The sequence below is a fragment of the Streptomyces sp. NPDC046876 genome (genome assembly GCF_040645035.1).
Taxonomy (GTDB): Bacteria; Actinomycetota; Actinomycetes; order Streptomycetales; family Streptomycetaceae; genus Streptomyces.
In genome coordinates, this window is record NZ_JBEYXK010000042.1 from 1 (window position 1) to 54,679 (window position 54,679).

Here is a 54,679-nt window from a genome sequence, read left to right on the forward strand (position 1 = left end):
CCCGCCCCGGTCACCTCGGGGCGGGCCCTCGCCCGGCCGGCCCGGTCAGCAGCAACCCACCACCGAACGAGGCAGTGATGCGCAGCCCTCTCCTCGCGGACGCTCCCGTGATCCGTGAGCCCCAGCATGCCCCCGTCGCCCACGTCACGCGGGGCGGTGTGATCGAGGGAGTCCACTACGGCTCCGTCGTCGTCCTCGGCAGCGGGGGCGGCGTCCGCTTGAGCATCGGCGACATCGAAGCCGCCTGCTACCCGCGCTCGGCCCTCAAACCGGTCCAGGCCGTCGCCATGGTCCGGGCCGGGCTGCCGCTCGACGGCGTCCTGCTCTCCCTCGCGATGGGCAGCCACTCCGCCGAGCAGCACCACCTCGCGGGCACCCGGATGATCCTGGAACTGGCCGGCCTCACCGAGGACGACCTGCGCAACGTCCCCGACCTGCCGTACGCCCCGGCCGTCCGGGACGCCTGGGTCCGCGAGGGCCGAGGGCCTTCCCGGCTCGCCCAGAACTGCTCCGGCAAGCACGCGGCGATGCTGTACCTGTGCAAGCTGTCCGGCTGGCCCCTGGAGACCTATCTCGACGCGGACCACCCGCTCCAGAGGATGATCGCCGAGGTCGTCGAGGAGCTCACCGGCCAGCACATCGCGAACGTCACCGTCGACGGCTGCGGATCCCCGCTGTTCGCGGTGTCCCTGCACGGCCTGGCCCGCGCCGCCGCCCGCATCGCCACAGCCGCGCCGGACACCGCCGAACACCGGGTCGCAGGCGCGCTGCGCGTCCATCCGGAGATGGCCTCCGGCACAGGCCGGGACACGGCCGAGCTGATGCGCGCGGTGCCCGGGCTGCTGGCCAAGGACGGCTTCGAGGGCGTCCAGGTCGCCGCGCTGCCCGACGGCCGGGCCATCGCCGTGAAGATCGCCGACGGGGCCGACAGGGCGCGTATCGCGGTGACGGCCGCCGCCCTCGCCTGTGCGGGAGTCGACCCCCGGCTGCTCGCCGGGTTCACAGTCGAGCCGGTGACCGGCGGCGGCCGGACCGTCGGCGGCATCCGCCCGGTGGCGGCCCTGAACCCGCCTGGCTCCCCTGCCACCGCGACCGCCTGACTCCCGCTTCCCCGCTTTCCCCTTTCCACACCCCTTCGATCCGCCCACCTCAGGAAGAGGACCCGCACACCCATGACCGCCTCCCGCCGCAGTGAACACGACCTGCTCGGAGACCGCGACGTCCCCGCCGACGCCTACTGGGGCGTCCACACCCTGCGCGCCACCGAGAACTTCCCCATCACCGGCACACCGATCTCCACCTACCCGCACCTGATCGATGCCCTCGCCGCCGTCAAGGAGGCCGCAGCCCTCGCCAACGCGGAACTCGGGCTGCTCAGCCCCGCGAAAGCGGCCGTGATCATCGCCGCCTGCCAGGAGATACGCGGCGGCAAGCTCCACGACCAGTTCGTCGTCGACGTCATCCAGGGCGGCGCCGGCACCTCGACCAACATGAACGCCAACGAGGTCATCGCCAACCGAGCGCTGGAGCTGCTGGGCCACACCAGGGGCGAGTACGGGCACCTGCACCCCAACGAGGACGTCAACCTCGGCCAGTCCACCAACGACGTCTACCCCACCGCCGTACGGATCGCGACCGTCTTTGCGGTGCGCGGCCTGCTCGACGCCATGGCCGTCCTGCAGAACGCCTTCGCCCGCAAGGCCGCCGAGTTCCACGACGTGTTGAAGATGGGCCGCACCCAGCTCCAGGACGCCGTGCCGATGACGCTCGGACAGGAGTTCTCCGCCTTCGCCGTCATGCTGGACGAGGACCGCAGCCGGCTCGCGGAGGCCCTCGGGCTCATCCACGAGATCAACCTCGGCGCCACCGCCATCGGCACCGGCCTCAACGCCCCGGCCGGATACGCCGAGGCGGCCCGCCGCCACCTCGCCGACATCACCGGCCTCCCCCTGGTCACCGCTGCCGACCTGGTCGAAGCCACCCAGGACTGCGGCGCCTTCGTCCAGATGTCCGGCGTCCTCAAGCGCATCGCCGTCAAGCTGTCCAAGACCTGCAACGACCTGCGCCTGCTGTCCTCCGGGCCCCGCGCCGGACTCGGCGAGATCAACCTGCCGCCGGTCCAGGCAGGCTCCAGCATCATGCCCGGCAAGGTCAACCCGGTGATCCCGGAGGTCGTCAACCAGGTCGCCTTCGAGGTGATCGGCAACGACATCACCATCACCATGGCCGCCGAAGCCGGACAGCTCCAGCTCAACGCCTTCGAGCCGGTCATCCTGCACTCGCTGTCGAAGTCCGTCACCCACCTGCGCGCAGCCTGCCTGACCCTCGCGGAACGCTGCGTGAACGGCATCACCGCCAACACCGAGATGCTGCGCGCCACCGTCGAGAACTCCATCGGCCTGGTGACCGCCCTCAACCCGCACATCGGATACACCGCCGCCACCGACATCGCCAAGGAGGCCCTCGCCACCGGCCGGGGTGTGGCCGAACTCGTCCTGGAACGGGGCCTGCTGCCGGCCGAACAACTCACCGCCCTGCTGCGGCCCGAGATGATCGCGGGCACCGGCCCGGCCCGTACCTGACGCTGACCGGCCGGGCGGGTGCCCCGGAGCGCAGCACCGCGGACCGCCGCGGGCGGGAACGGCCTGCCGGGGGGCTGGCCGTGGTGCCTGCCGTTGACGGATCCCATGGTGCCGGGCGGCGGTGTACACGCCGGGCCCGACCGGCGCCACGCCCGTACCCGGCGCAAGCCCGGAGACCCTCGCGCCTGCCGCCGACACCGCCACACCGTCCAGGGCATCGTTGCCCTGCTGTCCGCATCCCGGCGCGCTCTGCGGCCAGACGAGCAGGACCGGACAGGGGGCGTGGTCGACGATGAAACGGCTTGCGGGCCCGAGGCGGCGGGGCCGAGGCGGGTGCGGTCGCCGTCGCGGGCGCGGACGAGCAGGTCGGCGCCTTCGGCCGCGGCTGCGCGGGCCAGGTCGTCCACCTGCGTGCCGGGCCGCGATCGGGCCCGGGCCCGGCCCAGCGGCCCGGCACGCAGCGGCGTGTAGTCGGCCAACGCGGTCTTCGGCTGCGGCGGGAGGCATCGGGCGCCGGCTCCTGCGCTGGTACCCGGCCGCCTCCGCAGAGCGATCAGCTGTTGACGTCACGGTGGTTGAAGCGCAGCACGCCCATTGCCACAAGCACAGCCGACTCTCGGCCAGGCCGGCGCCGTCGCCCCACCGGAAGCGCTTCGCCCACGTCCAGCTGGCCACGCTGTCGGTGGTCATGTTGACACCGCCGTAGCGGAGGCGGCTGCCGGCGGCTCCGAAAGTCTTGTTGCCGACCGCGCCGTCGGCTTGCGAAGAGCCGAGTTTGCGGGCCTGCCACGTCCGGGTGGCGGCATCCGTCTTGGGCCCGAACCGACAGCCAATGTCGGTCGCGGACAGCAGCCCGTCCGCCCCCCGCACCGACTGCCCAGCGCGTGGTGCCACAGCCGCTACGTGACTTGTCCGTACGCCGCCGGTACTGCGAGAACTCGACCAGCGGCTGGTGAAGGAGGCCGGCGTGGTGCTGGCCGGCCCGCCTCTGTCGCGCCCCGCCCACCATCCGAGTGAATCCCCGACCGAGGAGACCCGTTTCGATCTCGCCGGTGCCACGATCGGCAGATGTGCCGTTTCGTTCCTTTCGAGCAGAGAGAACTCTCCCCGTGCGCCTCCCCTTCCTCGTCCACGTCGTGACCGCCGGCTGCGCTGCCGCTGCCCTGCTGTCGGCCGGACCGGCTGCCGTCGCGGTGTCGGCCCCCGTGCTGCCGGTGGAATGCTCCGGTACCTCCGAGATCGAGTCCGACGGACTCAAAGACCAGCCGACGCCACAGACGTACAAGGGAACACGGAGCTATGTCTGCTCGGGGGGTGACCTCCTTGCTCCGACCGCGGTCGAGTCGGTGGTCGACGGAACGGCCAACAGCAGCTGCACCAAGCTGAGCGCCACCACCCGCGAGACGTTGACCTGGCCTGACGGGACGACCAGCGAGATCGAGATCCCCATCGAGGTGGCCATCGAGCCGGGCAAGGTCGACCTCCGTGTGACCGGCACCGTCATGAAGGGCAAGTACGCCGGTGCCGGCGTCACCAGCACGATCCCGATGCCCCATTGCGGCCTGCCCGCCAAGGTCGCGGGCCCAGCCGCCATGACCATCACGCCGACCGCACCAGTCGCTTGAGTTCGAGCCCAGAAACTCACCACGCACAGAGAGACTGCCCCGATGGCTGACCCGCAGGTCGTAGAAGCCCCGAAGGCGCGCGTCTTCGCCATGCTGGACATGGACGGAGACGGAGTCGCCTCCCGGCACGACTACTTCGTCCGGATCGAACGGGCGGTGAAGGCGTCCGGACGCGCCGACGACGACCCGCTCGTCCTTGCCGCCTACGCCAAGGGGGAGCGGGCCTGGGCGGCCATGGACGCCAACGACGACGGCATCATGACGTTCGACGAGTACGCGGACTGGGTGGACGCCGAGAAGTTCGACACCATCTGCAAGTACGCGCTCAGCGCACTGTTCGACCTCGCTGACGCAGACCAGGACAACCACCTGAACCGGTCCGAGTTCACGATGCTGCGCGAAGCACTGGGCAACCAGGTCGGCAAGTCCGATGCCGCTTTTGCCGCGCTGGACACCGACAAGGACGGTCGTGTCCGCCGCGACGAGTACCTGGCAGCGATCCGCGCCTACGTCACGGGCGAAGGGTCACCGATGGGCGAAGCCCTGTACTGAGGACTGTTTCTCCGCCGTCAGCCGGTCCGGCCGGATGCGAGGCCGCTCCGCCGAGGGAACGGCCTGAGCGTTCGCCTGGTCGACCACCTCCGCCGGGCGGCCGATGCACGGGGGCGGCGCTACCGGTGGTGCGGCGGGCCGGGCGGGTGTGGTGGTGGGGGCGGGATGGTGGCGATGCCGGGTGCGGTTTCGGGCCACACCAGCAGGACGGGGCAGGGAGCGTGGTCGACGATGAAGCGGCTGGCGTGGCCGAGGCTGCGGGGGCCGAGGTGGGTGCGGTCACCGTCGCGGGCGAGGATGAGCAGGTCGGCGCCGTCGGCTGCGGCGACGACTTCCCGCTCGACGCGGCCCGTGCGCTCCCGCCGGGTGCACGGGCGGCCCAGCCGCTGAGCGGCGTCGGTGAGGAGCTGGTCGGCGGAGGCGGCGGCCAGGTGCTCCAGCCGTGTGCCGGGGTCGCGTTCGGGGTGGCCGCGGCCGAGCAGCCCCGCGAACGCGCCGTGCGCCGCACCCGGGATGTCGGCCGGGGTGACGTGGAGCAGGACGATGTCCGCGTCCTCGGGAGCGTGGGCGCGCGCGGCGTCCACGCAGGCGGGCCAGGTGCCCTCGACGATCCAGACCACGACGGCCATCCGGTCAGCCTCCTCCGATGGTTGCCAGTGAGACCCACAGTGCCAGCACCGCGGCGCCCAGGCTGGCCGGTACGGCATACAGGCCGAGCCGGGTGAACTCCTTCAGCTCCACCTCGGCGTCGTGGGCGTGGACGATGCGCCGCCACAACAGGGTGGCCAGCGAGCCGGCGTAGGTGAGGTTCGGCCCGATGTTCACCCCGAGCAGCACCGCGAGAACGGCGCCGGGCCCGGACGGGGCGGTCAGCGGCAGCAGCACCAGCACCGCGGGCAGGTTGTTGATCACGTTGGCCAGCACGGCGGCCAGGACCGCGAGGCTCAGCAGGGCGGGCAGGCCGGTGCCGTCCGGGACGAGCTGCCCGAGGGTGGTGTCGAGTCCGTTGTCGACGACGGCGCGGACCACGATGCCCAGGGCCAGGACGAAGGCGAGGAACGGCACCGCGCTCGCGCGCAGGATGGCCACAGGCGTGGTGCGGCGTCGGGCCAGGGCCCGGAGGGCGAGGACGGCGGCGCCCGCGAACGCTGCCCAGGCCGGGTTGATCCCGACCGCGGATGTCACAACGAACCCGGCCAGCGTGCACGCCACGGTGGCCAGCGCGAACACCGGCACCTCGCGCGGTTCGGCGGTGGCCGGGGCCGTGGCGCCGGCGTCCAGGTCGGTGGCGAAGAACCGGCGGAAGACGACGTACTCGACGCCGATGGCCACCAGCCAGGGCAGGGCCATCAGGACGGCGAACCGGGTGAAGCTCAGCCCGCTGGCCGCGAACGCCAGCAGGTTGGTCAGGTTGGAGACCGGCAGCAGCAACGACGCGGTGTTCGACAGATGGGTGCAGGCATACACGTGCGGCCGGGACCGGGCTCCCAGCCGAGCGGCGGTGGCGAACACCACGGGAGTCAGCAGCACGATGGTGGCGTCCAGGCTGAGCACCGCGGTGATCACCGAGGCGAGGGCAAAGACCTGTACCAGCAGGCGGCGCGGCCGTTGCGCCGCGGTGCGTGCCATCCATGCCCCGCACGCGTGGAACAAGCCCTCGTCGTCGCACAGCTGGGCCAGGACCAGCACAGCGGCCAGGAACCCGATCACCGGCCCCAGCCGGGCGGCCTCGTCGGCCGCGTGGGCCGGCGAGATCGCCCCGGTGGCGATGACGACACCGGCAGCCGGGACCGCGACGACGGCCTCCGGCCAGCCGAACGGGCGGATGACCGCGCATGCCAGCACGACCACAAGAAGAACGGCGGAGAGAACCTCCGCCAGCGCAGTACTCATCACGCTATCTTCTCCGGCCGGGCGGTTCGGCGACCGGGGAGGTCGGCCGGACTGACAACCAACCGCTGCCACCACACCACCCATTCGCACTACACGCGCCACCTCCTGGTGCTGCGCGGGCCCGGCCGTGCGGTGGACGGGCAGCGGTTGAGCGAAGCTTGACCCGCAGCCCGCCCCGCGGCGGGACGGGTGCCGCCGACGACAAGGGAGCCGTACATGACCACGGCAAAAGACCTGTTCACCATTGCCCTGGAGCCCCATCCCGAGCACTCCGTGGGGCAGGGTGACCTGTCCCTGTCCCTCGCGGGCGCCGAACTGCTCGACCTCCTCCGTGCGCAGGCCATCGACCTGGACGGCGATCTCATCGTGCCGGGCTCGCAGCCGATCCTGGACGACCGGCTGCTCGGCGCGGCGGCTTCGGCACTCGTTCGGCAGATGCCGTACGAACACGTCGAGGACTGGCTGTGGCGCAGGGGCCGTGACCTGGCAGCGGCCTACCAGGCCGCGTTCGAGGAGGACGGCCTGCTGGCGCGTGCGCGGCGCGGCCGCCTGAACTTCGGGGCCGATCGCATGGAGCTCGTCGACACGCCCGCCCGGCGTCTTGCGCAGAGCCGTTGGGAGGAGGACGAGCCCGTCCTCAGGGCCCTCGCCTCGGCCATCGGCATCCGCCGCAGCGAAGTCCCCGAGAACGATGCCGGCCCGGACGACGAAGCGGTGACGACCGTGCTGGCCGCCGTCAACGATGCGGTGACGGAACTGGAAGCCGTACGCCAGCGGCGCTCCATCGAGAACGCGGCCTTCGCCAACGTGTGGCGGTTTCCGTAGGCACCGCGCCACTCAGGCAGCATCGCGCCTCCCGGTCGCCGAGTCGAACTGGTCACGCGGCCCCGGCGAGAAGCCCTCCACGGCGTTCTGCAGCCGCGCAGGTGCCGGGCGCCCCGCCACCTGCCCCCGCAGGCTGTGCTCCCGTGCGCGGGAGCACAGCCTCAGTGGGTGTCAGGCATGGCGTCGGTGCATCACGTACAGCTTGTTGTCGTGCCGGTGTCAGTCGATGCCTTCGACGATGCGGAAGTCGCGCTCGACGCCGTCGGAGAGGACGGCCAGCGCCTCCTGGTAGGCCGCACTCTCGCGCACCGCGACGGCCTGCTCGAAGCTGTCGAACTCGACCAGGACGGTGCGCTCGGCGATTCCGGCGTCATGCGCCACGACCCGGCCGCCACGGGCGAAGGTCCGGCCGCCCCCGGCCTTGACGGCCGCAGCGGCCAGCACGTTGTAAGCAGCAAGCTTCTCAGGGTCTGAAATGGTGCGGTAGACGCTGACCCAGTAGCCCTTGGGCATGGAACCTCCAGTGTGGGGATGAGTGGATCTGACGTACGGGTTGGTCTCGGACGAGCGGCGGCGGGCGAGAGCGAGGCTGGTCAGCGTCGTGATCGCCATGGCGCCGATGCCTGCCAGCGCCGCGGTGGTGTAGGCGCTGTCGTCGGGGAAGAGGTGGCCGGGACCGGTGCCCGCGGCGAGGATCAGGCCGCCGATGGCGCTGCCCAGGGAGTACCCGACGCTGCGGACGACGTAGTTGAAGCTCATGGCGCTCGACGTCTCGCTCTTGGGGGTGACGGCCAGGATGACGCCGGGCATCGCGGCCGAGAAGCCGCCGACGCCGAAGCCGAGCACGCCCATCGCCGCGAACAGCTCGGCCGGGTCCGACCGGGCCGCCGCGAACAGGGCGAACCCGCCGCCGACCACGACGGCGCTGCCGGCCAGGAGCAGGGGGTCGGGGATCCGCATCCGGACCCGCGGCGTGAGCTTGCCGGCGACGAACCCCAGCACCGAGAACGGGATGAGGACCAGCCCGGCGACGAAGGTCGTCAGCCCGAAGCCGTAGCCGGCGCCAGGCGGTGTCTGCGCGTACCGGGTGATGAGCGTGAGCAGGAGGTACATGCCGATCCCGCCGACGAACATGGCCAGGTTCGCCCCGGCGACCGCCGGGTGCCGAACCGCACGCACATCGACCAGGGGCGTCGTACTGCGCAGCTCGATGACGGCCCAGACGCAGAGCAGCACCACCGCGACGACGGCGAGGCCCGCCGCCACGGCGAGGTGCCGACTCCACAGATTCCGTTCGCCGGCGAGGAACAGCACCAGGAGCAGGGCAGCGGCCAGGACGACCGCGCCTGCCACGTCCACGTGGGCGGAGCGGCCTTCGGGGGCTTCGGGCACGGAGCGCCACGCGGTCAGGAGGGCGGCGGCGGTGACGACCAGGCCGAGGCCGTAGGCGGCCCGTACCCCGCCGAGCTCGGCGAGCAGTGCGGCCAGCGGGTAGCCGACGCCGGCCCCGATGATCGAGACCACCGAGATCAGGGCGATCACGGCCGCGCTGCGCTCCTCGGGGAGGTGGTCCCGGGCCACGCCCATCATCAGCGCCGTCAGCCCGAGCCCGACGCCCTGGGCCGCCCTGCCGGCCAGCAGCCAGGCGAACGGCAGCGGCAGCACGGTGAGCGCGCTGCCGGCGACGACGACCGCCAGCGTGGCGAGGATCGCGGCCCGCCGGTGCGGGCCGGCTCCGAGCCGGCCCAGGACCGGCGTGGCGACGGCGCCGCTGAGCAGCGCGACGGTCAGCGTCCACTGCGCGCTGCCGAGCGAGACGTGGAACGAGGTCGCCACGCTGGTGATGAGCGGCGTCCCGAGGCTGGCGACCGCCGCCACGACCAGAGCGATGAACATCAGGGCGGGGACCAGCAGCCGCGCCTCGGAACGCGCCACCGGGAACGCCTTCACCGCGGCCCCGCCGACCGGCCGCCCGGTCACTGCTTCGGCCCTTCGCGGTCCTGGCTTTCGAGCTCTGCCAGATGCTTCAGCGCCGGAAGGGCCGCCACCAGCGCCTCGACCTCGTCGCCGGTGAGCTCGCCGATCAACCGCTCGAACGCGTGGACGCCCGCCTGGCGCCGCGTCCGGACATAGGAGGCGCCGGCCTCGGTCAGGCACACCAGCGTGACCCGCTTGTCGGACGCGTCGCCCCGCCGCTCGACCAGGCCGGACTCCTCCAGCACCCGGACCAGGGCGGTCATCGCGGGCTGGGTGACGCCCTCGACCGCGGCCAGATCGGTGATGCGCCGCGGGCCGGTCCGGTCCAGGGTGGCCAGGGTGGCGGCGGACGTCAGGCTCATGTCCCGGGGCAGGCGTCTCGCGGCCCTGGTGGCCAGGCCGTAGAGGGCTGCCCCGATGGCGGCGGACGCGCCGGGAGCGGCGTCGTGACGACTCATGCCCGAAGCATAGCATTTTTATATTCATAGTTTATGGAAATGGCTTCGCCCGCAGCGGCTCCAGCGCCGACGCCGTGACGACCAAGTCAGGAGGCCTGGTAGCCCGCCTTCGTCAGGATGTCGGTGATGGTGTTGGTTGCGCTGGTGGCGTAGGAACCGGCCACGTCCAGGTCGAACCTGGCGGCCGCGAGGCCGATGAAGGCGTTGGCGTCAAAGGGTTGCCGGTCCACGGCTGACAGGCACTTGCGACTGCCGTCGCGGGCGAATCGGCCGAACTCGTGCCAGTCGGCCTGGACCCCGGCGTCCGGGACCCGGAAGTAGTACCCGTCTTCCCAGGCAGCGAGCGTCCCGAGCTGTACGCACAGCGAGCGGATCCGGGCGAGCGCCGGGGCATACGCCGCCGGCTCCGCGTCGTAGTCGACCTCCAGCGTTCTCAGCTGGTTGCCGGCCGCAATGGCGTTGCCCAGCAGGTATCGCCCGCCGTGCCGGTACCAGGCGCGGACCTGCCGGGCCCGCGTCTGCGGTGACGTGGGGGGCGGTGCGTCGCCGAGCAGCTGCTGGAAGTTCCGTTGCCCTTCGGCGTAGTTCGGAAGGGACGTCTGGTATTTCGCCATGGTGAGCGGCTCCGCGACGGCGAGCGTGAGCACCAGCGCCGTCGGCAGGCCCACTGCGGACCACCGGGCGATGCGCCGCCTCTCGGAGGGGCGCCGGCGTTCTGCGGGTGGGGGCTGCACCCGCCGTCGCAGTACCGCCGACACCACGGCCGGCAGGGGGGTTGCCAGGACTGCCACCAGGGCGGCGAGCAGGAGGGTGATGTTGACGAAGGCGACCAGGTTTCCGTCCGGAAGCGCCTGCCATGCAGGGCGCCAGCCGCAGTCGGTGTTCCACACGCTCAGTGGTGCCGCGCACCCGTCGACGGACATCAGCACCACCGTGCCCGCGAGGCCGAGCGTCGCTGCCGTTTGGGTTGCGATCAACGTGACGAGGAGGTGTCGGCTGCGGCTGGCCCACATGGCGGTGACGGTCAGTGTTCCGGCGAGCGCCACGAACGCGAAGGCCAGGTACCGCAGTCCCTCGATCCCGTTGCCCGGTGCCGGCCCGGCCTGTCCGGTGTGCAGGTACACCAGGACGCCTGCGACCGCGAGCCAGCATCCCGTTCCGCCGATCAGCCCCGGCCCCAGTGCCCGGCGTAGCGGTGGCGGCGTCTCCCACCGGGCGGTGGACGGTTCGCCGTCGAGCCGGGCACGGGTCAACCAGCGGGGGCGGTCGACGGTCGGCCCCAAGGCCAGGGCCAGAGCCGGAAGGAGCCAGGTTGCCCCGGCGGCGGCGGTGAACAGGGGTGAGCCCACCGAGGTCAGGAGCAGGGGAACCACCGCGGCGGTGGCTGCCACGGCGGGGTGCCCCGTGTCCGTGACGCCGGGAAACATCCGCAGGACCGCCTGGCGCGAGCCGGTGGTGCCTGCCGTTTGCCAGAACAGCCCGTAGATTCCCTGGGTCGTCTGCCAGGTGAACCAGACCGATGCAACGATGAAGCCGGCGGCCAGGCACAGCACAAGGGCCGGGCGTAGGGACCTGCCGCGCCAGGTTCCGGCCCACAGGCGGGCGCATCCGGTGACCCAGACGGTGAAGGCGATGCCGGCGGCCACGAGCAGCAGCAGCCCCGTCAGGCCACCGATCCACCACTGCGACGCACCGGCGCCGAACCCGACGACCAGCGCGCCGGAACCGAGGCCGGCACCCAGCCAGAGTCCGGTGCGCACCCCGGAGGGCGCCGGGCGGCCCGTCACCACCGCGTAGGCCACCGACCGCCAGAGTGCGGTTCCGATCACGCCGCACACCAGGAGGGCGGGAACGAACGCCGCCCCCTGCGATATCCAGGCGCTCAGCCGGCGGTACGTGGCGAGGTAGGTCAAGAGGTGGCTGTGGATCAGCACCGCGCTCGCACCGGTCAGAAGGACGGGCAGCGGCCGGAGCCCGAAGAGCGGGGAGGGATCGGCCAGCGCGGACCGGCGCAACTGTGCCCGCGGGTGCGTGCTCCACTGCTCCCTCAGAGAGTCGGCGACGGAGCGCAGTCCCCGGGGGGAGGGCACTGCGGTGATGGAGCGGTGCAGGTCCGCGCCCCAGCGGGCCGCCGCGAGGTCCGCGTGGATCTCCCGGGCGCGCAGCACGTCGGCCCGTGCAAGGTGGACGAGGGCGACCAGGAGGAGGGGAAGCAGGAGCGTCCGGATCTGGTACGGAGCAGTGGCCTGCCAGGTGGGAGGGTCGAAGGCGCTGAACTGAAAGGCCGACCAGAGCAGGTAGGGCAGCAGGACCAGCGCGCAAAAGATCCGCCACAGTGCGACGGTGCCATAGGTGACGGTGACGTCCCGGTTGGCTATGTGGGCGAGTTCGTGCAGCAGGACGGTCCGCACGTGCCCGGGGTCGGTGCCGCGGCAGGCGAGCAGGCCGCCGTGCAGGCTGATGACCGGTCGGCGATTGCGGCCGAAGACCACCGCGCCCGCCGTGGGAGCGGCCCGGTCGACGACGACCCGGGGCACCCTGGCCAGCCCTGCCGCCCCGGCCGCCTCCTCGACCAGTTGCAGGACGGACCCGTCCGGGTCGAGGGTGTGCAGGGGGACGAGGCGCCGTCGGCGGATCTTCCAGGCCGGCAGCAGGAGGAAGAGCAGCGCGGCCGCGACCATGAGCAGCACCGGCAGGACGGCGATCTGCCACCAGGGCGGCAGAGGCGCCAACTGGTCCATGCACGCCCAGAACGGAATCCACTGGGCAGCCAGGCGGGTCACTGCGGCTGCATCTCCGGCCCGGTTCGGATCGAGCCCGGCGGCGAGCAGGCAGTCGACGCCGTCGGCGGCGTGCAGGGTCCGCACGACCGGCAGGACCATCGCACCGCTGGCAGCCAACATCAGAACGACCAGCATGGCGAAGCGGACGGTCGTACCCGCACCCAAGGCCCGCTCGTCGATGCACGGCCGGGTGGAAGCGGCGTTCACCGCGGGTCGCCACCGGCCGGTTCGCCCGCCTCCCCCTGGTCTTCCGGAGGCGCGGAGACCGGTTGCGCCAGTACCGACGCCGCGACCACGGCATCGGCGAGCTCTGCTGCGCGTTCGGCGGTGAACCCCCGCCGGGTGGCTGCCTCGACAACGAGCTTGTGCACCTCGGCCAATTGGGCCCGGTCCAGCGGCGGCAGAACGGCCGGCGGCAGTGGCCGGCGAAAGAGCCGCCGCAACCAACCGCCCGAGCGTCGGCCGGCCCGCTCGACGGCCGCGCCGACGACGGCCGCGGACACCTGGTCGAGCACCAGCCACACCACCGGTGTGACCAACGCGGCCACCTCGGTCGCACCGAACCCCAGCGGATCTCGCCGGCCCCCGCCCGACAGACGCCGGACCACCGAGGCGTCATCGAGCGCCAGCAGCCCGTCCACCATCACGACCTCGTTCGGCGCCACCTCCTCCACCACGTCACGGACGATGTCCCGCACGCGGCGTCCGCTCACCGGCACCCCTGTCAAATCCATCCAAGCCCCCCTGACAGCTCGCCCAGAACCGGCATTCAAGATGACATGACCGCGACCGGCTCCGCCATGCCACCGGGCTACGCCGCTCGGGCGGGGCGCGGCGCCAGCAGAGGGGGGTGACGCTCCGGAAGTTCCGGCCTGACGCTTCGAGGTGTTCCGAGGTTCGACCGGGACAGGGCGGACTTCTTTTCGTCCTCTTGACGATATGACTGGTGCTCGTTATCGTCACAACGACGAAATGAAGGGGGTTTGCTTGCCATGGCCGACATCACCCGGCGCTTCGGCTGGCGTCATCTGCGCTCCGCGCCCACCGCTCACGTCCGCCACCACAAGCGCGGCCGGCTCGTCCACGACGGCCGGGGGCTCAGCTTCTGGTACCGGTCACTGTCGGCGGCGCTGTCCGAAGTCCCGGTCGGCGACCGGGAGCTGGCCATGGCCTTCCACGCCCGTACGGCCGACTTCCAGGACGTCACCGTGCAGGCCACCGTCACCTACCGGATCAGCGACCCGGCCGAGGCGGCGGACCGGCTCGACTTCTCCGTCGACCCGGACACCGGAAGCTGGCGCGGCGCCCCGTTGGAGCAGATCGCCACTCTCCTCACCGAGACCGCACAGCAGCACACACTGGATGTACTGGCCCGGACCCCGCTGGCCGTCGCCCTGGTGGATGGCGTCACCTCCGTACGGCAGCGGGTCACCGACGGTCTCGCCGCCGAGCCCAGGCTCCCGGCCACAGGCATCGACGTGGTGGCCGTGCGCGTCGTGGCGATCCGTCCCGAGGCCGAGGTGGAGCGCGCCCTGCGCACCCCGGCCCGCGAGCAGATCCAGCAGGAGGCGGACCGGGCCACATACGAACGGCGTGCCGTTGCCGTCGAGCGCGAGCGTGCCATCGCAGAGAACGAGCTTGCCAGTCAGATCGAACTGGCCCGTCGCGAAGAGCGGTTGGTCGAGCAGCGCGGTATCAACGCCCGCCGCGAGGCGGAGGAGAACGCGGCGGCGGACGCCGTTCGGACCGAGGCCGAGGCGGCCCGCAAGGTCTCCCTGGCCCGCGCGGACGCCGAAGCGGTGCGCGAGACGGGCGCGGCACGCGCCCAGGCCCAGGCCGCCTGGCTGCGGGTACACGGCGAAGCCGACCCGGGCACGCTGCGCGCCATGGCGGCGGCCCGGCTGGCGGAGAACCTGCCGCGGATCGAGAGCATCACGCTCTCCCCGGACGTGCTCACCGGGCTCCTCACCCGGCTCGGGCGTCCCGAGGGCGGAGCCGGCGCGTGAGCCTGGCCCCGCGGGCCGTGCTCGTGCACCGCAGGACCGAGTACGAGGAACTCCTCACCCGGCACGGGACGCACGGGCAGGCCGCCTTCTTCCTCTCCAGCCGGGGCCGCTCGATCGACGAGTTGGTCCGCCGCCACGACCGCGTGCAACAGGCACTGCGGGAAGTGGCGGCGGCGGTGCCGCTCACCTGGCGCAGCTCCCGGGTGGAGCGGGCGGACCTGGACCGCTTCCTGTTCGCCCCGCAGGACGTGGTGGTCGTGGTCGGCCAGGACGGCTTGGTCGCCAACACCGCGAAGTACCTGTGCGGGCAGCCCGTCGTGGGCATCGACACCGACCCGGGGCGCAACGCGGGAATCCTGGTCCGTCACCGCTGCGACGACGCGGCCGCCCTGCTGCGCGCCGCGATCGCCGCCGGGGGGCGGGCGGACGAGCTGACCATGGTCGAGGCCGTCGCCGACGACACCCAGCGCATTCTGGCGCTGAACGAGATCTACCTGGGCCCGCCCGGCCACCAGACGGCCCGCTACCGCCTGGGCCCGGACGCGGAGAACGGCCCGGGCGAGGCTCAGGCATCCTCCGGAGTGCTGGTGGGCACCGGCACGGGCGCCACCGGCTGGCTGCGCTCCCTGTGGCTGGAGCGCGGCAGCACCACGGAGCTGCCTACACCGTGCGACCCGCGGCTCCTGTGGTTCGTACGCGAAGCCTGGCCCTCGCCCGCGACCGGAACGACGAGGGTCGCCGGTGAGCTCGGGCGGGGGCAGAAACTGCGCCTGACCGTGGAGTCGGACCGGATCGTGGTCTTCGGAGACGGAATGGAGGCCGACGCCCTGGAACTGACCTGGGGCCAGAGCGTACGCGTGGGCATTGCCGGAACGTCGCTGCGCCTGGTGACGTGAACACGCGCCTTGTGCGCCCGAGCCACCCGTGCCAGTAGCGCGCCCAGTCACTCGACCTCCAGCGGCTGGCGGCGGGCATGTGCGCGGGCGGCACTCGGATGGCGGACGCCGAAGAGTCGGCTCCGGGTGCCGTGCCCATGCAGTTCACCCTCTACAAGGACGGGGACCTCCGTCCCCCGGTGAGAGCCGGGCTCGCGGCCAAGGACGGCCTGTTTTACCCGGAGCCGTTCAAGCACGACGACAGCAAAGACCGCTCCAGCTGCGCGTGATCGCGAGCCGCGCCGGCGCGGCACCGCCCGGGCCGCGCCCCCGGGGGTTGCGGTTACGGCGCCGTCGGTGTTTCCGGTCGTGCCAGGTGATAGCCCAGGAGGTTGCGACGTGCTCGACCGCCTGCCCCCTACGCACGGTTCGGATCAGGCCTGCTCGCCGTAACACCGCGGCATGCCGACTTGCTGCCGCGTTCGACACGCCGAGCAGCGATGCCAGTTGCCGCCCGCTGACCCTGCCGGACGTGACGATGCACTCCAGCGCTGCCGCTCTGCCGGCGCCCAGCAGGGATCGGAGCGCCGCTTCTCGGCCTGGCTCGGTTCGTGCAGCGGGACCCGCGGGGATCCGGATGGTCAGGTGATCACCGGCCGGCTCGGCCAGAGTGACGTGCGGGCTGAGGGCGACTGGCTGGATCTGAAGCAAGTCGCTGGTCGAGTTCGAGGTCCGCCTCGAAGGACGTCGGCAGTTCCAGAATGCCGCGACGGAGCCGGATGCCGTGTCCGAGCTGCCGGAGCAGCGCCGAGGCTCCGCCGGTGACGTACCGGTGGGACAGGCCTACGGTCCTGGATGCGACCGCAGACCGGATGCCCGGACGCTGTGGCTCCACGGCGGTGCTGCGCAGCTTTGCTGTCCGGGAAACCCGGGTTTCTCACGCAGGCCCTGCTCTCCTTCCCGGCCGCGGGCGTCGTCGTCCATACGAACGGCGAGCAGGGGCCACGCCCGGGTGCTCACCAACAGGGCCGTCTCCCCCACGGACGCCCGCACCCGCACGGACGGCCGCACCCGCGCGGCCGCCATCGTGGCAGCCGAGAGGCCTCCCTTGACGGTGCTCTCGGTCGAGAAGCCGCAAGGTGCGTCCCCTGCCCTTCTCGGCAAGCCCGCCGCATTTGCCGGCTTCACACTGGAGCCGACGCGGACAGTGGGTGTCCTGGAAGATCGCCGCCCAGCTGAAACGGGCCCGCCCTTCGGGCTCGTGGATACCGGCTGGAGCAGGCGCGGAATCCTGTGGCCCGAGAGCCGGAGGTTGCGTAGCGTGGCGGTCATGCCGATGCCCGTCCTGTACTGCCGTGATGCGCTCAACCCTCGACGCGTGGACGAACACTTCGCGCCGGAAGCTCGGGAGGTCCGCGCCTGTGGCGGGGCGGTGGCGCTGATCGACCACGACGCACTGTTGCAGGGCGACGCGCAGCAGGCAGTCGCGCAGGTTCCGGCTGGGCTGGGGCGTGCGTGGTACCGGGGCTGGATGATTCCAAGCGATCGATACGCCGCGTTGGCTGAGGCCCTGAACCGGCGCGGCACCGAGCTGCTCGTGACACCGCAGCAGTACCGGACCGCTCACGAACTGCCCGGGTGGCATGCCACGTTTGCCGACATCACGCCGGCGAGCGTGTGGCGTCCTACGAAGCCCGGTGAGATGGTGACCGCCGACGACCTGGCGGCTCTCGCCGAGCCCCTGCCGCCAGGCGCGGGCATCGTGAAGGACTACGTCAAATCGCGCAAGCACGAGTGGGAGCAGGCGTGCTTCATACCCGATCTCGCCGACGCCGTAGGGCTGACGCGGGTCGTGCGGCGTTTCGTAGAGCTGCAGGAGGAGCTCCTGGCCGGCGGGATCGTTCTCCGCGCCTTCGAGGCGTTCTCGCGCCCTGAGTCCGTCGCGGCTGAAGTGCGCGTCTGGTGGCTCGACGGTGAGCCCAGGCTGCTGACACCCCATCCGGACAGTCCGTTCGGGCGCGGGCTGGTGCCGGATCTCGATCACATCGGGCCGGCGGTGCGGCGCCTGGGATGCCGGTTCGTCACAACCGACGTGGCCCTTCGCACGGACGGGGTATGGCGTGTCGTCGAAGTCGGTGACGGCCAAGTGAGCGATCTGCACCAGTCAAGCAGCCGAGCCGAACTGGCCGCACTGCTGGTCGGTTCGTAGGACGAACAGCAGGCGAGCTTGTGACCGCCCGGCCGGCCGCCTCCGGCTACGGGACGTCGCCCCGCCACACGAACCGGGTGGCGCAGCCGACGGGTCAGGCGGTACCGGCCGTGGTCGCTTGCCGCCGCCGGTAGCGGTCGAACTGCCAGGCCGTGTAGGCCGAGAAGGGGACGGTGACTGCCGGGACCACCCACCACGGGATGCCGAGCAGAAAGGCGGGGACGGCCACAGCTGCGCAGATCACCGCCAGGGCGATGAGCAGCGGTCGGCCGAGCCCGCGCCAGGTGTGGGGCTCGTACAGGCGGCGTTGCCCCGACAGTCGCATGGCCCCGAACCACAGGCACAGGGCCGCCACGAGCCCCGCGTAGGTGCCGATGCCGGCGAAGATTTGGGCCTCGTCGCGGGGCTTGTCGGCAGAATTCTGCCGGACGTCACCCTTGGCGATCGTCATGACCGCGCCCCGCCAGATGGTGCCGGTCACCTGGTCTTGGGGGTTGAGCCGCTCCAGCAGCGGTCCTGGATCGCCGAAGTCCACCTTCCCGTTCCAGAAGGCCGCGCCAGACACGGTCGCCGAGTACTGGGAGCCCCGTCCTCCCTTGAGCTGTACGGCATCGACAGTGAAGGAGACCGTGCGCACGCAGTCCTCCCGCTCCCGCACCGTCTCATCGGTGGGGCACTGCCGGGCCGCCGTGTAGGCCGCATGGCGGCCGTTCTCGTACGGCAGTTGTACTGCAAGCATGAAATAGCAGAACAGCGCCGGCATCAGGGATGCCACGAGCAGCGCCGCTCCCGTGCCCCGTTCCCCCGCTGCGGACAACTGCGCCGTGCGGTGTGTCTTCGTCTGCGTCACCACGCGCCTCCCCCTGAGTTTCCTTACAGCTCCAATTCAGCCACAGGGAGCTCTGCGGTGAGGGCCAGATGTCCTATCGCGGGAGCTGGAGTGTCGCTGAAGGTGATCAAGCAACGGCTACGGTCCGGCCGGTCAGTGTGATTCCGGTGCTGGATATACGAGATGCCGAAGGCCGAGGTCTTCCGGACGCTGGGGGGCGTGGCCGGGCACGGTGGGGTCGCCGTCGCGCTCACCACGGGCAGCCGGCGGCCCGGCGATGGTCCAGGCCGTCCTTCCGCCCGGCTGCTGAAGGGGAACGCCGGGGGACGTCGCCCACGGGATGCTCACTTCGTTGAACACCGGAGAGAGTGAGGTGAAGAGCAGCCCTGGGCGTTTTCAGGAATTCCCATCGAAGGAGCGCGAACTACTCGAACACGGAAGGCTACCTACGGGATTCGGGGCCGTTGGCAGGCAGGAGCCGACTTGCTTCGGGGGTGCGTGGACGGCGGGCAACGGCCAGCAGATGCAGGCTGGATACCACGAGCTCTGGGTGGCCGTCGGCGAAGCGTGCGGCAGCCAGGGCGGCTTCAAGTGCCTTCGCGCCCAGGTCCTTGGTCCCGGTCCGGCGCTCTTCGGCCCTGAGGGCCTCGAAGGCGGGCCCATGCACACCGTAGACCGCCAGATCACCGAGGCCGGCCTGCCAGGCCTCGGCACAGAGATCCGAGGGGTCGTGGTAGTACGTGGTGGGGCCGTCCGGGCGGACGCGCAGCCCGGTCGTCGCGATGTCCAGCGCATGCGGAGAGTCCAGGTCCAGGAGCTTGGCATACCGGTTGAGGGCGGCCGCAGCGACCAGGCCACCGGGCTTGACGACACGGTGGGCCTCACGCCAGGCACGGGCACGCCCGGTGCTGTCCGGCAGGTGGTAGAGAGGACCGAGCATCAGCACGGCGTCGAACGAAACGTCCCCCTGGACGAGTTCCCGCGAGTCCCCCAAGCAGGCAGCCAGACCCTGGTTGCGGGCCTGCCCTACGTGCTTGTCCACCGGGTCGACCACGAGAACCTCATAGCCGCTGTCGGCAAGCCAACGGGCGTGCACGCCAGGCCCGCCGCCGACATCCAGGACGGACGCGGGCGAGGGCGGAAGATGAGCCCGCAGGATTTCCTGCGTCCGCACCAACTCGACCGTGCCGATGGTGCGCCCGGAAGTGAGGCGGCCGGCCTCATCACCGGCACCGTAGAAGGCGGTGATGTCGGGAAGGAGCGCCATGTCGACCTCCAAGTGAGCGAAATCGGGCTACCCGATGGGCAGAATGACACGGTCGACCGCACGACCGCCACGGAAAGCAATCGGAGGTAGGCCCGGTACGTGTCGGGGTCGTGCGGCCGCTTCCCGGCAGCCGTGGCAACCTGCTCCCATGCCATGGGAGCTGCGAGAACATGCAGGCCGTCACTATGCGCTCCTGTTCCACTATGCCTTGCCCGACGACGCCTGGGCCGTGGAACTGAGTGAGGCTCGGCCTGCATCGGGCAACCCCGACGCCACGGTGACCCACTTTCCCGGCCCTGCTCTCCTGGCAGCGCTTGTTCCAGACGAGGACCCGAATCTGGAGCCGACCTTCCGCGTCTTCAGCCCTGACGGGCACGTCGTTCCCTACGAGATCATGCTCTGGTTCATGGATCAGGTAGCTGCCGAGGTGGAACGCTGCCGCATCGCGTTCCGACAGGCCGACCCTGGCTGACCCCTGCGGCTTCGTCGACCGTACGCGGTGGTCGGCGGCTCCCTGAAGCCCCGGCGCCACAACGCCTCGCCTCCATGAAGCTCCTCGCCCGCGAGGACGGCTGCAGCCGCATCGTGTGGACCACCGATGTGACGCCGGACGACCTGGCCGCGCGCATCGCCGCGGTGGTCGCCCGGGGCCTGCGCGTCATCCGGCACACCTCCGCGCCGTCCGGGCCGGCGGAATGCCTACGGTGGTCCCGGCTGTGCGCGAGCACGCGCATGCCTCGGCCCGGCCCTCGCGGGGGGTCCGTCGCACCCACGGCGGAAGTGAGCATGAAACACGCGAAGAGCTGGAGCGGGCAGGGTCCGTGGGGCTCTGCATGTTCTTCGTTCCCGCTCCGTGTTCACTGAACGTGCGACCGAAGGTGGGTTGGCTCTTCTCGTCCAGTCGAGGTCCTCGGTCTTCCTCCTGCACCGTTTGAGTGCGAACGGATCCGAGGTGTGGGGATGGACACGTCGGACCGGGCGGGTGCAAGCCGTTGTGGTCCGATGTGAGCACCACAGGGTGGGGCAACGCCGCGGCAGTGGACAGTGGACAGTCTGCTCGCACCACGGACTGTCCACCCAGACCAACGGCACCTGCTCGACGATCGGCAGGCCGCTCGCGCTCGTAGCGGATGTTTCCGGCGCGGGTGATGCGCGTGCCCGTGTGGGGAGCAGGGGGCCGGCCGCGTCCTGCGTCGTGTGCGTGGCCGGCCAGGACGCCTCGGTCCGGTTGCCCATCGAGTCGTAGGTGTAGCGCTCGGTCCAGTTCTACGTCGCCCGAGGACGCTCGCTCTGCCTGCCCTCGACGTGCGGCGGCTATTGCTCAAATCCTTCTGGTGCCGGTTGTCACTGTCCTGGTCTTCTGGCCGGCGATGTCGATGTCGGCGGATGCCTGAATCTGCGCAGGCCGAGTGAAGGTGACCGTCTTGTCAGGCACGCAACCCCACTCGTCGTCCGGCTTCAGGATCTGATAGCGGGCTACAGGGGGACAGGCGCCCAGGAAGTGGGCGTGCCCGGACACAATGAACTCCACAAGGACACCGACCCGAATATCCTTCGTCGAAATATTTTCGACCCGTACAGTTGCCGTGCGAAGCTTGGCCTCGTTCGTAGTCGGGTCCCACTCCGCCTCGTAGCACACCTTCACCCTGGCGACGCTGGCGCCGCCATGCGCCGGGGGGATGCGGAACGATTTGCTGCAGTCGCCTTCCACGACGACGGAGGGTGCCCTGACGCTGGTCGAGTCCGATGGCACGGCCGCCGATGCGGCGGCCGGAACGGGTGTCAACAACGCCGCCGCAAGAAGCGGCACGCCCATGGCAGCCCTGGCCAGTTCCTGGGAGGATTGCATCGATCGCCCCTTCTTAGCAGGCCGGGGGTCACTTCGACCGTACGCCTCGGCCGCTGGGCAGGCATCTCGGCGAGCGCCACGCGGCCCGGCCAGGCACTGCACGGGGTTCAGGCTGCGTTACGGCTCGGGCCTCGCAGGTCGAAGGGCTGGTCGCTGGACGGTCCCGGCTCGCTCCACGATTGTCTGCGCGCACTGGATCCTCGCCCTGCCCCGGCCGACGGCGACCCCGCGTGTGCCCCGCCTCCCCCGCAACCCCGGCCGACGAGCCCACCACGCACCCGCCGGCCAAGGCGTGGTCCCCAACGCGGAGTTCGCCGGGCCGCACGTCCACCGGCACCCGCCCAGCCGGGATCCGTAAGTCCCCCCGGTCCCTGTCCGTGGTGCGGGCGACCCACTGGAATCCGTCCGCATCCGTCAGGCGCAGCACGAGCGGGGAGGGCCAGGCCCTCAGCATCGCCGTCGAGTCGGTCCGCCAGGCGGGAGACGCTCGTACGCGCGGGACGACAGGTGGCTGCCGTCCTCAAGACCGTCCGCGAGTTCCTCCCCCGCGAGCCGGGTGATCTCGATCGCGGCGAGCAGGGCATCGTCGGCAAGGGCCCAGGGAGTCATGGGCCCTACGCTCGTGAGCCGATCGTCGCAGCATCGAGGCGAGCGCAGTCAGTCCGCTCCGAGCAGCTCGCGAACGGGCGCCATCAGGGCCTCACTGATGAGACTCTCCGAAAACGGCGAGGGGTGCTCGCGCTCTTCAGGTGCTTGCCATGCATGCAAGGGGTGGGAGTCCGCCATGGTGATCTGAGTTTGCGCCGGGGTCTACAGCTGCTCGAAGTGAAAGGAGCGGATGAAGCAGTCTCGCGGTTGGCCGATCGCGAAGAGGACGCAGTCGAGGACGGATTGGGCGGTCAGCGGGTCATCTGCGGTCCGGGAGACATGGTCCCAGGTGGAGTGGAGCGGGTCGCCGTCCGTGAAATCCGGCGGATAGAGCGAGATGACGCGGATGCCCTCGGGCCGGAGCCGATGAGAAAGGACGTCAGCGAATCCGGCCTGGGCGGCCTTGGCCGCGTAGAACGCAGGATGCGCCTGGGACCTGTGGTTCTGGGCTTCCGCAGCTGAGGAGACCACGTTGACCACATCTGCACCCTCAGAACTGCGCAGCAAGGGCAGGAAATGCTTGACCGTCAGCAGGGTTCCGGTGGCTCCGGAAGCGACAGTGTCGGTGATCGCTTCGTCGTCGGCGTCCCACAGGTCAGGGCCGTGCAGGTACCGGGCGCCATTGTTGAGCAGCACATCCACCTGGTCGGCGTGAGTGGCTACCCTCTCCGCGAAGCCCCGCACGGTGGCTGGGTCAGCCAGATCACAGACGAACGCATCCACTCTCGCACCGCTGTCGGCCGCCACCTCGTCGGCCACCTTCTGAGCGGCAGCCAAAGTGCGAGCGGATACGAACAGACGCGCACTCATCCGGCCCGCGCGCAACGCAAACGCCCGCCCGAACCCGCGCCCGGCCCCGGTAACCACCACCGTCTTCCCGGCCAGATCCATACGCGCACCTCCTTCTACTTCCTTTGTTGATCACGTTCCTTTGTTGATCACGGTGAGCGTAACTGCGGGGCCGAGGCGATGCTCGCGGGGGACGGGATCCTGCTAATGAAGCTGCCTCCGCACTCCCGGTTCACCGGGGTTCTGCCCGACCGCACACCTCGTCACCTTCGCGACCCCGCCGCCGTCCGACCGCCCCACCGCCACCGCGCGACGGACGGACGGCACCACATCGACGGGCCAGCCCACCAACCCCGCGGCGGCGGGCGCTCCGGGCCCGGCTCACTTGGCCGACGGGCAGACGATAACCGGATGGGTCATCCGTATCGATGCTACGATCACAGCAAGCGGATTCGTTATCCGATTCAACAGGGACGGATGGGTGAGCCATGAAGAGGACGGCTGTGGTCACGGCGGGAACGGGCGGCATCGGCTTGGAGACCGCCCTGGGGCTGGCGGCTGCCGGGTTCTCGGTCACCGTGGTCGGGCGCGACACCGACCGGGGCGCCCGTGCGGTCGAGCGGATCAACGCCCAAGGCCCGGCACAAGGCGCCCGGTTCCTGGCTGCCGACCTCGCCTCGCTCGACGAGGTGCGCACGCTGGCCGACCGGATCGCCGCCGACCAGGCCGCCGCGGGCGCACCGCTGACCGTGCTGGTCAACAACGTCGGGGCGATGTTCGCGGAGCGGCAGGACCTGGGCGGCATCGAGGCGTCGTTCACCGTCAACCACCTCTCGCCCTACCTGCTGACCGAACTCCTCCTCCCCACGCTGACGGCCGGCGCGCCGAGCAGGATCGTGAACGTGACCTCCGGTGCGGTCGCGCTCGCCAAGCGGACGTTCGACGCCGTTGAGCCGCCCGGCAGCTACTACGGCTTCCACTGGTACGGTCGCGCCAAGCTCGCGAACCTCACCTATACGCTCGACCTGGCCAAGCGGCTCGACGGCACCGGCGTATCGGTCTTCGCCGCCGACCCCGGTGGCGCCGCGACCGCCATGACCGACGGAACCATGACCGACCCGAAGATCGTCTCGCCCGCCCTGCGGCTGCTGTGGCCGCTGGTGCGCCGCAAGTTCGAACGCTCGACTTCGGGCCCGGCGTCCGTGGCGGCCAGGCCTTCGATAGTCGCCGCCACCGACGACGCCCTGACAGGCCGGACCGGCATCGTGATCGGCGCACAGGCCCAGCCCGTAAGCCCGTTCAACGCGGCGAACGACCCCCGTACCGTCGAGGCCGTGCGCCGGCTCAGCGAGCAGTACGCGCCGCTCGTCGCAGTCTGAGCCGCCGGCCCCCGACGCCGGCGCGGGTGGCCGCGTCGGGGGCCGGATAGGGCATCCGGTTAGCATGTCCCCATGCCGATTTCGCCGCTGCGCAAAGACGCGGCCCGCAACTGGGACCGGATCGTCGCCGTCGCCCGCTCGTTGGTCGACCAGGGCATACCGTTGCAGCTCAACGACGTCGCCCGCCGCGCCGGGCTGGGTGTCGGCACCGTCTACCGCCACTTCGCCACGACCGAGGCACTGCTGGAGACCGTCGCCACGCCGTGCCTGGAAGCGCTGGTCGCCCAGGGCGAGGAAGCTCTGGCCGACACCGACCCCCGGCGCGCGCTCGAGACCTTCCTGGCCCGCACGGTCGAGGCACAGGTCACCGACGCCTCACTGGCGCCGGTCGCCGCCGCCCCCTCGGACGCCCTGCCGCACACCACGGAGCTCAAGACGTCTTTGTGGGCGACCGGCAGCGCACTGCTCGACCGGGCGCGTGAGGCCGGGGTCGTACGCCCTGACCTGGTCTCCGCCGACCTGGTTCCCCTCATGTGCGGGATCGCCTACGCCGTAGACGTCCACAGCGGCGACCCGGCCGACCGGATCGACACCGCGCACCGCTATCTGGCCACCTTGCTCGGGGGTCTGCGTGCCGTGCCACCGCAACGGTGAGGCTCGTCATGCTCGTGCAGTCAATGCGCGGGTGTCGCCCGCTCGGGGCTGCCGTTCCTTATGTCGCAAGGGCGGGACGACTGCTGCCCTTCAACTTCCCTGGCCCGATTCCCGCTCCATGACGGAACGGAAGTCACGCGCGGGACGCCCGGTGACCCGCAGAACGGAATCGGTGACCCGGTCCTCGGCCCCCGCGGCGATGGCCTTGTCCATGTCGGCGAGCATCGTGGCGAATTCCTCGGGCATCAGCGCGGCCAGACGGCCCCGCAGCTCTTCGTGGGGCAGCGATCGGTGGACCACGGGCCGCCCGGTGACCTCCGCGACGATGGTGGCGATGTCGTCGTAGCCGAGGGCCTCGGGTCCGGTGAGCACGAGGTCGGTGTTGGGGGCGCGCACGTCGGTCAGGGCGCGGACGGCCACTGCCGCGATATCCTCGGCATCGACGAAGCCGACCCGGCCGGTCCCGGTGGCGGTGACGATGACGCCATCGGTACGGATGCTGTGCGCGTGCACATGACCGCCGGTGAAGTTCTGCATGAACCAGGAAGGCCGAAGCACCGCCCACTCGTCGAAGATGCCCGGTAGCGCCGCATGCACCTGACCCACGGCCGGACCGCCCTCTTGGATGGAAGAGGCACTCAGCAGCACCGCGCGCCGCACGCCGGCGGCACGGGCCCGGTGCAGAAAAGGCAGGACGACGGCCGCGGGATCGGGATCACCCACGGGCGGGACCACGTACACCCGTTCCGCGCCGTCGAGGGCGGCGTCATGGGTGCCGGCGTCGTACCAGTCGAAGGCGGCCGCCTCGGCACCCGGCACCGGGGTGGCCCTGCGGCTGGCCGCCTTGACGGCATGACCGGCGGCCGTCAGCTGCGCGCAGGTGCGGCTGCCGATGGTACCGGTGGCACCGATGACCAGCGTGGTGCCGGTGGAGGGAGTGACGCCGGTCGCCTTCATCGGCTGCCCTCGGCGTCGGTGTCGGCATCGGCGTCGGCGTCGGCGTCGGCGTCGGCGTCGGCGTCGGCGTCGGCGTCGGCGTCGGCGTCGGCGTCGGCGTCGGCGTCGGCGTCGGCATCAAGGACGGCGAGCGGGTTCCAGTAGTCGCGGTAGGAGGTGAACCGCCCGTCCTCGACGGTGACCACGGCGATGTACGTCATGTCGAAGGGGCGGCCGGTCCACACCAGCCGGCCGACACCCCGCATTTCGACCACGATCGTCCGCGGATCGGCGGTCTCGTGGATCCGCAGATCGGCCTCGGGAAAGTCGTGCAGGTCGATGCGCTCGGGGTAGGGCCGCATGTATGCGGCAACGGCTTCCCGCCCCTCCAGGCGCCGGGGCCATCCCGGGGGTGCGAACGGGAACTCCATCACGCCGCCCTCGGCCCACAGGCCCACCCAGCCCGGGATGTCCTTGTCGAGCAGGAGTTGCAGGCCGTGGCGGTAGAGAGCCGCCGGAGAGATCGACACGGGCACGGGTACGGACATGGGTATCCTCTCCCTCATGAAAACGGACCTTGAGTCCGCTTTGAGGAACGATACGGACCCGGGGTCCGTTTTTCAATCCGCTCGATGGAAGGAACCGCATGACCGAACGCAAGCCCCGCAAGGACGCCGCCCGTAACCGGCAGGCGGTTCTGGAGGCCGCCGACCTCCTCTTCGGCCGCTCCGAGAGCCCCGAGGACCTCACGATGGCCGACGTCGCGACAGCGGCCGGCGTCGGCAAAGGCACCCTCTTCCGCGCCTTCGGCGACCGCGCCGGCCTGCTCGGCGCGCTGTACGAGGCCCGGCTGGAACCCCTGCGGGAGGCGGTGGAGACGGGCCCACCGCCCCTCGGGCCCGCCACCCCGCCGCAGGAACGCGTGCCCGCCGTGCTCGACGCCCTCCTGTGCTTCAAACTCGACAACCGCCGCCTCGCACTGGCCCTCGAGGAGGCCGGGAGCAGCAGCCCGTACCAGGCCGGCCACTACGACTGGTGGCACGGCGTGCTCCAGTCCGCGCTGGAACAGGTCCCGGGTCTGGCCGACGCGGACGCCGGCTTCGCCGCGCACGCCCTCCTCGCCGCCACCCGGGCCGACCTCGTCGAGCGCCTGGCCGACCGGGAAGGCGTGCCGCGCGAGCGGTTGCGGGCCCAACTGGCGCAATACGCCGGCAGAGTCGTGGCCGCACGCTAGGACCGGCCGGTCGAGGAGCGCGACGACCTCGATCTCGACCAGGTGCCGCCCGGCACCGCGGCGGCGGGCGTCAGCTGGAAGCGGTTGACGGCTCGCCCCGCTCCGGGCCGTGCAGCGTCCCCGAGACGTACTCCATCGCGCGGGCGAATCCGGGGTCGGTCATCCGCCGCCCCATCTCCTCGTCGTCGACGTCCTCGATGTGGGTCTGGATCCACCACAGGTTGCCGAAGGGGTCGCGGACGCGCCCGACCTTGTCCCCGAAGAAGAGGTGGGTGACCTCCGTGACGGAGGTCCCGCCCGCCTCGACCGCGCGCCGGTGGACGGCCTCGGCGTCCTCCACGTACAGCCGGACGAAGGCGGGCGTGGGACCCCAGCCGGGCGGGCCGTCGAAGGCCATGATCCGCCCGTTCCCGATCCGCAGCTCGGCGTGGCCGATGGTGCCGTCCTCCATGACGAACCGGCCCAGGTCCTCGGCGCCGAAAGCCCGCTCCAGGTAGTCGATGAGCCCGGCGGTGTCGCTTCCGATGATCCAGGGCGTGATGGTGGTGTAGCCGTCCGGAACGGCCTTGACCGCTTCGCTGTCGCTCATGGGCCGAGGCTATGCGGGATGTAGGTCAGCTGCTTGCCTAGATGCGGCGTCGGTTCTACGGCATTCCCGGTCGGGCCGCCAGGAAGGCGGCAACCCCATCGCCGAACCGCTCGGGTGCCGGCAGAGCAGGCCGTGGCCGGCTTCACCGTGGATGATGGACGACGAGCCGGCAGTGGGCGGCGCCGGTGTGCTCGGGCGTCGCGCCGGGACGTGTTCAGCCACCCGACACCATTTGGTCGCGGACATGACAGATGCTGCCGAGAACGTCTTCCCCGTCAGGGCAAAACCCTTGCAAAGGAAGAAACATGACGATACGTCCGGCCGCTCGCGCTTCCACACTGATGCTCTGCACGGCACTCGCGGCCTGCGTCGCCCTCCCGGCACAGGCCTCCTCGATCAGCAGCATCCGGCCCAAGGCCGAGACCGCGCCGCTGTACGACGACGAGGCCGGCGGCGGCGCCAACGCGGACGACCCGGCCATCTGGCGCAACCCTGCCGACCCCGGCCGCAGCCTCGTCGTCGCCACTGCCAAGCAAGGCGGTCTGCGGGTCTACGACCTGGACGCCCGCCAGGTCCAGTCCATCCCCGCCCCGGCCGGCCCGGGCGCCGACGACAAGCCCGGCCGCTTCAACAACGTCGACCTCGTGCAGGGCCTGCGCCTGGGCGGCGCCCGCGCCGACGTCGCGGTGGTCAGCGACCGCGGCAACGACCGGCTGCGGATCTACCGCATCGACCGGGACAAGCCCGGCGGCCCGCTCACCGACGTCACCGACCCCGGAGCGCGCCCCGTCTTCTCCGCCGACCAGGCCGAGGTCAACAAGCAGAAGACCGCCTACGGCCTGGCCACCTGGACCGACCGCACCACCGGCCGCTCCTACGCCCTGGTCAGCCAGCGCCACCGCACCCGGATCGCCCTGCTCGAACTGCTCGCCACCCCGGCCGGCACCGTCGACTACCGCCAGGTCCGCACTCTCGACCTGCCGTCCTCCTTCCGCCTGCCCAGCGGCGCCACCTGGGCGCCCTGCGCCGAACCGGGCGAGCTGCCGCAGGTCGAGGGCATGGTCGTCGACCCCGCGGACGGCACCCTGTACGCAGGCCAGGAGGACGTCGGCATCTGGCGCATCGACGCGGGGCTCACCGGCACGCCGAAGCTGATCGACAAGGTGCGCGAGTACGGCGTCCCCGGCACCTACGACCCCCGGACCGAGGAGTGCACGGCGGGCGCCGATCCCGGCTACGGCGGCAAGCGCCTGACGGCCGACGTCGAGGGGCTCACCCTGGTCACCGAGCCGGACGGCGACGGCTACCTGCTGGCCTCGAGCCAGGGCGACAACACCTTCGTCGCCTACGACCGCGAACGCGACGACGACAACGAGTTCGAGGGCGCCTTCCGCATCACCGCGGCCTCGGCCTCCCTCGACGGCTCCGAGGTGTGCGATGGTGCTGCCGCCCTGAACGCCCCCCTCGGCTCCCGGTACCCCCGCGGCCTGCTGGTCGTCCAGGACGGCCAGGAAACCCCCGGCGACGGCGACCGCGAGGCCACCGGGTTCAAGTTCGTCGACCTGGGCAAGGTCATCGACGCCATCGACTGACAGTGAAGATTGGCCATGGCACCGCTCGGGGGTCTGACTCTCCGACTGACTGACGCTTCGGCTGTCCTTCGTGGGAATCGTCGGCCTGCCGGGTGGTGCCTCTTGGCGCGTGGCCGGTCGGGCGTCCGTGACTTCATAGGAGCCCGGCCAAAGGTCCCATCACTGTCTTGTCCGTCTGCCCGACCGGCTCGTGCCCTCCCACTGGTGCGCGTTGGAAGGGCAGCACACAACAGCATGGCAGCACAGGACATAGAGGTGGTCGGCGGGATCGACACCCATGCCGATCTCCACCAGGCCGCGGTCATCGACGGCATCGGCCGCCACCTGGCCACCCAGAAGTTCGAGACCACTCCGGACGGCTACCGCAGGCTGCTGAACTGGCTGCACTCACATGGCGAGGTCCTCGCTGTCGGAATTGAGGGGACCGGCGCCTATGGCGCGGAGATCGCCCGGTTCCTCACCTCCAACGCCGTCACCGTGATCGAGGTGGACCGCCCCGACCGCAAGGCCAGGCGGGACAACGGCAAGTCCGATCCCATCGACGCCTACGCGGCGGCGACCGCGGTCCTGTCCGGCCGGGCCGGTGGAACCCCGAAAGCCAGAAACGGCATCGTGGAGGCGATCCGGTCCCTGCGCGTGGTCCGCAAGAGCGCGGTCAAGGCCCGAACCCAGACCATCAACCAGATACGCACCCTCATCGTCACCGCGCCCTCCGGCGTCCGGGACAGACTGCGCGGCCTGTCCGCGAAGGAACTGGTCGACACCCTGGCCCGCTCCCGCCCGGCAGGCGAACTCGCATTCGACACTTTCGTCGGCGGGCACACCCCCGCCCGTCACCCCTTGACCCGGGTCTGCTCCTCCTGTGTCCTTCTCAGCTGTTCGGCCAGTTCGGCGCCGCGCTCCTCGAGCGACGCGCTTGCGCGTCGTTGGCCTTGCCACGGGGCGCCGCTGGCCTGGGGGCGGCAGCCCGTACTCCAGCAGAGCTAGCGGGTGCGGGCCAGGAACAGGTCGCTCAGGTGGTCCATGGCGATGCCGCCGCCGTGGGCGTCCAGGACCCGGGCGGTCTCGCTCAGGAGCCGCTCGCGCTGCTCGGTCGGCAGGACGCGGTAGCGCGAGAGCGAGGCCAGGTGCCCCACGTAGCGGTCCGTGTCCCAGTGGTGCTCCCGGCGGAACCGGTGCGCGCACAGGTCGGTGAACCGGCCGTCGCGCCGGCATTCGGCGTCCGGCCAGGAGCCGGGTACGGCGCCCCAGTTGCCCGGGACGTCACCGAAGGAAGAGGCCGGCTCGCCGTGCGGCGCGTTCGCCATCCCGTGCCTGCGGTCGACCTCGGCGAGAGCGGCGTGGACCTCGGCGTCCCGTACGCCCTGGAGGTTCCAGAACAGGGCGATCGCGCCGCCGGGGGCGAGGACGCCGTGGGCCAGGTCCCAGCGCCGCTCCGGGTCGAGCCAGTGCCAGGACGTGGCGGCAAGGAGGAGCCCGAAGGACCGGCTGCCGCTCGGCCGCCGGTCCTCGAAGGGTCCGACCTCCACCCGGACGTGCGGGTAGGGGGCGGTGTTGCGGCGCAGGACGCCGGCCATGCGCTCGTCGGGTTCGATGCACACCAGCGGAGTTCCGGCAGCGGCGAACGGCACCGTGGCCTTGCCGGTGCCGGCGCCCACCTCCAGCGCCGCACTTTCGCCGAGGGCCGCGTAGGCCAGTACCTCCCGGACCAGGGGCTTCGGATATCCGGGTCGGGTGGCGTCGTACAGCTCGGCCACCTCCCCGAAAACCTGGCCGCGCGTCCTGTCGATCTCGAACTGCTCCTGCGGGGCCATCCGCGTCCTCTCGCCACCGTGATCGGCAAGCGGCCCACGCTACCGGCCCGCCTCCAGGACGGGGTGCCATTCGGCGAGCAGGATGGTGGCGTCGTCGGCGAGGTGGCCGTTGTGGTGGGCGAGGATCGCGCGCACCAGGCGCCGCAGCGCCTCGGGTGCGGGCTCGCCGGCGGCGGTGGCGCGGATGATCGAGTCGATGAGCCGGCTCTCCCCGAACAGGTCCCCGGTGCTCGAGCGGGCCTCGGTGACCCCGTCCGTATGGATCAGGAGGCGGTCGCCCGGTTCGAGCTGGGCGTGGTGCACCACGGCACGGGGCCGCCGGTCCTCGGGGTCGGTGGGCAGGCCGAGCGGGAGCTGTACGGGGCGTTCGAGCGCGCCGTGGACGACGTGCTGGCGGCGGATGATCATCGGGGGCGGGTGGCCGCAGTTCACCCAGGTCAGTGCCCCGGTGGCCAGCGCCAGGTCGGCGAAGACGCCGGTGAGGAGCCGGTCCGGCAGCCACCGGTGGAGGGCGGCGTCGACGGTGGAGGGGATGTCCGCGAGATCGCCGCCGGAGCGCCGGGTGGAGCGGGAGCCTGCCATCGCGACGGCCGCACACAGGCCGGAGGCCAGGTCGTGGCCCATGGCGTCGATGACGGCCATGTGCAGGGCCGTGGGGGTGAGGGTGTGGTCGAAGGCGTCCCCGCCGATCTCGTAGGCCGGCTCCAGGATCGCGCTGGAGGTCGCCTCCGGGCAGCCGATCGTGCGGGGCGGCATGAACGCCCAGGCGAGCTCGGCCTGCAGGAGCATCGGTTTGCTCCGGGTCAGGCGCGAGACCAGATCGCCGAAACGGCTCTTGGCCGCGATCAGCTGCCCCGTCAGCGAGGCGAGGGACTTGCACTGCTCCAAGGTGGCCGACTCCAGCGCCGAGGCGGTCAGGCGCAGGACCCCCAGCCTCTCCACCCCGTCCACCAGCGGCAGCCACAGCACCAGGTCACTGCCCGACGACAGCTGCACGGTGCCGGTCCGGTACGCCCACCCGGCCAGCGATCCGTCCACCGCGACGCCGGTCTCCGCAGGCCCCTGCTGCTCCGTTCCCTGGCCGTGGTGGACGCCGTCCGGTACGGGGACGAGACGGATCTGCTGCAGGTCGGAGAGGAAGATCACGGCGTCGGTCATGCCGACGGCCCGGGCTGCCGTGCGGACCGTGCCCGGGAGGTCGCCGGGTCCGAGGCGGTGGCTCTCGGCCAGCAGGTCGGCCAGGAGATGGCTGAACTCGGCTTCTTCCACTGCTGTCACCACCACTCGGCCAGGGACCTGGGGGCGGGCCCCGTCCGGCGTCTGCCCGGTCCGGCCCCGCCCACGCGCGTGTGGCCGGAAATGGGAAGGGTAGGCGCTGCCCATGAACACACAGCGTCCGCTGGCCGTGGTCACCGGGGCCTCGACCGGCATCGGCTACGAGATCGCACGGGAACTCGCCGACGGGGGCCACGACCTCGTCATCGCGGCCGAGGGACCCGACATCCACCTCGCCGCGCGCCGCCTCGCCCCCCATGCGCAGGAGGTCGGGGCCGTCCGGGCCGACCTGGCCACGTACGACGGCAGCGAGACCCTGGTCCACGAGGTGCACCTGCGGCAGCGGCCGGTGTCCGTGCTGGTGCTGAACGCCGGGGTCGGCAGGGCGGGCGGGTTCCTGGAGACCGACCTCGCGGACACCGCCCGGGTCATCGACCTCAACATCGCCTCCACCGTGCACCTGGCGCGCCGGCTGCTGCCGGAGATGGCCGCGCGGGGCGCGGGGCGGCTGCTGCTCACCTCGTCCGTCGCCGCCGAGCTGCCGGGTCCGTACCACGCGGTGCACAACGCCTCCGAGGCCTTCCTGTACTCGTTCGGCCTGGCCCTGCACGAGGAGCTGGCCCGGTACGGGGTCTCGGTCACGGTGCTGCTGCCCGGGGCGACGGACACCGCGTTCTTCGCCCGGGCCGGCCTGCTCGGGACCCGACTCGGCCGCACCCGCAAGGACGATCCGGCCCTGGTCGCCCGGCAGGCCTGCCGGGCGCTGGCCTCGGGCCGTGCGCGGGTGGTGGCGGGCTCCCCCGCGACCCGGGCCGAGGAGCTCGTGGTTCACGCCCTGCCGGTCCGGACGAAGGCGGCCCTGCACCGCCACGAGGCCGAGCCGGTCCACGGCCGCAGCGGGATCGCGGGCCGGCTGGCGGGGATGGCCGGAGCCGACCTCACCGGCGCAGCGTGGTCCTGGGCGGCTCACCGTACGCGCGCCGGTAGGCGGCGGCGAACCGGCCCGCATGGGTGAACCCCCAGCGGGCTGCGATGTCGGTGACGGTGGCCCCGGCCCCGGGGTCCGCGTCCTGCAGGTCGGTGTGGGCGTGGTCGAGGCGGACGCGCCGCGCGTAGTCCAGTGGCGTGGTGTCCATGTGCCGCCTGAAGGCGTACTGGACGGCGCGCGGGGTCACGTACGCCGCGGCGGCGACGTGGGCGAGGGTGATGTCGTGCTGGGCGTTGGCCTCGATGAACGCCTTCGCCCGGCGCAGCGTCTCCGGGCCGGCGTCCCGGGTGTCGGCCGTCAGGGGGCTGGTGTCGAGGTCGTTCGGGAACACCACCAGCGCCGTCGCCGCCAGCAGCCGCGCGGTCTCGGCCGCGACCAGCGGGGAGAACCCGCCGGGCGTCAGGACGACGCACCGGGCGAAGTCCGCGGTGCGCTGCCACAGCGCGGCCATCCGCAGGCCGGCGGGGACCAGGTCGGTGAAGTGCAGCGGGCGGCTGCGCCGCGGTGACGCGTCGTCCGCCGCCCGTCCCACCAGCTCCCCGGGCAGCAGCACCGAGGAGATCCGCAGGTCGTCGGTGAGGAGGGTGCGGCCCTCGTCCGGCCGGCCGTCCAGACAGACGTCACCGGTCCCGAGCCGCTCGTGCCGGTCGCCGCTGCGCAGGTCCGCGCGCCCGGCCTGCAGGCAGCTGACCGTGAGGAGCCCTGCGGGTGCGAAGACCATGCTCAGCCGGCCGGGGAGGAGGAGCTCCGTCAGGGCGAAGGGGCCGGCATCGATGCGGGCGAACCCGTACTCGCCGGCGCCCACGAGGCGGACCTCCATCCGTACGGCAGTCCCGCAGGCGGCTTCCAGGTGGTCCCGTGCCGACTGCGGGTCACGGGTGGTGTACGTCCTGCGTACTGCCTCGGTATCGGTCATGTCGTCACCACCCTCGCAGGGCACCTACCCGGCGGGGTCGCGATCAGGCAAGGGATCAGGGGATCAGCTCGGATCCTGGCATTCCGGATCGCTCGGGTCCTCCGGGTCGTCCGCGTCCTCCCGCGCCAGGGCGAGGGCGAGCTGCTGGAGGATCTGCTCGGTGGTCTCCTGCGGATCGGCATCGTCGTGGGCGTCGGCGAGCGTGTCGAAGGCCAGCAGGAATCCGTTCACCAGCGCGCTGAAGGGCTCGGACAGCTGCTCCAGCACCGCCCAGCCCGCTTCCGCGGCGGTGGCTTCGACCGGAACCAGGAACTGGTCGGGGATGGCCTCGGCCAGGAGGTCGGAGACGAACTCGTCCGCGGCGCCCGACCGGGCGGCGGTGATGGCGGCGATGGCCTTGAGCTTGACCTCGTTCTCCCTCATCGGTCGCCCCCCGGTGCCCTGTCGTGGGCCATGTCGTGGGTTCCGGCGTGGCTCGCGCCGTTGGATCTGCCGTTGGTTCTGCCGTTGGTTTTGCCGTTGGTTCCGTCGTTCGTTCCACCGTTCGTTCCGACGTTGGTCATGCCGTATCCATCGTCGCTCCTGTGGTCACCGTGGTGCGCGGGGAACCGCGGTGCACCCTCCTCGGCGGAGTGTGCGGCGACCACGACCGTGATCGTCTTGCCCGACGGCCGGCTCTCGACCGTCACGTGCTCCGCAAGCCGGTTGATCATGACCCAGCCGAACCGTCCGGGCACATCGGCAGGGGTGGGCCGGTCGAGGGGCAGGTCCGGATCCGCGTCGGAGACCTGGACGACGGCCTCGGGGGGCCGGCAGCGGATCCGGAAGGCGGTCGCGCCGCCCGCGTGCCGCCGCGCGTTGGCGACCAGCTCGGTGACCACGAGGAGCGCGTCCTCGGCGTCCGGCCCGGTGACGCCGTGGACGGCCAACACGGCGGACGTCACGTCCCGGGCCTGCTCGCAGGTCGGGCCGCCGACGGCTCGCGGTCCCATGGGTCGCCTCCTCTCTGCGGCGTCGCTCCCCCGCCACAGTGCCCCTGGCTCCGGACCCCGGTTCCCCGGCCTCCCGGCCTCCGGGCCCCTGCGGCCCCTGGGGCCCCGTCAGGACGGGTCCGGGCTCCTCGTAGGCGCGTCTGTCCTCGGCGGATGGCTCGAAACCAGCAGAAGGCCCCGGGTCGGGCGGCGGCCGCCCGGCGGTGCGGGCGGCGGTTCGTTCCGCGGACGGAACCGGGGAACGTGTTCGCCTACGGGGCTGCGACGGCCCCCCGGCGGCGCCGACCATGAAGTGATGTCTCCCGTCCCCGCCCCCGTCCCCGGCGCCGTGGAGGTGAGATCCCGATGGCCGAACCGTCACGCCATGACACCGCCTTCGAGGCGCGCCCGGCCGCCCGGGCGCTCGTCACCATCGAGGGCCTGCCCCGCGACCGCGTGACGGCCCTGGTGGCAGGTGAGGTCACGGAGGGCACCCTGACGCCGCTGCGGCGCAGCCTGACGACTGCGCTGGAGTCGTCCGCGGGCGGCCTCGACCTCGATCTGTCGGACGTGGGCTTCTGCGACGTCGCCGGTCTGCACATGCTGCTGGAGCTGCGGGCCCTGGCCGCGGCCCGTCACCGCAGCCTGTCCGTCACGGCCGTCTCCCCGCCGGTCCTGCGGCTCTTCCGTGCCACCGGCTGCGCGGCGCGGCTGATCGGCGCGGACCCGGCCGCGGCCAGGTCGCTGTTCGTCACCGCCGAGCTGCGCCGCGAGCTGGCACGCACCGGGGCTTCGTGGGCATCGGGCCCAGGAGGGCCGGGCGATTGCCTGCACATCTGCATCGACGGTGAGACGGCGACCGTCACCTGGCCGGCCGCCGTCGGGGATGGCGGGGCGCAGAAGGCGCTGTACGAGGCGGTCGCTTCGGCGCTGCACCGGGCGGGGCTTCGCTCGGTGCGGTACCGCACGGCGTCGACACGCCGCACGCCGCAGGCGGAGTCAGTCCGGGCCGCCCTGTTCGGGCCGCGGGCCCTGCGCAGGAGCCGCCGCGTGTGACGGCCGTGGGGCTGCCCGGTCCGGCGGCCCCGGGAGTCAGCCGCCGCCGGGGTCAGTCGTCGCCCGGAGCCCAGAAGTCGGCCAGGTGTGCCGCGCCCGGTGCGAGCTCCCGCCACGGACACGTCACGGTCAGCACGACCACACCACAGGTGGGAAAGGCCTCGTCCAGCCGGTGGCGCAGCTGCTTCGGACCACTCCCGCACAGGGCGGTCGCCAGCTCGTGCACGGCCGGGTTGTGCCCGACGAGCAGGACGCCGGACAGGCTCGGCGCATGCTCCCGCAGGGCGGCGAGGAGGTCGTCCCCGTCGGCGTGGTAGAGCCGTTCCGCGTAGTACGCGGGCGGTGGGTCGGAGAGGTGGGGGATCATCAGCTGCCAGGTCCGGCGGGCCCGTACGGCGGTGGAGCACTGGGCCAGGTCGACACGGTGCCTGGACTCCTCCAGCCAGCGCCCCGCCGCGCCGGCGTCGCGGCGCCCGCGCGCGGTGAGGTCCCGGTCGGGGTCGTCCGCCGCGTCCTTGGGCACGGCCTTGCCGTGGCGCACGAGGACGATCCGGCGCTCGCTGCTCGCTGACCTGCTCTCTGACATGGGATGCCCTCCGTCCGGGACGGCTTCTGGATGCGGATACGGCCGGGGTTCACGGCAGCCGCATGGCCTCCTCGAGGCCGGGGCTGATGGTCAACACGTCCTGGACGCCGGCCAGTTCGAGGAGCCTCAGCAGCCTCGGCGGTGGCGCCACGAGGCGCAGCCGGGTCATCCGGCGCACGCGCAGGAGGAGGTTGAGGAAGGTGGAGTCGGCAAAGGTGAGGTCGGCGGTGTCCAGGACGACGACGGAGTGCTCGCGCGCGGCGCGCAGCAGTTCCGCTTCCAGCGGTCCCACCGTGTCCTGGTCCAGCTCTCCGGCTGCCCGTACCAGGGCCACGCCGTTCCGGTCCGGTCCTACGCCGTCGGATGCTGCGCGGTCAGGTCCTGCACGGTGGGCTCCTGCGCCGTCGGCTCCTGCGGGGTCGGCTTCTGCGCGGTCGCGCCGCAGCTCGTTCACGTGGACCGCCTCCTCACTCCTGCTCGCCCCCTTCGCGGGGCGCCTGCCCGGCTTCGTGGCGCGTACGTCGCCGGGTTCACGACGCGGACCGATTCGTTCGTTGTACGGACGAAGGCCGATCCGAGGGATTCGCTTCGCGGCTGTTCGCGGCCCTGGCGCGCAGACGGGGACCGGGTCGGCCGCGGCCCGGTTCCCTGGCCCGGCCCCGTCACGCGACCGGGGTCAGGAGGCTGGTGTCGGCGCCCGACGTGGCGAGGGCGAGGGCGTCCACCACGGCGCCGAGTCCGCCCCACCGCTCGCGCACGGCCCGCTGCCTCGACGCCCCGCACCCGCGGGTGCGCAGCTGCCGCAGCAGGCCCGCCACCAGCTCCTGGTCGCCCGTGGCGGCGAGTCCCGGTGCGGCGAGCTCCACCATGCGGTCCAGCAGGAGAAGCGCGCACACCTCGTCCCCGCTGACGGGGTCCAGGCCGGGGCCCTCCAGGCCGTGGACCGCGGCGTAGGCGTAGGCCTGGCGCAGCCGGGGCGCCGGCGGTGCGGCCGGCGGCGCCCCGGCCCCGACGGCGGGCAGCAGGGCCACGGTCAGGCCGCGGAGCAGGGCGGCCAGCAGCACGACGGTGTCGAGGTCGGCGTTGGCATCGGGTACCAGGACCTCCAGGGTCGGCCGGTGCGCCGAGGGACCGGAGCCGTGGAGCTCCGTGTCCGGCCGGTTGCGGCGGCGTACGGGAACGGGCGGGCGGCCGAACCGCACGGAGCGCCAGCTGGCGCAACCGGCGTCGCGGCCGTACACGAAGGGGGAGTTGGCGGCGAGGGAGACGATCACGGGCAGCCACGGCTGGAGGTGACGGGCGAGCTCCAGGGCCTGCTGTCGGTCGAGCGGGCCGATGTGGATGCGGCAGCCGCACACCGGGCCGGCGCGACGGTCGGCGGGTGCGGCCGGACGCGGGATCTGCGCGGAGCCGGACGGCGCCGGCGGAGCGGGCGGCCTGTCCTCGGGCAGTACGGGCGCCCCGGCGGCGATGCACCGGCAGCCGGTCTCCCGGGCGGCACGCGCCATGGTGCCGCGCAGCCAGTCCAGTTCGGTGCGCAGGCCCGCGCTGTCGGCCGTGGGTTCGGTGTCGACACCGACCTGGGCGGGGCGGTGCCCCGCGGTCACCTGTTCGCCGAGTTCGCAGCGGGCCACTGCCACGAGCTGCGGCCCGCGGTCGGTGAGGCTCCGGCTGCGGGCGTCCATCACCAGGTACTCCTCGTGCACCGCCATCGCCAGCCGCTTGAGCCTGGCCATCGTGCCGCCTCCTCGGGTTCCGGTCCGGGTTCTGGCCCCGGTTGCCGTTTCGGGTTCCTGTTCTGGCTTCTCTACCGGGCGGCGGTTCAGTCCTCGCCGCGGACGTCGTTCGTGCACGGTTGCTGCGTGGACATGCGTCTACCCGGCCGCCCTCGGAGCATGCCGCGGGCTCCCTCCCCGCCGCCCGACGAGCGCTGCGCGGCCATGTCGGCCTCCCGGCCGCCCGGTTGGGTGCCCTCGGCCGCCCGCCGGCAGACCGGCCGGAAAGCCCCGGGGCATGGAAGTGCCCGGACCGGGCAGGTGTGCGGCGATCAACGGCACCGGCATGGCGGGGCCGCCGGCCGCGCACCGGCGACGGTCCATCCCGGCCCCGCGGACCGCGGCGTGTGAGGCGGTGGGTGTTCATGGACACGCAACTGACTGCTCTGCGATCCCGGGAGATGCTCCTCGAGCCCGAGGACCTGCTGGAGATCGCCTACGAGGTGGGCCGCGACTACCCGCGCTGGCGGTCGCGGCTGGCCGAAGCGGACGGCGAGGGCAGCTGGATCCAGCTGTTCCGGGACGGCCGGCTCGGGGTCTGGGCCATCGGCTGGCACTGCATGCCTCCGGGCGCCGGCTACCTCGACCACGAACAGGTGCGGGGTGCGGTGTTCGTCGCCCGCGGCGCCCTCACTCACGAGCATGCCCGGCTGGGCAGCGCCCCGCACGTCGTGGAGGTCGGCGCGGGGAACGGGTTCTGCTTCGACGAGGCCCTCTACCACCGGATGCACCCCGTCCGGGACGCCGGGCCGACCGTCACCGTCCACGTGTTCGCGACGCCGTCCCGGCAGACCTCCCAGGGCGACGGCTCCGCATGTCCGGCCCTGCGGCTGGGACTGCCGTGAGGAGTTCGTCCTGCGCAGGTCCCCGGGCCGCTGCTGCGGCAGCCGCAGGGGCGGCCGGCCGGAAAACGAACACGCGCCGCCCGGGGTGACGGGCCGGGGACCCGCCCCGCGACCGGCCCGCCGGTTCACTCCAATGGCGTCCCCGCCGCGCCGTGAGCCGCCCGCCACGGGCAGGGTGGGTCACGTCGGCGCTCCCCCGCGGGGCGCCTTCCTCCGCCCGGGCCCGAGCCCGCACCGAGGCCGCTTTGCCGAGAGTTCCCGAGATCCGGCCCCCGCGCCGGCCCCTCCCAGGGAGATCCCCATGGCTTTCTCGCCGGACCACCGCTGGACGCATGCCGTCGTCACCGGCGGCGCCGGATTCGTGGGCTCGCACCTGTGCGCGGCCCTGCTCGCCGCGGGTACCGAGGTCACGTGCCTCGACGACTTCAGCACCGGTCTGCCCGGCAACATAGCCGGGCTGCTGGACCATCCCGGTTTCACCCCGCGCCGGGCCGACGTCACCCGCCCGTTCACCGTGGACCGGCCGCCCGACCTCGTCCTGCACCTCGCCTCGCCGGCGTCTCCCGCCGACTACCTGCGGCTGCCGCTGCACACCCTGGACGCCGGCAGCCTGGGCACCCGCAACGCCCTGGAGCTGGCCCGCCGCAGCGGCGCCCGGTTCGTCCTGACCTCCACCTCGGAGGTGTACGGGGATCCGCACGAGCACCCGCAGAGCGAGTCGTACTGGGGCCACGTCAACCCGGTGGGCCCGCGCAGCGTGTACGACGAGGCCAAGCGCTTCGGTGAGGCGCTCACCACGGCGCACTCCGCGGTCCACGGCACCGACACCTGCATCGTGCGGCTGTTCAACACCTACGGGCCCGGCATGCGGGGCCACGACGGGCGGGCGGTCCCCACGTTCATCCGGCAGGCGCTGGAGGGCGTACCGCTCACCGTCACGGGCGACGGCCGTCAGAGCCGCTCCCTGTGCTACGTCGACGACACGGTGGCCGGCATCCTGGCCGCGGCCGCCCACGGGCTGCGCGGACCGGTGAACATCGGCAACCCCGACGAGATCACCATGGCCGACCTGGCCCGGCGGATCATCGAGCTGACCGGTTCGGCCTCGGAGATCCGGTACGTGGAGCGGCCGGTGGACGACCCGGCGGTCCGCTGTCCCGACATCACGCTGGCCCGCGGAAAGCTCCAGTGGGAGCCGCAGGTGGAGATGGCGGACGGGCTGCGGCGGACCATCGCCTGGTTCCGGTCCCAGGGCGGCCGACCGGTCCGCCCCGGGCCGGACGGCTCCGGAACCTGAAGGACGGTAGCCATGCGCATCCTCGGTATCAACGCCCTCTTCCACGACCCCGCGGCCGCACTCGTCATCGACGGGCGGACCGTGGCGGCCGCCGAGGAGGAACGGTTCACCCGGCGCAAGCACGGAAAGCGGCCGGTGCCGTTCTCCGCCTGGGAACTGCCGGTCGAGTCGGCCCGCTGGTGCCTTCGCAGGGCCGGCCTGCGCCCGCAGGACCTCGACGCCGTCGCCTACTCCTACGATCCGCGGCTCGCCCGCCCGGCCGCCGACATGGGGCTGGACGACCCCTGGGACCACCTCCGGCAGACCTACGCGCGCGAGGCCCCCGGCTTCCTGGCCACCGCCCTGCCGGGGCTCGACCCCGGGCTGGTGCGCTTCGTCCCCCACCACATGGCGCACGCGGCTTCCGCCGCCTTCGCCGCGGACGGCGCCGCACGCAGCTCCGTACTGGTGCTCGACGGCCGCGGGGAACGGGCCTCCCACCTCGCGGCCCGGCGCACGGGCGCCGAACTGGAACCGTTGTACGCCCAGGAGCTGCCGCACTCCCTCGGCCTGGTCTACGAGGAACTGACCGCGCACCTGGGGTTCCTGCGGTCGTCCGACGAGTTCAAGGTGATGGCCCTCGCCTCCCACGGCACCCCGAGGATGCTCTCCGAGCTGCGCCGGTACGTGTTCCCCACCGGCGACGGCGGTTTCCGGGCGAACGCCGTGCCCTGGCACGAGCTCTGCCCGCCCCGCGGCCCCGACGAGCCCTGGACCCGCGACCACGCCGACACCGCGGCCTCGGCGCAGGCCGTGCTGGAGGAGACCCTGCTCGACCTGGTGCGCTGGCTGCACGGCCGCACCGGCGACGAGGTGCTCACGCTGGCCGGCGGCGTCGCCCTCAACTGCGTGGCCAACGCGCGGATCTCCCGCGAGGGACCGTTCTCCCGGGTGTGGGTCCAGCCCGCGGCCGGGGACGCCGGCACCGCCCTCGGCGGCGCCCTGCTGCTCGCCGCGGGCGCGGGCGACGACCCGGAGCCGATGGACGGCGCCGACCTGGGCCGGGAGTGGTCCGACGCGGAGCTCGGGGCCTGGCTGAAGGACGCGGGCGTGCCCTTCGACCGTCCCCCCGACATCGCGGACACCGTGGCGCAGGCCCTGGCCGACAACGCCGTGGTGGCCTGGTTCCAGGGCCGCTCGGAGTACGGCCCGCGGGCGCTCGGACACCGGTCGCTGCTCGCCCACCCCGGGCACGCGGGGAACCTGGAGCGGCTCAACGACGTCAAGGGCCGGGAGCAGTTCCGGCCGGTCGCGCCGATGGTGCTGGCCGACCGGGCCGCCGAGCTCTTCGACGGCCCGCTGCCGAGCCCGTACATGCTCTTCGTGCACGACGTACGGCCGGGCTGGGCCGAGCGGATCCCGGCCGTGGTGCACGTCGACGGAACGGCCCGCATCCAGACCGTCGACGCGGCGCGCGAACCGCTGGTGGCGCGGATGCTGCACGCCTTCGAACGGCTCACCGGGCTGCCCGTGGTGGTCAACACCAGCCTGAACACGGCCGGCCGGCCCATGGTCGACGATCCGCGGGACGCGCTGGAGTGCTTCGGCTCGGCGCCGGTGGACCTGTTGGCCATCGGCCCGTACGCGGTCCGCCGCGGCCGGATGTTCCGCACCTCGCCCGAGGGGTGGTCGGTGTGAACGCCCCGGGGTCTGCGGTCCGTTACGCCGTGGTCGTGCCCACCGTCGGCCGCCCGCAGCTGCGGGCCTGCCTGGAGGCGCTCGCGGGCACGCGCGGGCCGGGCCCCTGCCGGGTGGTCGTCGTGCACGACCGGCCGGGACCCGGCGGGTCGGTCCCGCCGCTGGAGATACCCGCCGCGCTGCGTCCGCTGACCGTCGTGGTGCCGGGCGCGGCCCGCGGCCCGGCCGCCGCCCGCAACGCGGGCTGGTGCGCCGCGGGCGACGTCCCCTGGATCGTCTTCCTCGACGACGACGTGGTGCCCGGCCCCGACTGGGGTGCGGAGCTGGCCCGCGACCTCGCGGCCGCCGGCCCCGCGACCGCCGCGGTCGCCGCGCGGATCGAGGTGCCGCTGCCCGCCGACCGGCGGCCCACCGACTGGGAGCGGTGCACCGCGGGCCTGGCCACCGCACGCTGGATCACCGCCGACATGGCCGTCCGCACCGGGGCGCTGGAGGCGGCCGGCGGGTTCGACGAGCGCTTCCCGCGGGCCTTCCGGGAGGACGCCGACCTCGCGCTGCGCCTGCTCGCCGGCGGCTGGAGCCTGGCCGAGGGCGCGCGCCGCACCCGCCATCCGGTCCGGCCCGCGGACCGCTGGGTCTCGGTGCGCACCCAGGCCGGCAACGCCGACGACGTCCTGATGGACCGGCTCCACGGCCGCGGCTGGCGGGCCCGGGCGGGTGCCCCGCTGGGCCGGCGGCCCGGCCATCTGGCGGTGACGGCCGCCGCCTGCGCCTCGGCGGCCTGCGCGCTGCTCGGTCGCGGGCGCGCCGCCGCCTGGTGGGCCGGGGCCTGGCTGGTCGGGACCGCCGAGTTCGCCTCGGCCAGGATCGCGCCCGGACCGCGTACCCGCGGCGAGGTCCTCACCATGGCCGTGACCAGCCTGCTCATACCGCCCGCCGCCACCTGGCACTGGGTGCGCGGGCTGGCCGCGCACCGGCGGGTGCGGGCCACCGCGCCGGCCGCTCCCCCGCCGGCCCCGTCCGCGGCCGGTCGGGAGTCGGCCGCGGCCCCGGCAGGTGCGCAGTGACGCCCCGCGCCGTCCCGCGCCCGGCGGGGACCGCCGGAGCCTGGCGGCCCCGCGGCCCCTGGCTGTGGCGCGGTCGGGCGGCCGACCGCAGTACGGACGCACCGGCGCCCGGCGCGGCCTCCGTACGGGGCGCGCTGCCGTCGGCGGTCCTGTTCGACCGGGACGGCACGCTCGTCGAGGACGTCCCCTACAACGGCGACCCGGGCCGCGTCCGGGCCATGCCCACCGCGCGCGAGGCCGTGGCCCTCCTGCGGGGGCTCGGCGTACCCGTGGCGGTGGTCAGCAACCAGTCGGGGGTCGGACGCGGGGTGCTGACCCGGCGTCAGGTGCGGGCGGTCGCCGACCGGGTGGACGCCCTGCTCGGCCCGCTCGGCCTGTGGGCCGTGTGCCCCCACCGCCCGGACGAGGGCTGCGGCTGCCGCAAGCCCCTGCCCGGCCTGGTCCTCGCGGCCTGCGCCGCCCTGGGCGCCGACCCGCGGCGGGCGGTGGTCATCGGCGACATCGGGGCCGATGTGGCCGCCGCCCGGGCGGCGGGCGCCGGGGCGGTGCTGGTGCCCACCGGCGCCACGCGCTCCGAGGAGGTGGTCGCGGCCCGGCACACCGCCCCCGATCTGCTGGCCGGCGTACGGCTCGCCCTCACGCTCGCCCGGGACGGCGCGTCCGGCCCGGCCGCGGACCCGGGAGGTGGGCGGGGGTGACGGCCCCCCGGACCCTCGTCGTGCGCCTCGACAGCGCCGGGGACGTGCTCCTGGCCGGGCCCGCCGTCCGGGCGGTGGCGGCCGGGTCCTCGTACACGGCCCTGCTGTGCGGGCCCCAGGGCGCTCCGGCGGCCGCGCTGCTGCCCGGCGTGCAGCGGATCTACGTCCACGACGCCGCCTGGGTGGGTTTCACGCCGCCGCGCACCTCGCGAGAGGAGTGCGACCTGCTGCTGGACGCCTTGGCCGCCGAGCGGTTCGACCGCGCGCTGATCTTGGTCTCGCACCACCAGAGCCCGCTGCCGGCGGCCCTGCTGCTGGCGCTGGCCGGGATCGGGGAGGTCGCGGCCGACTGCACCGACTACCCCGGCTCCCTGCTGGCGCTGCGCCACCGGAGGCGGGCCGGCCGCCACGAGGCCGAGGCCGCCCTGGACCTGGCCCGGGACTTCGGCTTCCCGCTGCCCGCCGGGGACGACGGTGCGCTGCGGATCCTGGAGCCCCCCGAGACCGTCCGCCTGACCGGGCCCGATCCGTACCTGGTCGTGCACCCGGGGGCCGCGGTCCCGGCCCGGGCGTGGAGCCCCGGACGGGCCGCCGGAGCGGTCGCCGCACTGCACCGCGCCGGACACCGCGTGGTGGTCACCGGCGGCCCCGCGGAGCGGGAGCTGACCGCCCGGGTGGCCGGACGCCATGCGCTCGACCTCGGCGGCGGCACCCGGGACCTCGGCGAACTGGCGGGCGTGCTGGCCGGCGCCCAGGCGGTGGTGACCGGCAACACCGGTCCCGCGCACCTGGCCTCCGCCGTGGGCACGCCCGTGGCGTGCCTCTTCGCCCCGGTGGTGCCTGCCGAGCGCTGGCGCCCGTACGGCGTCGCGCACGTCCTGCTCGGCGACCAGCGTGCCGCCTGCGCCGCCACCCGGGCCCGGACGTGTCCCGTGCCGGGGCACCCCTGCCTGGACTCCGTTCCGGACGAGGAGGTCCTCGCGGCCGTGTCCGCGCTCCTCGATGGCGCCGCCGGCCGGGCCCATGCCGACGACCGAGGAGCAGCGACGTGAACATCCTGCTGTGGCACGTGCACGGATCGTGGACCACCGCGTTCGTGCAGGGCCCGCACACCTACCTGGTGCCCGTGACCGCGGACCGCGGCCCGGACGGCCTCGGCCGCGCCCGTACCTTCGACTGGCCCGACTCGGTCGTGGAGGTGACGCCCGAGCAGCTGGCGGCCGCCCCGGTCGACGTGGTGGTGCTGCAGCGCCCCCACGAGTGGCTGCTCGCCGAACGGTGGCTGGGGGGCCGCCGGCCGGGGCGCGACCTGCCGGCCGTCTACCTGGAGCACAACACGCCCGACGGCGAGGTGCCCCGCACCCGGCACCCGGCGGCCGACCGCGACGACGTCACCCTCGTCCACGTCACCCACTTCAACCGGCTGTTCTGGGACAACGGGAGCACCCGCACCCGGGTGATCGAGCACGGGATCGTCGATCCCGGCCACCGGTACACCGGCCGGCTGCCCCGGGCCGCGGTGGTGGTCAACGACCCGGTGCGGCGGGGCCGGTACACCGGCACCGACCTGCTGCCGGCCCTCTCCGAAGCGGCGCCGCTGGACGTGTTCGGGATGCGCACCGAGGGCCTCGCCGCGCACCTGGGCCTCGGCGAGGACCGCTGCCGGGGCCGGGACCTGCCGCAGGGCTCGCTGCACCCGGCCATGGCCGAACGGCGCCTGTACCTGCACCCGGTGCGCTGGACCTCCCTCGGGCTGTCGCTGCTGGAGGCCATGCACCTCGGCATGCCGGTGGTGGCGCTGGCCACCACGGAGGCGGTGGAGGCCGTACCGCCCGGGGCCGGAGTCCTGTCCACCCGGCCCGAGGAGCTGGCCCGGGCGGCCCGGTACTACCTGAACGAGCCGGAGGCCGCCGCGGAGGACGGCTCCCGGGCCCGATCGGCCGCGCTCGACCGGTACGGCCTCAAACGCTTCCTGTCCGACTGGGAGCTCCTGCTGACGGAGGTACGGTCATGACGTCAACCGCCCACTCGCCCCGCCCCCGGCCGCTGTCGGTCGCCCTGGTCTCCGAACACGCGAGCCCGCTGGCCGCACTCGGCACGGTCGACGCGGGCGGCCAGAACGTCCACGTCGCCTGTCTGGCGGGTGCGTTGGCGGACCGCGGCCACCGGGTGGCGGTGTACACGCGGCGCGACGCGCGCGAGCTGCCCGACACGACGGAGCTGCGCCCCGGCGTACGGGTCCACCACGTGCCGGCCGGGCCGCCGGAGCCGCTGCCCAAGGACGACCTGCTCCCGCACATGGGCGCGTTCGGCGCGTGGCTGCGGGCCGAGTGGCGTGCCCGACCACCGGACGTGGCCCACTCGCACTTCTGGATGTCGGGGGTGGCCTCCCTGGCCGCGGTCGGGGACCTGGGGGTCCCGCTGCTGCACACCTACCACGCCCTCGGGAGCGTCAAGCGGCGCCACCTGGGCGCTGCCGACACCAGTCCGGGGCAGCGGATCCCCTGCGAGCGCGACATCGGGCTGCGCTGCGACCGGGTGCTCGCGACCTGCCGCGACGAGGTCGGCGAGCTGGTCCGGATGGGCATTCCCGCGGGCCGGGCCGACGTGGTGCCGTGCGGCGTGGACCCCCTGCGGTTCCGGCCGGACGGGCCCACCGCCCGGCTGGGGCGCCGTCAGCCGTACCGGCTGCTCCAGCTGGGCCGGCTGGTCCCCCGCAAGGGCGCCGCGGTGTCCATCGCCGCCCTGACCCGGCTGCCGGACGCCGAACTCCTCATCGCCGGCGGGCCGCCCGCCGAGCACCTGGAGGCGGACCCCGAGGCGCTGCGGCTGCGCGAGCTGGCCCGCCGGGCGGGGGTGGCCGACCGGGTCCGCTTCCTCGGCGGGCTATGCGGCGAGGACGTGCCGGCCGTGCTGCGCAGCGCCGACGTGGTGCTCTGCCCCGCGGACTACGAGCCGTTCGGCATCGTGCCGCTGGAGGCGATGGCCTGCGGCCGGCCGGTCGTGGCCAGCGCCGTCGGCGGGCAGCTGGACACCGTCGTCCACGGGGAGACGGGGCTGCTGGTGCCGCCCGGCGACGCCGAGGCCCTGGCCCGCGCGGTGTCCGTCCTGCTGGCCGACCCCGGGCTGAGGGCGGCGTACGGGGCAGCCGCGCGGCGCCGGGCCCTCGGCCGCTACGGCTGGGACCGCGTCGCGTCCGCCACCGAGCGGTCGTACCTGTCGGTGCTCGCCGACCGCCCGTACGCCGCCGCATCCGCCGCCCGCTCGCGGCGCCCCGCGCCCGCCTGAACCCGTACCGCGACCGCTTCCCGAAGGAGGTGGGGCCGTCCGCCTCAGCGCGGGCCGGCCGACACCATGAACCCGTATCCCTCCCCGTACCCCTCCCCTTACCCCTCTCCGTACACGTCCTCCGGGACCTCCTCCGACTCCGAGCGGCCCGGCTCCGGGCACACCGGAACCGAAGGCCCCGGCTCCGCTCCCCGCGGCTCCCCTCCCCGGCCGGGCCTGTGGGCCCACTGCTCCTCCCTGCACTCGGCCCTGGAGCGGATGTGCCGCGACGGCGCCGACCTGCTCGAACGGTGGGCCTGCGAGCTGGCGCGGGCCCTGCCCGCGGGAGGCCGGATCCTGGCCGCGGGCAACGGCGGCAGTGCGGCCCAGGCCCAGCACCTCACCGCCGAACTGGTCGGCCGGTACCGGCGGGAGCGGCCGCCCTTCTCCGCCATCGCGCTGCACGCCGAGACGTCCAGCGTCACCGCCATCGGCAACGACTACGGCTACGACCACGTGTTCGCCCGGCAGGTGGCCGCGCACGGGCGGCCGGGCGACGTCGTGCTGCTCCTGTCGACCTCCGGGCGCAGCGACAACCTGCTGTCGGCCGCGACGACGGCCCGTGACCAGGGCCTGCGGGTGTGGGCCCTGACCGGCCGCGCGCCGAACCCGCTGGCCCGGGCCGCCCACGAGGCGCTGTGCATCGACGCCGAGGCCACGGCCACCGTGCAGGAGGCGCACTTGGTCGCCGTGCACCTGCTCTGCGAGGCGTTCGACGAGGTGGTGGACCGCGGATCCGCACCGGCCGGGCCGGCCGGCGCGGTTCCCGCCGCATACGGGAGGACGCCGTGACCGCAACCGCACCCCTGGTCGTCGTGGGCGACGTCCTCCTCGACCGGGACATCGAGGGCGGGGCCGACCGGCTCGCACCGGACGCGCCCGTCCCCGTGGTCGACGTCACCGCGGACCGCTCCCGGCCGGGTGGCGCCGGGCTCGCCGCGGCGCTGGCCGCCCGGGCCGGGCGCGAGGTGGTCCTGGTCACCGCGCTCGGCCGGGACGGCGCGAGCCGCCGGGTCCGCGAGGCCCTGCGCGGCCGGGTCCGGCTGGTGGAACTGCCCCTGGCCGGCACGCTGCCGGTCAAGACGCGGGTCCTGGCCGGCGGGCGGCCGCTGGTGCGCATCGACCGCGGCGGCGGGCGGGCCGGGCAGCCCACCGAGGAGTGCGCGCAGCTGCTCGCGGCCGCGCACACCGTCCTCGTCGCGGACTACGGCCGGGGCACCGCGGACGCGCTGCGGCCCCTGCTGGAACAGGCCGCGCGGCGGGGCCCGCTGGTCTGGGACCCCCATCCGCGCGGCGGTCCGCCGGTGCCCGGTGCCCGCCTGGTCACGCCCAACGCCGCGGAGGCCCGTGCCCTGTGCCCCGAGGAGGGCAACAGCGGCTCCCTCGGGGCGTACGCCCGGCGCGGCGCCCTGCTGGCCGGCCGGTGGGAGGCCGCCTCGGTGGCGGTCACCCTGGGCGAGCGCGGCGCGCTGCTGACCCGGCCGCACGCCGACGCGCCGCTGCTGGTCCCGGCCCCTTTCCGGGCGTACGGGGACACCTGCGGGGCCGGCGACTGCTTCGCCGCCCACACCGCCGCCGCCCTCGCGGACGGCGCCCTGCCGGAGGAGGCGGTGTGGCACGCGGTGACCGAGGCGGCCGCGTTCGTCGCGGGCGGAGGTGCCTCGGGCCTGTCGCTGTGGCGGCGGCCGAGCCCGGCGCCCGCACTCCCCGACCGCGCCGACGCGCTGACGCTGGTCCGGGAGGTCCGGGCGCGCGGCGGCACCGTCGTGGCGACCGGAGGCTGCTTCGACCTGCTGCACGCCGGCCACGTCGGCCTGCTGGAGAGCGCCCGGCGCATCGGCGACTGCCTCGTGGTGTGCCTGAACTCCGACGCGTCGGTGACCCGGCTGAAGGGGCCGGGCCGGCCCCTCACCCCGCTGGCCGACCGTACGCGCGTGCTGCAGGCGCTGGGCAGCGTGGATGCGGTGATCTCCTTCGAGGAGGACACTCCGGCGGAGGTGCTGGACCTGCTGCGGCCCGACATCTGGGTCAAGGGCGGCGACTACGCGGTCGACGATCTGCCCGAAGCGGCCCGGGTGCGGACGTGGGGCGGGCAGGCCGTCGTCCTGCCGTACCTCGACGGCCGTTCCACGACCGGCCTGGCCCGCCGGGCGGCCCGCGCCTCGACTCCGCGCACCCCCGAGTCCGAGACCGCAGCCCCATGACCCCGGACCCGGCCGACCGCGGCCAAGGCGCGCGCGGACCGCACATGTCCCCGGCGCTGCCACGGAAGGGACCACCACCCCGCCCCGCCACGGCGATCCCCGCCGTGGGGCCCGCCCCCGTCGCGGCCGGCCCGGCCGCGGACGGCGGCCGCCGCGGCACGCCGGGGCAGGGCGCTGCCGCAGCGCTGCCCCGGACCGCGCCACCGGCCCACCGCACCACGGCCGCCCCGGCCCCGGATCCCATCCCCGTACCACCGGACCCGGCCGCGCACCCGCCGGGCCGCGTCCGCGGCATGCCAGGACGGGGCGCTCCCGCACCGCTGCGCCGGACCGGGCCACCGGCCCCGGGGCCCGACCCCGTCGCGGGCGGCCCGGCCGCGGAGCCGCCCGGCGATGCCCGCGGTCGGCGGGGTGGCAGTCGGCCCACCGTCGCCGTGCTCCGGGCCCTCGGGCTCGGGGACCTGCTGACCGCCGTACCCGCCCTGCGGGCGCTGCGCGCTGCCCTGCCCGGGCACGAGCTGGTGCTCGCCGCTCCCGAACGGCTCGCGGAGGCGGTCCGCGCCATCGGCGCCGTGGACCGGCTGCTGCCGGCGCACGCGCCCGGACGGGGCGTGCCCGACGCCCTGCCCTGGACGGGGCCGCCGCCCGACCTCGCCGTGGACCTGCACGGCTGCGGGCCGCCGTCCCGGCTGCTGCTGGCCGGGCTGCGGCCGCGCCGGATGTTCGTGTTCGCGCCGCCCGGCGCTGCGGGTCCGCGCTGGCGCGCCGACGAGCACGAGCGCGACCGGTGGTGCCGTCTGCTGCGCTGGTACGGGCTCCACGCCGACCCCGGGGACCTGTCGCTGCCGGCGCCCGCGGAGGCCTCCCCGGCCCCTGGTGCGGTGGTGCTGCACCCCGGCGCCGACGCCGCGGCCCGCCGCTGGCCGGCCGAACGGTTCGCCGCGGTGGGCCGGGCCCTGGCCGCGGACGGCCACCGGGTGGTGATCGTCGCCGGGCGGGGCGAGGGGCCGCTGGCCCGCCGGGTGGCCGAGTACGCCGGACTGGGTCCCGGGGCGGTGGTGGGGGGTGTGCGGGACCTGTCCTTCGGCCGCCTGGCGGCCGTCGTGGCGCACGCCCGGTGCGTGGTGGCCGGGGACAGCGGCGTCGCCCACCTGGCCTCGGCTCTGGGGACGCCGTCCGTCGTGCTGTTCGGGCCGGTGGCGCCGCGGCTGTGGGGGCCGCCACCGGGCGGTCCGCACCGTGTGCTGTGGCACCCCGACCCGGCCGACGACCCCCTGCGCCCGGGCGACGCCCACGGCCGCGTCCCGGACGCCCGGCTCCTGCGCGTATCCGTCGCCGAGGTCCTGGCAGCAGTACGAACCCTGCCCGCCCCGCCGACCCGCCCCTGAGCTGCGGCCCGAGGCGTGCGTGGGCGGTACGGGTGCTGCCCGAGCTCGCGGCCGCGCGCTGCGATGCGCCCCTGTCGCCGGGGCCGAGACCGATGGCTCCGGCGTTGGCGCGATACCGCCTGCCGGTCCTCCAAGCCCCGCTGACGAGCGCGTCAGCCCTTGGTGCCGGCGTTCGTACGGGCGCGCCGCTCGAGCCCGCGGCCCGGCGCTGAGGTGCAGCCCCGGGTGTCGGCCTGGTCAGGCGGCGGCCGCCACGAGTGGCTCCGAAACCGGCACGCCCGGCCCCCGCCGCACAGCTGCTGTGCGGCTCCCTCCCCGAGGCGCCGGCAACCGTACGGGCACGGCCCGAGCCGGCCTCCGGCACTGCGACTCCGTCCTCGAAGTGCCGGCGCCGGCGGCGGCTTGCGGAGCTCCCCCAGCCCGCGGTCCGTGGCGCGGGGCCGGGCTGGGCGGCGGCCGGGACCAGTGGCTCCGGCGCCTGCGCGTCAGCGGTGGCCGCGTCGGCTGCTGTACGGCACCGGCACCGGTGCGGGCGCTGCTCCAGGCCGCGGCCCGGCGTTGGGGGCGGGCGGGTCAGGCGGCCGGGACCAGCTCCGGGGTTCCGGACGGGGCGACCGCGCCCAGCGGTGTCGGGCGGAGGGTGCGGCGGCGGTGGGTGAGGGCTCCGGCGCCCACCGCCAGGGCGATCACGAGGCCGCCGACGACGAGGGCCGCCCGTACGCCGAGGAGCTCCATCAGCAGGCCCAGCGTCGGCGGGGCGGCCAGGCCCCAGCCGGTGCGGACGGTGGACCAGGCGCCGAGCACCCGGCCGCGCAGCCGGGCCGGGGGGTCGGTCTGCAGCAGGGTCGACTGGGCGGTGTCGCCCACGGACTCCGCGACGGCCATCGGCAGCACGAGGACGAGCAGCAGTGCCAGCGAGGGCGTCAGGCCCGCCAGGACCTGGAGCAGCGCTCCGGCAACGGTGAGGACGGCGACCAGGCTGACGCGCGGGCGCCGCAGCCGGGCCCCGAGGACGGCGCCGACGATCCCGCCCGCGGCCAGCATCGTGGACACCCCGGAGAAGGAGGCGGCGTCACCGGCGAGCGGTCCCGTGACCAGCACCACGAGGGTGAGGGAGTAGTTCCGGCCGAACAGGGCGCTGATGCCGTTCAGGACCGCGAGGGCCACCAGTCGGGGCCGGCCCATGAAGTGGACCAGGCCGGCCCGCATGCCGCCCGCCGGTTCCGGCGCGGCCGCGGCCGCCTTCGCGGCGGAGGCCTTCCGGGCGGGCACCTGCGGGAGGGGCGGCTCCGAGCCCGGGGCCGGGCGCAGGAAGGGGATCACCGCGGCGACGACCAGGAACGACAGGCCGTTGACGGCGTACGCGGCGGCCGTGCCGAACGCGGCGACGGTCACACCGGCCAAGGCTGCGCCGACGAGCCGTCCCGCGCTGTGCACGAGCGAGCCGACCCCGATGGCCGACGGCACGTCCTGCGGCGGGACCAGACCGTTGCCGAGGAGGGAGCAGGCCGGTCCGTCGACGGTGGCGATCACGCCGGTGACCACGGCGAGGCCCATGAGCACCGGCAGGTCCAGCCGGTCGAAGGCGACCAGGAGGCAGGTGACCAGGGCCACCGCACCCAGCAGGGCCTGGCAGACGGCGGCGGTCGCCTTGTGGGACCAGCGGTCGACGAGCGATCCCCCGGCCAGTCCGAGCAGCAGTCCGGGTGCCGCCTGGAGGGACACGGACAGGCCGGTGACGGCGGCGGAGCCGGTGATCTGCAGGACCAGCAGGTTCTGCACCGTCAGCTGGGTCCAGGTGCCCACGTTGGAGACGAAGTTGGCGGCGGTCCACCACCGCATGCCGCGGTGGCGCAGGGAACGCCAGGGCGAGCGGTCGGGGCGCGGCGCGGGCGCAGCGGTCGAGGACTCAGCGGTCGAGGGCAGGCGGGTCGAGGGCACGCCGGTCGAAGGCACGGCTGAGGGCACGGCGGAAGGGGTGAAGGACACAGGGGTACCGGGGAGCGGGGCGGGGACAGGGCAGTCGGGGAACGGGCGGATCCGGCTCGCAGCACGGCGGGCACCCGCCCCGGTCGGCCCGGGCGGGTGCGGCGGAATCATCCCATCCGACCATGCTGGCAGACCCGCTGCGCGAGGCGTACGTGACCGCGCTCACCCGGGCCCCGCCGATCCCCAAACCCACGGCGCAGCAGACGGGTTGGACTTCGGGTGGGCTTGCTCACACCCGCCCCGCGGACCGCCCCGCCGGTGGCGGCGCAAGTGGCCTAACCCGGAGTGCCCGCCGGGCTCCGCCGGGCAAGAGTGGAGGGCCAGGGCCAGTCACGGCCGAGGCGCGCCCGCGCCCGTCCGGCGGCCCGTGGACCGACGAAAGGCGGGTGACCGCGATGGACAGCTCGGCGCCGCTCGACCTGCGCGGCAAGCAGGCCCTGGTGACCGGTGGGGCGCGCGGCCTGGGCGCCGCGATCTCCCGCCGGCTCGCGACGGCCGGGGCCTCGGTGCTCGTGGCCGACGTACGGCAGGACCTCGCGCAGGAGCTGTGCGGGGACGTCACGGCGCGCGGCGGACGGGCCCGCTACGTGGGACTGGACGTCCGGGAGCCCGCACAGATCGCGGAGGTCTTCCGCGGCCTGGACGGGGCCGCGCAGGAGCTCGACATCCTCGTGAACTGCGCCGCGGTGGACGTCTCGAAGTCCGCCGAGCACCTGACGGCCGACGAGGTGACCCGGGTGGTGACGACCAACCTGCTGGGCCCGATGTACCTGTGCCTGGAGTCCTACCGCCGCATGGTGGCCCGGGGCGGCGGCCACATCGTGAACATCCTCTCCACCGCCGCCAACCGCACCTGGACGGAGGCGGGCCCGTACTCGGCGAGCAAGTCGGGCCTGCGCGCCTTCACGCACACCCTCTTCAAGGAGGCGCAGCGGGACTGCCTGGGCATCGGGATCACCGGGATCATCGCGGGCGGCATGGAGACCGCCTTCATCATGGACCGGTTCCCGGACACGGACGTCTCGATGCTCCAGAGCCCCGACGTCGTCGCCGACACGGTGATGTACGCCCTCGCCGTGCCCGGCGGGAGCTCGGTGCCGGAGGTGGTGGTCGTCCCGCGCAGGGAGCCGTCCTGGCCCTGACCCCTGACGCCCGCCTGGGCTCCGCGACTGACCGCTGCGGCGGGCAGTCGGGCAGCACGCGCAGCCCCGCCCGGTCGACCCCCCCCCCCGGGGCCCGCGGACCGAGGTCCCCA

At 73.5% G+C, this 54,679-nt stretch carries 50 protein-coding genes and 2 pseudogenes; 29 read left to right on the forward strand and 23 right to left on the reverse strand.

Annotated elements, in window-relative coordinates:
- The first annotated feature begins 77 nt into the window (after positions 1 to 77).
- Together ABZ924_RS21875 and aspA are read left to right on the forward strand one after the other, a co-directional pair.
- The gene (locus ABZ924_RS21875) at positions 78 to 1,100 is read left to right on the forward strand and encodes an asparaginase (RefSeq protein WP_361912164.1); all 1,023 of its coding nucleotides are present in this window, start codon (positions 78 to 80) and stop codon (positions 1,098 to 1,100) included.
- A 72-nt stretch (positions 1,101 to 1,172) separates the two neighbouring features.
- Positions 1,173 to 2,582, forward strand: a complete 1,410-nt coding sequence (gene aspA, locus ABZ924_RS21880) for an aspartate ammonia-lyase (RefSeq protein ID WP_361912167.1) — start codon at positions 1,173 to 1,175, stop codon at positions 2,580 to 2,582.
- 240 nt (positions 2,583 to 2,822) lie between these two features.
- Here the strand turns inward: aspA and ABZ924_RS21885 are convergent.
- Positions 2,823 to 2,968, reverse strand: a pseudogene (locus ABZ924_RS21885) (universal stress protein); the annotation flags it as partial.
- A gap of 723 nt (positions 2,969 to 3,691) precedes the next feature.
- Here ABZ924_RS21885 and ABZ924_RS21890 point away from each other — a divergent pair.
- Together ABZ924_RS21890 and ABZ924_RS21895 are read left to right on the forward strand one after the other, a co-directional pair.
- Positions 3,692 to 4,207, forward strand: coding sequence for a hypothetical protein (locus tag ABZ924_RS21890; protein ID WP_361912170.1), 516 nt, complete (start codon positions 3,692 to 3,694; stop codon positions 4,205 to 4,207).
- 42 nt (positions 4,208 to 4,249) lie between these two features.
- Positions 4,250 to 4,759 (forward strand): EF-hand domain-containing protein, encoded by a 510-nt coding sequence (locus tag ABZ924_RS21895; RefSeq protein ID WP_361912173.1) that lies wholly within the window; start codon positions 4,250 to 4,252, stop codon positions 4,757 to 4,759.
- Positions 4,760 to 4,878: 119 nt separating this feature from the next.
- Here ABZ924_RS21895 and ABZ924_RS21900 read toward each other — a convergent pair whose 3' ends face one another.
- Together ABZ924_RS21900 and ABZ924_RS21905 are read right to left on the reverse strand one after the other, a co-directional pair.
- A complete protein-coding gene (locus ABZ924_RS21900) occupies positions 4,879 to 5,388 on the reverse strand; it encodes a universal stress protein (protein WP_361912176.1) in 510 nt (169 codons plus the stop codon).
- 4 nt (positions 5,389 to 5,392) lie between these two features.
- A complete protein-coding gene (locus ABZ924_RS21905; RefSeq protein ID WP_361912179.1) occupies positions 5,393 to 6,652 on the reverse strand; it encodes an SLC13 family permease in 1,260 nt (419 codons plus the stop codon).
- Positions 6,653 to 6,868: 216 nt separating this feature from the next.
- Between ABZ924_RS21905 and ABZ924_RS21910 the strand changes: the two genes are divergently transcribed.
- A complete protein-coding gene (locus tag ABZ924_RS21910; protein WP_361912182.1) occupies positions 6,869 to 7,477 on the forward strand; it encodes a GPP34 family phosphoprotein in 609 nt (202 codons plus the stop codon).
- 219 nt (positions 7,478 to 7,696) lie between these two features.
- On the opposite strand, the gene ABZ924_RS21915 is transcribed toward ABZ924_RS21910, so the two are convergent.
- The 4 genes from ABZ924_RS21915 to ABZ924_RS21930 all read right to left on the reverse strand — a co-directional run bounded on the left by ABZ924_RS21915 (position 7,697) and on the right by ABZ924_RS21930 (position 13,408).
- The gene (locus ABZ924_RS21915; protein WP_361912184.1) at positions 7,697 to 9,412 is read right to left on the reverse strand and encodes an MFS transporter; all 1,716 of its coding nucleotides are present in this window, start codon (positions 9,410 to 9,412) and stop codon (positions 7,697 to 7,699) included.
- A gap of 41 nt (positions 9,413 to 9,453) precedes the next feature.
- Positions 9,454 to 9,816 carry a MarR family transcriptional regulator gene (locus tag ABZ924_RS21920; protein ID WP_361912302.1) on the reverse strand — a complete coding sequence of 121 codons (363 nt, stop codon included), beginning with the start codon at positions 9,814 to 9,816 and terminating at the stop codon, positions 9,454 to 9,456.
- Between the two features lie 182 nt (positions 9,817 to 9,998).
- Positions 9,999 to 12,902, reverse strand: a complete 2,904-nt coding sequence (locus ABZ924_RS21925; protein WP_361912187.1) for a M48 family metalloprotease — start codon at positions 12,900 to 12,902, stop codon at positions 9,999 to 10,001.
- Positions 12,899 to 13,408 (reverse strand): hypothetical protein, encoded by a 510-nt coding sequence (locus ABZ924_RS21930; RefSeq protein ID WP_361912190.1) that lies wholly within the window; start codon positions 13,406 to 13,408, stop codon positions 12,899 to 12,901. The genes ABZ924_RS21925 and ABZ924_RS21930 overlap by 4 nt, the downstream gene beginning before the upstream one ends.
- Positions 13,409 to 13,687: 279 nt before the next feature.
- On the opposite strand from ABZ924_RS21930, the gene ABZ924_RS21935 reads away from it, so the two are divergent.
- The 4 genes from ABZ924_RS21935 (at position 13,688) to ABZ924_RS21950 (ending at position 17,785) form a co-directional block, all read left to right on the forward strand.
- A complete protein-coding gene (locus ABZ924_RS21935) occupies positions 13,688 to 14,701 on the forward strand; it encodes an SPFH domain-containing protein (RefSeq protein WP_361912193.1) in 1,014 nt (337 codons plus the stop codon).
- A complete protein-coding gene (locus tag ABZ924_RS21940; RefSeq protein WP_361912196.1) occupies positions 14,698 to 15,597 on the forward strand; it encodes a hypothetical protein in 900 nt (299 codons plus the stop codon). The genes ABZ924_RS21935 and ABZ924_RS21940 overlap by 4 nt, the downstream gene beginning before the upstream one ends.
- A 98-nt stretch (positions 15,598 to 15,695) precedes the next feature.
- A complete protein-coding gene (locus ABZ924_RS21945) occupies positions 15,696 to 15,866 on the forward strand; it encodes a hypothetical protein (RefSeq protein WP_361912199.1) in 171 nt (56 codons plus the stop codon).
- 1,040 nt (positions 15,867 to 16,906) lie between these two features.
- Entirely contained in the window at positions 16,907 to 17,785 is an 879-nt protein-coding gene (locus tag ABZ924_RS21950) for an ATP-grasp domain-containing protein (RefSeq protein ID WP_361912202.1), read from the forward strand.
- Between the two features lie 94 nt (positions 17,786 to 17,879).
- Here the strand turns inward: ABZ924_RS21950 and ABZ924_RS21955 are convergent, their stop codons facing one another.
- Positions 17,880 to 18,635, reverse strand: coding sequence for a hypothetical protein (locus ABZ924_RS21955; RefSeq protein WP_361912205.1), 756 nt, complete (start codon positions 18,633 to 18,635; stop codon positions 17,880 to 17,882).
- A gap of 421 nt (positions 18,636 to 19,056) precedes the next feature.
- Positions 19,057 to 19,881, reverse strand: coding sequence for a class I SAM-dependent methyltransferase (locus tag ABZ924_RS21960; RefSeq protein WP_361912208.1), 825 nt, complete (start codon positions 19,879 to 19,881; stop codon positions 19,057 to 19,059).
- Positions 19,882 to 20,029: 148 nt separating this feature from the next.
- On the opposite strand from ABZ924_RS21960, the gene ABZ924_RS21965 reads away from it, so the two are divergent.
- On the forward strand, positions 20,030 to 20,353 hold the full coding sequence (locus tag ABZ924_RS21965) for a hypothetical protein (RefSeq protein WP_361912211.1): 324 nt from the start codon (positions 20,030 to 20,032) through the stop codon (positions 20,351 to 20,353).
- Between the two features lie 849 nt (positions 20,354 to 21,202).
- Here the strand turns inward: ABZ924_RS21965 and ABZ924_RS21970 are convergent.
- Entirely contained in the window at positions 21,203 to 21,730 is a 528-nt protein-coding gene (locus ABZ924_RS21970; protein ID WP_361912214.1) for a hypothetical protein, read from the reverse strand.
- Between the two features lie 810 nt (positions 21,731 to 22,540).
- Entirely contained in the window at positions 22,541 to 23,269 is a 729-nt protein-coding gene (locus tag ABZ924_RS21975; protein WP_361912216.1) for an SDR family oxidoreductase, read from the reverse strand.
- A gap of 386 nt (positions 23,270 to 23,655) precedes the next feature.
- Between ABZ924_RS21975 and ABZ924_RS21980 the strand changes: the two genes are divergently transcribed.
- Together ABZ924_RS21980 and ABZ924_RS21985 are read left to right on the forward strand one after the other, a co-directional pair.
- Positions 23,656 to 24,546: an SDR family NAD(P)-dependent oxidoreductase gene (locus tag ABZ924_RS21980; protein ID WP_361912219.1), complete on the forward strand. Its 891-nt coding sequence runs from the start codon at positions 23,656 to 23,658 to the stop codon at positions 24,544 to 24,546.
- Positions 24,547 to 24,618: 72 nt separating this feature from the next.
- The gene (locus ABZ924_RS21985) at positions 24,619 to 25,200 is read left to right on the forward strand and encodes a TetR/AcrR family transcriptional regulator (protein ID WP_361912222.1); all 582 of its coding nucleotides are present in this window, start codon (positions 24,619 to 24,621) and stop codon (positions 25,198 to 25,200) included.
- A gap of 90 nt (positions 25,201 to 25,290) precedes the next feature.
- Here ABZ924_RS21985 and ABZ924_RS21990 read toward each other — a convergent pair whose 3' ends face one another.
- Together ABZ924_RS21990 and ABZ924_RS21995 are read right to left on the reverse strand one after the other, a co-directional pair.
- Positions 25,291 to 26,157 carry an NAD(P)H-binding protein gene (locus ABZ924_RS21990; protein ID WP_361912224.1) on the reverse strand — a complete coding sequence of 289 codons (867 nt, stop codon included), beginning with the start codon at positions 26,155 to 26,157 and terminating at the stop codon, positions 25,291 to 25,293.
- 116 nt (positions 26,158 to 26,273) lie between these two features.
- Positions 26,274 to 26,684 (reverse strand): annotated as a pseudogene (locus tag ABZ924_RS21995) (nuclear transport factor 2 family protein); the annotation flags it as partial.
- 98 nt (positions 26,685 to 26,782) lie between these two features.
- Here ABZ924_RS21995 and ABZ924_RS22000 point away from each other — a divergent pair.
- Complete coding sequence (locus tag ABZ924_RS22000; RefSeq protein ID WP_361912227.1) at positions 26,783 to 27,370, forward strand: TetR/AcrR family transcriptional regulator; 588 nt, start codon at positions 26,783 to 26,785, stop codon at positions 27,368 to 27,370.
- Positions 27,371 to 27,440: 70 nt separating this feature from the next.
- Here ABZ924_RS22000 and ABZ924_RS22005 read toward each other — a convergent pair whose 3' ends face one another.
- Positions 27,441 to 27,959 (reverse strand): VOC family protein, encoded by a 519-nt coding sequence (locus ABZ924_RS22005; protein WP_361912230.1) that lies wholly within the window; start codon positions 27,957 to 27,959, stop codon positions 27,441 to 27,443.
- A 305-nt stretch (positions 27,960 to 28,264) separates the two neighbouring features.
- Here ABZ924_RS22005 and ABZ924_RS22010 point away from each other — a divergent pair, with 305 nt between their 5' ends.
- Positions 28,265 to 29,551 (forward strand): phytase, encoded by a 1,287-nt coding sequence (locus ABZ924_RS22010; RefSeq protein WP_361912233.1) that lies wholly within the window; start codon positions 28,265 to 28,267, stop codon positions 29,549 to 29,551.
- Between the two features lie 234 nt (positions 29,552 to 29,785).
- A complete protein-coding gene (locus ABZ924_RS22015) occupies positions 29,786 to 30,538 on the forward strand; it encodes a transposase (RefSeq protein ID WP_361912236.1) in 753 nt (250 codons plus the stop codon).
- On the opposite strand, the gene ABZ924_RS22020 is transcribed toward ABZ924_RS22015, so the two are convergent.
- Together ABZ924_RS22020 and ABZ924_RS22025 are read right to left on the reverse strand one after the other, a co-directional pair.
- Entirely contained in the window at positions 30,535 to 31,365 is an 831-nt protein-coding gene (locus tag ABZ924_RS22020) for a class I SAM-dependent methyltransferase (protein WP_361912239.1), read from the reverse strand. The two genes, ABZ924_RS22015 and ABZ924_RS22020, sit on opposite strands and share 4 nt — an antisense overlap.
- Positions 31,366 to 31,404: 39 nt before the next feature.
- Positions 31,405 to 32,634, reverse strand: a complete 1,230-nt coding sequence (locus ABZ924_RS22025; RefSeq protein ID WP_361912242.1) for a PP2C family protein-serine/threonine phosphatase — start codon at positions 32,632 to 32,634, stop codon at positions 31,405 to 31,407.
- Positions 32,635 to 32,746: 112 nt separating this feature from the next.
- On the opposite strand from ABZ924_RS22025, the gene ABZ924_RS22030 reads away from it, so the two are divergent.
- Positions 32,747 to 33,655, forward strand: a complete 909-nt coding sequence (locus ABZ924_RS22030) for an SDR family NAD(P)-dependent oxidoreductase (protein WP_361912245.1) — start codon at positions 32,747 to 32,749, stop codon at positions 33,653 to 33,655.
- On the opposite strand, the gene ABZ924_RS22035 is transcribed toward ABZ924_RS22030, so the two are convergent.
- The 3 genes from ABZ924_RS22035 to ABZ924_RS22045 form a co-directional block, all read right to left on the reverse strand.
- The gene (locus ABZ924_RS22035; protein WP_361912248.1) at positions 33,579 to 34,544 is read right to left on the reverse strand and encodes an AraC family transcriptional regulator; all 966 of its coding nucleotides are present in this window, start codon (positions 34,542 to 34,544) and stop codon (positions 33,579 to 33,581) included. The two genes, ABZ924_RS22030 and ABZ924_RS22035, sit on opposite strands and share 77 nt — an antisense overlap.
- A 63-nt stretch (positions 34,545 to 34,607) precedes the next feature.
- A complete protein-coding gene (locus ABZ924_RS22040; RefSeq protein WP_361912251.1) occupies positions 34,608 to 34,967 on the reverse strand; it encodes a hypothetical protein in 360 nt (119 codons plus the stop codon).
- Positions 34,964 to 35,536: an ATP-binding protein gene (locus tag ABZ924_RS22045; protein ID WP_361912253.1), complete on the reverse strand. Its 573-nt coding sequence runs from the start codon at positions 35,534 to 35,536 to the stop codon at positions 34,964 to 34,966. Before ABZ924_RS22045 ends, ABZ924_RS22040 begins: the two co-directional genes overlap by 4 nt.
- A 345-nt stretch (positions 35,537 to 35,881) precedes the next feature.
- Between ABZ924_RS22045 and ABZ924_RS22050 the strand changes: the two genes are divergently transcribed.
- Positions 35,882 to 36,571 carry an STAS domain-containing protein gene (locus ABZ924_RS22050; RefSeq protein WP_361912256.1) on the forward strand — a complete coding sequence of 230 codons (690 nt, stop codon included), beginning with the start codon at positions 35,882 to 35,884 and terminating at the stop codon, positions 36,569 to 36,571.
- Between the two features lie 52 nt (positions 36,572 to 36,623).
- On the opposite strand, the gene ABZ924_RS22055 is transcribed toward ABZ924_RS22050, so the two are convergent.
- The 3 genes from ABZ924_RS22055 to ABZ924_RS22065 all read right to left on the reverse strand — a co-directional run bounded on the left by ABZ924_RS22055 (position 36,624) and on the right by ABZ924_RS22065 (position 38,893).
- Positions 36,624 to 37,157 (reverse strand): histidine phosphatase family protein, encoded by a 534-nt coding sequence (locus ABZ924_RS22055; RefSeq protein WP_361912259.1) that lies wholly within the window; start codon positions 37,155 to 37,157, stop codon positions 36,624 to 36,626.
- A gap of 49 nt (positions 37,158 to 37,206) precedes the next feature.
- Entirely contained in the window at positions 37,207 to 37,611 is a 405-nt protein-coding gene (locus ABZ924_RS22060) for an STAS domain-containing protein (RefSeq protein WP_361912261.1), read from the reverse strand.
- Between the two features lie 208 nt (positions 37,612 to 37,819).
- A complete protein-coding gene (locus tag ABZ924_RS22065; protein WP_361912264.1) occupies positions 37,820 to 38,893 on the reverse strand; it encodes a glutamate-cysteine ligase family protein in 1,074 nt (357 codons plus the stop codon).
- 404 nt (positions 38,894 to 39,297) lie between these two features.
- Here ABZ924_RS22065 and ABZ924_RS22070 point away from each other — a divergent pair, with 404 nt between their 5' ends.
- From ABZ924_RS22070 to ABZ924_RS22120, 11 genes are all read left to right on the forward strand, one after another.
- Positions 39,298 to 39,777 (forward strand): hypothetical protein, encoded by a 480-nt coding sequence (locus ABZ924_RS22070; RefSeq protein WP_361912267.1) that lies wholly within the window; start codon positions 39,298 to 39,300, stop codon positions 39,775 to 39,777.
- Between the two features lie 301 nt (positions 39,778 to 40,078).
- Positions 40,079 to 41,074 (forward strand): NAD-dependent epimerase/dehydratase family protein, encoded by a 996-nt coding sequence (locus ABZ924_RS22075; RefSeq protein WP_361912270.1) that lies wholly within the window; start codon positions 40,079 to 40,081, stop codon positions 41,072 to 41,074.
- A gap of 12 nt (positions 41,075 to 41,086) precedes the next feature.
- A complete protein-coding gene (locus tag ABZ924_RS22080; RefSeq protein ID WP_361912273.1) occupies positions 41,087 to 42,751 on the forward strand; it encodes a carbamoyltransferase C-terminal domain-containing protein in 1,665 nt (554 codons plus the stop codon).
- A 35-nt stretch (positions 42,752 to 42,786) separates the two neighbouring features.
- A complete protein-coding gene (locus ABZ924_RS22085) occupies positions 42,787 to 43,818 on the forward strand; it encodes a glycosyltransferase (RefSeq protein WP_361912276.1) in 1,032 nt (343 codons plus the stop codon).
- Between the two features lie 134 nt (positions 43,819 to 43,952).
- Positions 43,953 to 44,516, forward strand: a complete 564-nt coding sequence (locus ABZ924_RS22090) for an HAD family hydrolase (RefSeq protein ID WP_361912305.1) — start codon at positions 43,953 to 43,955, stop codon at positions 44,514 to 44,516.
- Positions 44,513 to 45,568 carry a glycosyltransferase family 9 protein gene (locus tag ABZ924_RS22095; protein WP_361912279.1) on the forward strand — a complete coding sequence of 352 codons (1,056 nt, stop codon included), beginning with the start codon at positions 44,513 to 44,515 and terminating at the stop codon, positions 45,566 to 45,568. The genes ABZ924_RS22090 and ABZ924_RS22095 overlap by 4 nt, the downstream gene beginning before the upstream one ends.
- Positions 45,565 to 46,530: a glycosyltransferase gene (locus ABZ924_RS22100; protein WP_361912282.1), complete on the forward strand. Its 966-nt coding sequence runs from the start codon at positions 45,565 to 45,567 to the stop codon at positions 46,528 to 46,530. Before ABZ924_RS22095 ends, ABZ924_RS22100 begins: the two co-directional genes overlap by 4 nt.
- Positions 46,527 to 47,804 carry a glycosyltransferase gene (locus tag ABZ924_RS22105; RefSeq protein ID WP_361912285.1) on the forward strand — a complete coding sequence of 426 codons (1,278 nt, stop codon included), beginning with the start codon at positions 46,527 to 46,529 and terminating at the stop codon, positions 47,802 to 47,804. Before ABZ924_RS22100 ends, ABZ924_RS22105 begins: the two co-directional genes overlap by 4 nt.
- A 66-nt stretch (positions 47,805 to 47,870) precedes the next feature.
- On the forward strand, positions 47,871 to 48,635 hold the full coding sequence (locus ABZ924_RS22110) for an SIS domain-containing protein (protein ID WP_361912288.1): 765 nt from the start codon (positions 47,871 to 47,873) through the stop codon (positions 48,633 to 48,635).
- Positions 48,632 to 50,047: a D-glycero-beta-D-manno-heptose 1-phosphate adenylyltransferase gene (gene rfaE2, locus ABZ924_RS22115; RefSeq protein ID WP_361912290.1), complete on the forward strand. Its 1,416-nt coding sequence runs from the start codon at positions 48,632 to 48,634 to the stop codon at positions 50,045 to 50,047. The genes ABZ924_RS22110 and rfaE2 overlap by 4 nt, the downstream gene beginning before the upstream one ends.
- Before the next feature lie 104 nt (positions 50,048 to 50,151).
- Positions 50,152 to 51,435: a glycosyltransferase family 9 protein gene (locus ABZ924_RS22120; protein WP_361912293.1), complete on the forward strand. Its 1,284-nt coding sequence runs from the start codon at positions 50,152 to 50,154 to the stop codon at positions 51,433 to 51,435.
- A 573-nt stretch (positions 51,436 to 52,008) separates the two neighbouring features.
- On the opposite strand, the gene ABZ924_RS22125 is transcribed toward ABZ924_RS22120, so the two are convergent.
- Entirely contained in the window at positions 52,009 to 53,376 is a 1,368-nt protein-coding gene (locus ABZ924_RS22125) for an MFS transporter (RefSeq protein ID WP_361912296.1), read from the reverse strand.
- A 443-nt stretch (positions 53,377 to 53,819) separates the two neighbouring features.
- Here ABZ924_RS22125 and ABZ924_RS22130 point away from each other — a divergent pair, with 443 nt between their 5' ends.
- On the forward strand, positions 53,820 to 54,566 hold the full coding sequence (locus tag ABZ924_RS22130) for an SDR family oxidoreductase (RefSeq protein ID WP_361912299.1): 747 nt from the start codon (positions 53,820 to 53,822) through the stop codon (positions 54,564 to 54,566).
- The last annotated feature ends 113 nt before the right edge of the window (positions 54,567 to 54,679 follow it).

Coding starts and splice junctions, on each gene's coding strand:
- ABZ924_RS22045 (WP_361912253.1), bottom strand. CDS start 35,536: ATGGGACCGCGAGCCGTCGGCGGCCCGACCTGCGAGCAGGCCCGGGAC.
- ABZ924_RS22005 (WP_361912230.1), bottom strand. CDS start 27,959: ATGAGCGACAGCGAAGCGGTCAAGGCCGTTCCGGACGGCTACACCACC.
- ABZ924_RS22050 (WP_361912256.1), top strand. CDS start 35,882: ATGGCCGAACCGTCACGCCATGACACCGCCTTCGAGGCGCGCCCGGCC.
- ABZ924_RS21875 (WP_361912164.1), top strand. CDS start 78: ATGCGCAGCCCTCTCCTCGCGGACGCTCCCGTGATCCGTGAGCCCCAG.
- ABZ924_RS22020 (WP_361912239.1), bottom strand. CDS start 31,365: ATGGCCCCGCAGGAGCAGTTCGAGATCGACAGGACGCGCGGCCAGGTT.
- aspA (WP_361912167.1), top strand. CDS start 1,173: ATGACCGCCTCCCGCCGCAGTGAACACGACCTGCTCGGAGACCGCGAC.
- ABZ924_RS21900 (WP_361912176.1), bottom strand. CDS start 5,388: ATGGCCGTCGTGGTCTGGATCGTCGAGGGCACCTGGCCCGCCTGCGTG.
- ABZ924_RS21990 (WP_361912224.1), bottom strand. CDS start 26,157: ATGAAGGCGACCGGCGTCACTCCCTCCACCGGCACCACGCTGGTCATC.
- ABZ924_RS22130 (WP_361912299.1), top strand. CDS start 53,820: ATGGACAGCTCGGCGCCGCTCGACCTGCGCGGCAAGCAGGCCCTGGTG.
- ABZ924_RS22030 (WP_361912245.1), top strand. CDS start 32,747: ATGAACACACAGCGTCCGCTGGCCGTGGTCACCGGGGCCTCGACCGGC.
- ABZ924_RS22035 (WP_361912248.1), bottom strand. CDS start 34,544: ATGACCGATACCGAGGCAGTACGCAGGACGTACACCACCCGTGACCCG.
- ABZ924_RS22055 (WP_361912259.1), bottom strand. CDS start 37,157: ATGTCAGAGAGCAGGTCAGCGAGCAGCGAGCGCCGGATCGTCCTCGTG.
- ABZ924_RS22010 (WP_361912233.1), top strand. CDS start 28,265: ATGACGATACGTCCGGCCGCTCGCGCTTCCACACTGATGCTCTGCACG.
- ABZ924_RS21970 (WP_361912214.1), bottom strand. CDS start 21,730: ATGCAATCCTCCCAGGAACTGGCCAGGGCTGCCATGGGCGTGCCGCTT.
- ABZ924_RS21975 (WP_361912216.1), bottom strand. CDS start 23,269: ATGGATCTGGCCGGGAAGACGGTGGTGGTTACCGGGGCCGGGCGCGGG.
- ABZ924_RS22080 (WP_361912273.1), top strand. CDS start 41,087: ATGCGCATCCTCGGTATCAACGCCCTCTTCCACGACCCCGCGGCCGCA.
- ABZ924_RS21945 (WP_361912199.1), top strand. CDS start 15,696: ATGGCGGACGCCGAAGAGTCGGCTCCGGGTGCCGTGCCCATGCAGTTC.
- ABZ924_RS22075 (WP_361912270.1), top strand. CDS start 40,079: ATGGCTTTCTCGCCGGACCACCGCTGGACGCATGCCGTCGTCACCGGC.
- ABZ924_RS21920 (WP_361912302.1), bottom strand. CDS start 9,816: ATGAGCCTGACGTCCGCCGCCACCCTGGCCACCCTGGACCGGACCGGC.
- ABZ924_RS21935 (WP_361912193.1), top strand. CDS start 13,688: ATGGCCGACATCACCCGGCGCTTCGGCTGGCGTCATCTGCGCTCCGCG.
- ABZ924_RS22110 (WP_361912288.1), top strand. CDS start 47,871: ATGAACCCGTATCCCTCCCCGTACCCCTCCCCTTACCCCTCTCCGTAC.
- ABZ924_RS22065 (WP_361912264.1), bottom strand. CDS start 38,893: ATGGCCAGGCTCAAGCGGCTGGCGATGGCGGTGCACGAGGAGTACCTG.
- ABZ924_RS21895 (WP_361912173.1), top strand. CDS start 4,250: ATGGCTGACCCGCAGGTCGTAGAAGCCCCGAAGGCGCGCGTCTTCGCC.
- ABZ924_RS21960 (WP_361912208.1), bottom strand. CDS start 19,881: ATGGCGCTCCTTCCCGACATCACCGCCTTCTACGGTGCCGGTGATGAG.
- ABZ924_RS22040 (WP_361912251.1), bottom strand. CDS start 34,967: ATGAGGGAGAACGAGGTCAAGCTCAAGGCCATCGCCGCCATCACCGCC.
- ABZ924_RS21910 (WP_361912182.1), top strand. CDS start 6,869: ATGACCACGGCAAAAGACCTGTTCACCATTGCCCTGGAGCCCCATCCC.
- ABZ924_RS22015 (WP_361912236.1), top strand. CDS start 29,786: ATGGCAGCACAGGACATAGAGGTGGTCGGCGGGATCGACACCCATGCC.
- ABZ924_RS21905 (WP_361912179.1), bottom strand. CDS start 6,652: ATGAGTACTGCGCTGGCGGAGGTTCTCTCCGCCGTTCTTCTTGTGGTC.
- ABZ924_RS21985 (WP_361912222.1), top strand. CDS start 24,619: ATGCCGATTTCGCCGCTGCGCAAAGACGCGGCCCGCAACTGGGACCGG.
- ABZ924_RS22070 (WP_361912267.1), top strand. CDS start 39,298: ATGGACACGCAACTGACTGCTCTGCGATCCCGGGAGATGCTCCTCGAG.
- ABZ924_RS21950 (WP_361912202.1), top strand. CDS start 16,907: ATGCCGATGCCCGTCCTGTACTGCCGTGATGCGCTCAACCCTCGACGC.
- ABZ924_RS21965 (WP_361912211.1), top strand. CDS start 20,030: ATGCCATGGGAGCTGCGAGAACATGCAGGCCGTCACTATGCGCTCCTG.
- ABZ924_RS21980 (WP_361912219.1), top strand. CDS start 23,656: ATGAAGAGGACGGCTGTGGTCACGGCGGGAACGGGCGGCATCGGCTTG.
- ABZ924_RS22105 (WP_361912285.1), top strand. CDS start 46,527: ATGACGTCAACCGCCCACTCGCCCCGCCCCCGGCCGCTGTCGGTCGCC.
- ABZ924_RS22000 (WP_361912227.1), top strand. CDS start 26,783: ATGACCGAACGCAAGCCCCGCAAGGACGCCGCCCGTAACCGGCAGGCG.